Here is a 57,671-nt window from a genome sequence, read left to right as displayed (position 1 = left end):
ATTCGCCCTCACCTGGATGACTTCAGATCATCAACCGTCGGAACCTGTGTCACACCGGCGGTGGAAGCTCACCCCGCGTCAGTGGCCTCGGGTAGGCGACTTGGTCTCCCGAGGAAGGGGGTTCCTACACCAAGCCCATCCGGAAGACCTCGACTTTGCACGACGCTACCCCTGAGGCGGGCTTCGCCCGCGCTGACATGAATACGTTCTGTCGCCTTGACGAGCTCGGGCTCGAAGTCACCGGTCAGCGACTCGCCCCGGATCGTGCGGTCCTCGCGTGCCGGGTCGTCGAGTCCGATCAACCGTGCCGCCGCTGCGGTTGCGAAGGCACACCGCGTGACACCGTGACCCGGCGACTGGCGCACGAGCCACTCGGCTGGCGGCCCACGATCCTTCACGTCACGATCCGACGCTACTGCTGCATCGACTGTGGGCACGGGTGGCGGCAGGACACCACCAAGGCGGCTGAGCCGCGGGCGAAGCTCTCGCGCCGCGGGTTGCGGGTGGGCCCTTGAAGCCATCGTCTGCCAGCACCTCACCGTCGCCCGTGTCGCCGAAGGGCTCGGGGTCGCCTGGAACACCGCCAACGACGCCGTCCTGGCCGAGGGGAAGCGCGTCCTCATCGACGACGCCGGCCGGTTCGGCGACGTCACCGCGATCGGCGTCGACGGGCACGTGTGGCGCCACACCAGGCGTGGCGACAAGTACGTCACCGTGATCATTGATCTGACCTGACCTGACCTGACCGGCAACCGCGACGGCACCGGCCCTGCCCGGCTGCTCGGCATGGTCGAAGGCCGCTCCAAGCAGGCTTTCAGCGCCTGGCTCGCCGAACGCGAAGAGTCCTGGCGCAACCGCGTCGAGGTCGTCGCGATGGACGGTTTCACCGGGTTCAAGACCGCCGCCAGCGAGGAACGGCCCGACGCGGTCGCGGTCATGGACCCATTCCACGTCGTGCGTCTGGCCGGCGACGCACTCGGCCGATGCCGCCGACGTGTCCAACTGGCCATCCACGGGCACCGCGGACGCAGGAGCGACCCGCTCCATACCGCACTGCGAACCCTCCACACCGGCGCTGACCTGCTCACCGACAGGCAGAAGGACCGACTGGCCGTGCTGTTTGCGAGCGACGCTCACGTTGAGGTCGAAGCCACGTGGGGGGTCTACCAGCGGATGATCGCCGCTTACCGCGAACCCGATCGGAGGAACGGCCGAGAGCTGATGGTGAAGTTGATCGAGTCGGTCAGCCAGGGCGTCCCGAGCGCGTTGAGCGAGATCATCACACTCGGCCGGACACTGAAGAAGCGAGCCACCGACGTGCTGGCCTACTACGAACGCCCGGGCACGTCCAACGGACCGACCGAGGCCATCAACGGACGGCTTGAACACCTCCGCGGCTCCGCCCTCGGATTCCGCAACCTCAGCAACTACATCGCCAGCTCCCTGCTGGAAACCGGCGGCTTCAGGCCACGACTACACCCTGGATTGTGAAGAGCCGGGATAGCCTCAGCACGCGAATCGTCCAACGGGGGAGGAGCACGGCATGTCAGGGCAGGACTGGATCGAACGTGCGGGAGAGTTGTTCGAAGCGGCGATGTTCGGCGGGGACACGGCGGCGCTGGAGCGATCCGATGACGCGCTGGACGCGATCGAGGCACCGCTCTCCATGGCGCGAGGAAAGGTGTTGCACGTCCGCTTCCTGAACGACCGCCTAGAGAACAGCCAGGAACTGGTGCTATTTGAGCGCGCGGCTGAGTTGTACCAGCGTCTCGCGGATGCGTCGGGAGAGGCGGACGCGTTGTTCTGGGTCGGCTGCTGGCATCAGGTGGTGAAGGGCGACGGCGCCACCGGCAGGCCGTACTTCGAGCGGTCATACGCGCTGGCGAGATCCGTCGACGACCGGATGACCATGTCCTACGCTGTACGCCATCTCGGCTTTGCCGACAAGGATGCAGGCCGGTTCGATCAGGCCCGCGAGCGGTTGACCGAATCGGTGATGCTGCGCCGGGAGATCGGCTTCAGACCCGGGGAAGCAGCCGGTTTGGTGGCTCTGGCCTACCTCTTGGCCGAGACCGGCGACCGACCGGCGGCGCTCGACCACCTCGACGAGGCCGAGTCGGTCGCCGAGGGGTGCGATGCCAAGGCCGTGCTGGGGTGGATCGCGCATGCCCGGACGCTCATCGGCCCATAGGGCCCGTGGACAAGTGCTGGTCACAGCCACTCGTTGAGAACTGCGACCAGCACGTTCGCCTCGTAGCGGACGGCAAGCTTTTCGTACCTCGTGGCCACGGCCCGGTGACGCTTGAGGCGGTTGGTGCCGCATTCGACCGCGTGGTGCTGGCGTTAGTCGGTCTTGTCGAACTTCGGCGGACCACCACCCTGAGAGCCGAGTCTCTGACGGTTGCGGACTCGGTCCGCCGGGACCGGAATCGTCGCCTTGATGCCGCGTGAGCGCAGGTAGGGGCGGCTGCGACGGGAGTCGTACGCCTTGTCGCCCCGCACTCGGTTCGGTCGCCCGCGGGGTTGGCCAGGACCCCGATCCGGGCACTCGGATCGTTTCCACAACCTGGTCGAACTGCGGAGAATTCCCATGGCCCTTCGCGTTCCGGCACATCACGCCAGGAGGGACCGGTCCGGGTCCGCCACCGTATGCCGTCGATCAGCTGGCGCCGCGTCCACACAGGCCGACGGCCCGCCCTGGATGCCCAGCGGCAACAACGGTTCCAGCCGGGCCCACTGGCCGTTCGTCAGATCACCATGCCCCCGCAGGACGTGGTCAACCATGACCAAGATTCACCTTTGCAACAGGCCCTAGTGGCGAGAACTGTGACGGTGTGATTGCCAGGCCACCCGATCGCTGTCCGGGCACGATGGCGGCATGCAACATGTGATCGGAAGCCGACCCGGCATGGTCATCCTTCCCGTGAATGCTGCACCCCGACGGATCGCCTGCCTGACTCCGGATCGATCTGGTCCAACCAGTTGACCAGTCCGAGGGAGCATGATCAGGCTGTGCACATGACAGAGCAGCCCATCAGGCGTGAAGCGGTCTCCGACCAGTTGTTCACACTGCTCCGGGATCGCATCCTGAGCGGCACCCTCGCGGCCGGCGCCCCCCTGACCTCCGAACGCGATCTGGCCGCGGAGTTCGAGGTCAACCGGCACGCGGTACGGGAGGCGGTGAAGCGGCTTCAGCAGGCGCGGCTGGTCGAGGTCAGCCACGGCGGACGCACCATGGTGCTCGACTGGCGGCAGACCGCCGGACTCGACCTCGCCCTGCAACTCGCCCACACCGAGCAGCTGTCCACGTCCTACGATCTGCGCCGTGACGTCCTGGAGATGCGGGCCTCCATAGGCGCCGACGCGGCCCGGCTGTGCGCCGCCCGCTGCCCGGAACAGACCGCGGCAGAGATCGTCAGTGCGGCCGCCGCGTACATCAACTGCGGACCCGACCTCGCCGACCTGGCCGCGTCGGACGTCGCCTGGTGGCGGCTGATCGTTCAGGGTTCCGGCAACATCGCCTACCTGCTCGCGTTCAACAGCCTGGTCGGGGAGGGCTTCACGGCCGGCGAGGTGCCGACGGAGCTGCGCGCCACCGAACTGGTGGACGTCGCCGGACACATGAAGCTGGCCGCACTCATCGCCTCACGCGACGAACAGGGCGCCGAGGCCGCGGCGCGCGCACTGCTGGCCCGCGGCCTTCCGGCCACCCACCACACCCGGGAGCCCGAAGGAGGCACGCCGTGATACCCGCCGTCGTCTACGCCATACCCGCCTTCGTCCTGCTGGTCGCGGTGGAGGCGCTCTCCTACCGCTTCCTGCCGGACGACGACGAACGCGGCTACGAGACCCGCGACACCGTCACCAGCATGTCGATGGGCGCGGGCAGTCAGGTCATCGCGCTGCCGTGGAAAGCCGTCGTGATCGTCGCGTACGCCGCCCTCTACAGCCTGGCGCCCTGGCAGCTGTCTCCCACGTCCGTGTGGACCTGGGTACTGCTGTTCTTCGCCGAGGACCTCGCCTACTACGTCTTCCACCGCTCCCACCACCGCGTCCGGGTGCTGTGGGCGAGCCATGTGGTCCACCACTCAAGTGTGCGGTTCAACCTCTCCACCGCCCTGCGTCAGAGCTGGACCCCGATGACCACCCTGCCGTTCTGGATGCCGCTGGCTCTGCTCGGCATTCCGCCCTGGATGATCCTGCTCCAGCAGTCGTTCAGCCTCATCTACCAGTTCTTCCTGCACACCGAGCGGGTGGACCGCCTGTGGCGGCCGATCGAGTTCGTCTTCAACACGCCCTCGCACCACCGTGTCCATCACGGTTCCAACAACGTCTACCTGGACCGCAACTACGGCGGAATCCTCATCGTCTGGGACCGGCTCTTCGGCACGTTCGAAGCCGAGGGTGAGCGCGTCGTGTACGGCCTCACCAAGAACATCGACACCTACAATCCGCTCCGCGTCGCCTTCCATGAGTACGCGGCCACTTGGCGAGATGTACGAACCGCCACGCGCTGGCGCGACCGCTTGGGCTATGCGTTCGGTCCGCCAGGTTGGACCCCGGGCACGAACCATTGACGTGGGCTTGAGCGTGCGTCTGTTGCCCGCGCCTCACTTCGTCGGCTTGCCGATGTCGTCCGCACGGGCCACGAAGCGGATGGTGCGGTCCGTCACCCGGTAGAGGAACGCGCCCGCGTCCTCCTGGGCCTCGAAGAACTCGGAGTCCGCGTCGTAGCTGACCTTGCGGGTGATGCCCTGCCAGGGGCGGCGCAGCAGTTCGGAGCGGAGCACGGAGCGGGCTTCGTCGCCGGCGGCGGTCAGGCCGTGGACGGCGAAGCGGACGGTGTCGTAGGCCTCGGCGGCCCAGGGAGCGGGGGCGGTGCGAAATCGGGCGCGGTGGGCCGCGGTGAACGCCTTGATGCGAGGGTCGGCCGTGGCGTCCGTGTAGCCCGTGCCGATCAACCAACCCTCCGCCTCTGCCAGGAAACGGCCGCCGAGCACGTGCTCGTCCGCCACACACGGGCCGCGATACCCCGCTTCGCGCAGCGCGCGAGCGCAGGCCGCGGCCCGGTCGGGATGGGCGCCCGCGAAGAGAACCGCGTCGTCGCCGCGCGCGGCGATCCGCCGGGCCGCGGCGACGAAGTCGCGGTCCGGGGCGACCTCCTCGACCGTGGCGTCGCCGTCGAGTTTCTTGTGCACGGTGATGGAGCGAACCGTCTGGAGGCTTTCCGCCGCGTCGGTCAGATCGTGGACGACCGTGATGCGCGCGGGTTTCACCACCCGGTTCAGATAGCGCAGGATCGCCGGTGGTCCGGCGGTCCTGGTCGGACGCATCAGCAGTGTGGTGGTGAGGTTGACGCCGTCGAGTTCGTTGGTGTCGGCCCGCGTGACCAGTTGGGCGACCTGAGCACGGGCGCAGGCCTCCACCGCTGCCGGTGCGGTGGCGTTGGTGCCGGAGCCGATCACGAGGGACACTTCCGGGTCGGCGGCCAGCCGAGCGGCCGCCGCGGCGGACCCTTTCGCCGTACCGCCGTCGTCGGTGGTACGCAGTACGAGATCGAAGGCGCGTCCCGCCGTGCCGTTGTGTTCGCTCACAGCCACCTGGGCGCCACGCTCATGTGCGGTGAACACGGCGTCGGACCGGTCGCCGAGGAGACCGATCACCCGCCGCGGCAACGTTCCGGTCCCGGCCGTGCCGGACGCATTCGAGCGACCCCAACGCCACCAACTGCCCACACCGACCACGCCCACGCCCAGCACGGCGCCGCCGGCGGCCAGTACCCGGCGGCGAGACGTCGGTGCCCCCGCCATCGGCTCGGCGGCCTGCGTCACGGCGTCCGCCCACCCGTCCACCGAGAGCCCGTCGGTGACCGTGCCCTGCGGCACCGGAAGCTCCAGCACCCGGGCCGCACGGGCCGCCACCAGAGCGGGCAGCCCCTCCGGCAGCCAGACCCGCTCGTCGAACCGGCCGAAACGATCCCGGAGTTCGCCGACCGACGGTCGCTCATCCGGATCCTTCGCCAGACATCGCCGTACGAGTGCGTCGAGCGCGTCGGGCACAGCGTCCAGGTCGGGTTCCTCGTGCACGGTCCGGTACAGGACACCGGCCGCGCCGCCGACCCCGAACACGGGGCGGCCGGTGGCCGCGTGGGCGAGGACGCAGCCCAGCGAGAAGACATCGCTCGGCGGACCAACCGTGCGGCCCCGGGCCTGCTCGGGTGAGAGATAGCCGGGGGAGCCGATGACCGACCCGTCGGCCGTGAGCGCGGTCACTCCGACCGCGCGGGCGATACCGAAGTCGATCAGACGCGGCCCGTCGGCGGCGAGCAGGATGTTGGCGGGCTTCACGTCCCGGTGGACGAGGCCGCACGCGTGAACCCCGTCCAGTGCCTCGGCCAGAGCGGCCCCCAGAGAGAGCAACTGGGCGGTCGGCCAGGGGCCGTTCAGGACGAGAGCCTCTGCCAGGGAGGGTCCCGGCACATAGGCGGTGGCCAGCCACGGGGAGCGGGCCTCGGCGTCGGACGCGAGGACGGGCACGGTCCAGCGGGCCCTCAGTCGTGCCGCCAGTTCCGTCTCGCGCCGGAAGCGGGCGCGAAACCCGGGATCGTCGGCGTGCTCGGAGCGGATCGACTTCAGCGCGCACCAGGTGCCGTGCGGGGAGCGAGCCAGGTACACCACGCCCATCCCGCCCGCGCCGAGCCGCGCAGCCAACCGATATCCGCCGATCATCGACGGGTCGGAAGGCAGCAGCCGATCCATCGCACGTACCCCCTTCGATCTCCCCCCGGTCCCACGGGCCGGATCCTCCGGAACCGGCCCGCGGCCGGGTAGTCAGACCCCCTCAGCCCTGAGCATTCCCCGCGCTCTGAAGATCCGCGAGCGACCCCAGTTGGCGGAAGCGCCCGTCACGCACCTCATGCACATAGGTACTGCGTATCCACCCCTGCCCGTCGCTGTCGAACTGGTGATACTGACCGAAGGCATACGTCCGGTCCATGCCCTGGTACTTGGCCTTCGCCAGCCGATCACCGAGTTCGGCCCGCACCGGCCGGGCACCTGTCCGCGCGGGCACGGTCCGGGCGAACTCGCCGAGCAGCATGCGCACCGAGTCGTACGCCTCCGCGGCGTACGGTTCCGGAGCGGCTCCGTAACGCGTGCGCCACGCCTCGGTGAACTCCCTCGCCGCCTTCGTGGTGAGGGCGGAAGGATCGACCGCGGAGTCGACCACGTACCAGCCCTGGCCAGCGGCTCCGGCACGGCGCGGAAAGTCCGTGCCGTACAGCAGATGCTGCATCCAGCGAGGGCCGTCGAAGCCGGCCGCTGCCAGCTGGCGGGCCGCGGCGACGGTGGCGTCCATCGGGCCGAAGTAGGCGAAGGCGGTTACGCCGGTGGCCAGCAGGGCACGTACGGCATCCGGGCCGTCGCCGGTCTCCTCGGCCACGACCTGAGGCACCACCTGCCCACCGAGCGCGTCCCGCCACTGCTGCACCAGCAGGGTGGCCTGGTCCTGGATGGAGGTGCCGCCGGAGCGGTCCAGGACCACACCGATACGTCCCAGCCGGTTGGTGAGCATGGCGTGGAGGGCGACCCAGCCACCGAGCGCGGTGTGCGCCATCCCGGTCTGGAAGGACGCGGTGGGCGAGGTGACGAAGTAGTCCTGCTGGCCCGTCGTACTCGACACATGGGTCAACCCGGCCTGGCCGTAGACCTTCGCGGCCGACCGCATCGGAAGTTCGGTGACGGGCCCGAGGACGGCGACCACTTCCCGGTCCGCGGTGAACCTGCGGGCCACGTCCTGGGCGCCGGCCGCGTCGCCCCGATCCTGTCCGACTCGGACCTTCAGGTCGTAAGCGCGGTCCGGGTCGGCATTGTGCTGGGCGACCGCGAGCCGGGCGGCGCGTTCGCTGACCCGGCTGACGAGCGCAGTGGACTCGGTGACGTGCACGCCCAGGACATACACGGGACGAGCCTTGCCGGGCGGCGCCTTGTCGTCGTCGCGGGTCGCGAGCACTGCGGCGGCGCTCGCACCTCCCGCGGCGAGCAGCAACGCCCCGCCGGCCAGCAGCAGCCGCCGCCGGCTCGGGCGCCGACCCACCGCGTCCTGCGGTTCGCCGTCGGAGGGTGCCGTTGCCACGGCAAAGTCGTCCACCTCGGTCGGTTCGATCTCGGGCAGCGCGAGGCCCTCGGCGGAGCGGGCGGCGATCATACGGGCGACCGCGTCGGGAAGGTGAGGAGCGCCGACCGGCTCGGGCGAATCGGCGATGCCGTCCGGGTCGTCGACCTCGGCCAGAAGGCCCCGCAGTTCCTCTGCCGTCGGCCGGTCTCCCGGCTCTTTGGACAGGCACCGGGCCACAAGCGCCCGGGAGTCGTCCTCGATCCCGTCGAGCGCGGGTTCGTCGTGGACGGTGCGGTACAGCAGGGCATCGGGTGTGCCGCTGCCGAAGGGCGGGCGGCCCGTCATCGCGTAGGCCAGTACTCCGCCGAGCGAGAAGATGTCGCTCGCGGCGGTGGCCGGTTCACCCTGGGCCTGCTCGGGGGATAGGAAGCCGGGGCTGCCGACGACCATGCCGGAAGCCGTCAGTGCCGTGTCGTCGTCGGCCCGTGCCACCCCGAAGTCGATCAGCCGGGGGCCGTCCAGCGCCAGCAGGATGTTGCCGGGCTTGACGTCCCGGTGGACCAGTCCGGCCGCGTGCAGGTCCGTCAGCGCATCGGCCAGCAGCCGGCCCAGAGAGCGTGCGGTGGCCGCGGGCAGCGGACCGTGTTCCGCGACGGCCTCGACGAGCGAGGGACCGGGAACGAACGCGGTCGCCAGCCATGGTTCGGCCGCCTCCGCGTCCGCACCGAGGACGGGTACCACCCAACGGCTGGTCACCCGCCGGGCCAACTGGGCCTCGCGCGCGAACCGGGCCCGGAAAGCGGGGTCGTCGGCGCTCTCGCCCCGGATCACCTTGACCGCCGCAAGGGTGCCGTCGTCGTTGCGCCCCAGGTAGACCACGCCCATGCCGCCCGTGCCGAGCCGCCGCAGCAGCCGGAAGCCGGCGATGCGGGAGGGGTCGGCGGGCCTCAGCGGTTCACTCATCGCGAGCCCTCCGTGTCGTCACCGGCGGTACTGCCCTTGCCGACCGTGTCGGCGTCGTCCCGTGCCGAGTTGCCGCCGATGCTGTCGATCTCGGCGGCCGTGTAGGCCACTCCCTGCGCCACCTGCGAGGCGATCCGTCTCGTCTCCTCGTCGACGTGTCCCGCTCCGATACGGTCCGTCGCGGCCACCGTCACCGGACCGAGCCGGTACTTGAACCAGTCGAAGGGCAGCGCGCCCTTCGTGCCGTCGACGAGCAACTCCCCGCTCTCGATGAGATCGTCGTCGGTAACCCCGTTGCGCGCCTCGGAGAACGGATCGGCCCGCGAGTACAGTCCCCGGACCTGCTCGGTGGCGTTCAACCGCTGGTTCGGACAGCGCAACGCCTCCTCCAAGGACACGGCCATGTCTCGCCGGGCGGCCGTGGTGTCCTTGTGGACGGTGACCGTCAGGGACACCTGCACCGGTCCCTTGCCCCCGCTGCCCGGGAGCATGAATCTCCTGGTGAGGCTCGCCAACACCGTGCCGGGCAGCGACTGTCGCTGCCACACACAGTCCTCGTCGAGCACGGCCCACTCGGCCGGATCACTCTCGTACGGCTGCGCCTTGCGGAAACCGGACCCGAAGTTGTCCGCCCGCGCGGTGAGTCCGCGCACGAACGCAACGGCCTCCGTCCGGGTCCGCGGCGCCAACTCTTCGGCCATCGTGTACGGCTCGTCCTCGTCCTCGTCCTCGCCCTCCGCGACCGCCGAGGCCGAGGAGCCGGCGTCCGCCCCGCTGGTGCTCCGCGCCGGACCGGTCGTCGTGCCATCACCGGCGGAACCCCCATCCGCCCCACTGGTGCACCCGGCCAGCAGCAGTGTCCCCGCCACCGCTGCCACGACCGGTCTCCACTCGGTCATCCCAACCCCCACCCGTATGGATGCGCTCCCGCCTTCGCGGCGGTGCGTATGGAAGGGAGTGTGTCGCACGGGACCTTTTCCGAACACCAACTCGAGATGTCTGAACCGGACTTGGCGCATCGACACGGTCTGGTCGTGGGGATGTCGCTGAGCGGTGACGGGCGCGCGGCTGCTGCACCGCGCGGGCATCGACTGCGTGGTCCTGGAGGCCAGGACGCCGGTCTGGAACCCGGCTCCTGGCTGGAGGTCGACGACACCCTGCGCGTTCACCGGCAGCGAATGGCTCCGGCAAGTCGGACGCGCGGACCGGGCGGCTTGACTGAGAAGGCAAAGTTGGTTGACGTGTGCGGAGGGCCGTGAGAACTAGGGCGGCCCCAACGGGCCGCAGGCGCAGGCCGCGGCAGGAGCTGAGGGAGCCGTAGGTGCCGTGAGCCAGTCGCCCGGCCCAGCGTGGCCGCCCCGCGCGGTCTCGCGATGCTCACAGCTGAGTGTCACCGCTATGTGCATGACGGCGGCTTGGAGCCGCGGATTTCGGTCGAGGGCGATGCGACATCAGAGGAGCTGGGGCTGTTGGTTCGGGCACAACGTGCCGGCGACATCCTCCTGTCGCGTGCCTTCTTCGTCGGAGACTTCCAGGACTGGGCTCAGACAGTTCACGATTGTGTTCCGGCCGATGAGCGGGACATCCGTTGACGCCGATGTGATGCGTGAATGCGGCAGTTGGTGAGCCGCCGGTAGCTGGTAGGGGCTGCGGCCGGCAACGCGTTTGACCCGATCAGCGACCGCACTGAAAGAGCTCACTCGCCAAATGAGAAGACCTCTTAAGCAGCACGCTCCGACGGCACGGCCCCCGCCTATGATCTTCACTGGCGCCGTTAGGCCATTCGAGGCGTGACTGTTCGGAATGTAGGCCACCTTGCATAAGCGCGCGGTATCGATGATCTTCGGCTTCTCGGCCCCAAACGGCCGTCGCACTGGGCGCGCTGAAGGAGAAGTAGGGGCGCCACCACGGCTGACGGGTACGCGACGGTGATATCTGGGCAGCATCGTGTGAGCGGTCAAACGATGACCGCTGTGAGGGGGAGAGGACCTTGCGAATAGTGCTGTCCTTCTGGGATGGCGGGGAAGGCCATCTGGCGCGGGTCGCCCATCTGGCCACGCTCCTGCAAGAGCGGGGCGACCGCTGCCTAATCATCTCAAGCAGGGCAAAGGCCGCTCGGGTGTGCACGCTCGCTCCCGGGGTGGCGATCGCCGAGGTCGACAACCGGCCGGAGACCCTGCTCCCCGCGAAGCAGCGGCTACCGCAGTACTCGCATGCCTTCCGGCACGCGCAAAGACGCCTCGCGCTGGGCTTCGGTGACCAGGATTTCGTGATGGGCAACACCGCTAGAGTTCTCGATGTCTTGCGTGCGTTCCGACCCCACGTGGTCGTAAATGACTACCACGACACCCTGCGGATCGCGGCCGAGGCGGATTGCATACCAGTGGTCTCCCTGGCCATGGCTCACGGTCTGCGCTCAGGGCCCACGCTCGGCGCGTGGAAAATGCATGAACTCGCTGATCGCCCGCTCCCGGAGTGTCTGCGGAGTTTCAACGACAGCCGCGCGCATTGGGATCTGGCGCCGTATGAGGACGAACGGGAGACATTCGAGGGAGACCTCAATCTCATACCAAGCTGTCCGGAACTGGATCCGGTGCAGCAGCGCACGAACGACGTGTACGTCGGTCCCGTAATGACACCGCCGACGCCACTGCATCACCGGCCGCGTCGCAAGCCGCTCGTGGTCTCCTACCTGGCGGAGGGGAACAACCGGCCCGACTCTGACTACCCCCGGGCGCTCGCAGCGCTGGTGAAGGCCGAGCGCAACCTGGAGTTCGCCGTCATGGGGGGTGGACGGTACGCCCGCCACTTCCGCACCGGCGAGACGTTCCTGGGCATCGTCCCGGCGCAACGGTATCTGGCTCTGCTCGACGAAGCGGACCTGGTGATCACGCATGGGGGTACCACTTTGGTGCACGCGTTGGAGCGATCCGTTCCGGTGCTGTGCCTGCCCTGGACGTCATCGGAGGCCGCGTGGGCGGAACAGGCCGAAGCGCACGGTGCGGGGATGCTGTACCCCGCGTACCGCCGTCCGCTCGAATGGCGGGTTGATGACGCCGTCCATCCGTCCACACCTCTGGCCGGACATTGGGCCCTGCCCATCACCGCACAGGAGCTCTCACGCTGTCTGGGGCGGATTCTGGAGGAGCCCGGCCACCGGACGGCAGCCGCTGATCTGGCGGAGCGGCTGTCGGTAACCCGAAGCCGGTTCGATCTGGTCGACCTCGTGCGGGGCGTCGGACGTTAGACGGCGAGCGCCGCAACGCTCGGCCGCCGGGGCGGTAACCCAGGGGGAACGGGGTGTCCTACATGCTTCGCCATCGCAGAGAACTGTCGGCTGTGACCACGAGACTGCGGGAGCAGGCGGAGCACTCCTTCTCCGGAGGGGAGTCCGCGCTGATCGGGGTGCTGGGCGACCGGCTCGTGTCGGTATTGCGGTCACACAACACACCGTCGACGCTGTACTACGTCTGCGCTGACGGCGAGACGTACGTAGTGAAGGTGGAGTTCGGACGCGCGCCCACCCTGCGGGACGAGATCCGCTGGTACCGGGATGTGGCCCGAAGGGGTCTGCCAAGAAGTCTGTTCATCACCGGCCATGCCGGCCCGGGCCTGTCGTTCCTCCTGCTGAAACGCTTCGGTGACGGCTCCACCGTGGACGACCTCGCGCTCGCCGGTGAGTCGGCCGGTCAGGTTGGCCGCCACGCCGCGAGCGCTCTGGACGACGACATAGAGCTGTTTCACCGCACAGAGCGCCACGTCGGTCAGGATCACGTACACCAACTGACCGAGCGACGTCTTGCCGTGCGTCGCTCGCAGGCACGGGAGTTCCCCTACCTGCGCACGCTGATGGACGCGGATGTCGTCACGATGAATGGAGCCGGGCTGCCAGGCGTGTCACGTTGTCTGAACCGCCTCCTCGGCGATCCTCGCCTGGTGTCCTACCTGACGCCGTACCGCGTCGGGATGACGTTCGGGGATCTGCACTGCGGAAACATCCTCGTCCATGAAGGGTCCACAGAGGTGGTCGACCCCCGAGGGGGGCACCTGCTGCCCATCACATACGACTACGGCAAGCTGGTCCAGTCAGTCGAGGGCGGTTACGGAGCCATCATGGCTGGGCGGTATGTGCTGCGCCGGACGGGCAAGGCCGCGTACGAATTCGCCGTGGAGGCGGTGCCAGGTTACGCGGGCCTCGCGGCGCTACTGGCAGCGCGTTGCGACGAGCGCTCTTACCTCCAGTCCTTGTTCCAGGCAGCGTTGCACTTCGTTGCCATGTTGCCCCATCACGCCTCGGCGCAGGAGGAAACCACAGCCCTGTTTCTCTGTGGCGTCTCGCTGTTCGACAAACTGCTCGCACTGCTCGCCTAGGAGCAACCCCCGCTTTGTCGCAGCCGGTCCAATGCGGCCCGAGTTGCCCGGGTCTCAGGATGGCCCTCGCCCAGAATTCTCGACCGGCCGTCCGCCGCGCTGCGCAGAGCGGACAGCGCCCCCGCTATATCGCCGGCCTCCGCACGCCACCGGCCCAGTTCGGCGTAGCTGACGAGCGTGTGCGGATGCTCGGTTCCCAAGACACGCAGCCGGTCCGCGAGCACAGCGGCCAATCCCGTCAAGCCTGCCTCAAGGTCCCCGGCCTCCGCTTGCCACCGGGCGAGTTCGTGCCGGGTGGCCATTGTGTCGGGATGATCGGCGCCGAGGATGCGGAGCCGGTCCGGCAGCACATCCCCGAGACCCCGCACTGCGGTATCAGGATCTCCCGCGTGCCCGCTCCACCGAGCGACCTCGTGCCTCGTGGTGAGGGTGTCGGGATGGTCCGGTCCGAGGACTCGCAGTCGGTCGATGAGCAGCGCATTGAACGCGGCAGGCGCATCGGCGGGTCCGTCGGCCTCACCGCTCCACCGGGCCAGGTTCGCCCGGGTGTCGAGTACGTCCGGGTGATCGGGCCCCAAGACCTTGATCCGATCGCGCAGCAGGTCGCGGAACGCCCCGACGGCCCCCTCGGCGTCCCCGGCCTTGCCCCGCCAGTAGGCAAGGTTGCTGCGGGTAGCGAGGGTGTGCGGATGGTCAGCGCCCAATATCCTGGTTCGGTCGCCCAGCAGTTGTTCGAGGGCGCGCGCCGCGCCCGCACTGTCGCCGGCTTCTCCGCGCCAGTAGGCCACGTTGTTGCGCGTGTTAAGCGTATCGGGCTGGTCCGGACCGAGGACCCTGAGACGATCTTCGAGGAGTGCCTCCAGCGCTCGGGCGGCTCCAGCCGCGTCGCCGGCTTCTCCGCGCCAGTAACCAAGGTTGTTGCGAGCCTTGAGTGTGGCGGGGTGATCCGCGCCCAGAGTGGTGAGCATGTCCTCAAAAACCTCTTCGAGGCCTTTCGCCGCAGCGGCAGCGTCCCCCGTCTCACCTCGCCAGCGGGCGAGTGTGGCCCGGCTCGCCAGGGTGTCGGGATGCAGAAGACCCAGCACGCTCTGCCGGGTGGTGAGAACCTCCTGCGTCGCGGCCAGTGCCCCGCCCGCGTCACCGGCGTGGCCTCGCCATCGGGCCAGGTCCTGCAGGCTCGTCAAGGTACTGGGGTGTTCCGGGCCGAGCAATCGAGACTGTTCATCCGCCACCTGCCCAAGTGTGCGAACGGCGGTCGCGGGATCTCCGGCGTGCCCCTGAGCCCGGCCGATTCTGGCGCGGGCTGCCAGCACCTCGGGGTGGTCGGGGCCGAGGAACCGTGAGGCCGATTCGGCCATCTTGGTCCAGTAACCGATTGCCGCTGCCTGCAGGCCGACGTCGAACAAGCTGTCACCCGCGCGATACAGCAGCCTGAATCGCTCGGACGTCCACAGATGATCCCCCGCGACCCTCGATAGCGCCTCCACATTGGCGCGCAGTACCGCCACCAGGTCGGCATCGAGGTAGGTGTAGGTCGGCCAGATCTCCGCGAGTGCGTCTGCCGCCGCCTCCGCTGCCTGTCCGAGCTGGTCTGGATCCGCGGACTCCCTCACCGCGCGAGCTGTCACCGCATGGACGCCCAAGGCGCGAGGACCCCCCGCCGAGTCGATGTGCAGCAGGCCGTAGGAGTGCAGTGCCAGGCATGTCTCCCAGACGTCCTCAGGAGAGTACGGACGTACAGCGTCACCGGTCGGGTCGGCTTGTGCCGCCGCCGCGGCTGTGTCCCATAGGCGCATCGGGTGCCCGGCCGGATCGAGCAAGGCGGCCATCTGCAATACCTTTTGGGCGGCACCCAGCGGAGGTGTGGCGGCGGCAGCCTCCAGACCGAGCGTCAAGGTGACAACGATGGGACGCCCGTAGGCCTCGGTGTCCGCCCATCCGGGCAGCAGCTCTGCTAGTGACGCCGACTCCTGCACGTAGCGTTGGAGGTAGTCGGTGCAGGTGAGGCGCTGCTTGCGAATCAGGTAGGCGGCGGCGTGGGAGAGCGCCAGTGGCAGGTGCCCCAGCGCCTCGGCGAGGTCGTCGACCGAGGCGTCCAGCAAGTGCCCGAAGCCTGACGAGGACAGTCGCTGACGCAGGTAGGCTGCCGACTCCTCCGGCCGAAACGTCCGCACATCGACCACGCTCCTGCCTCCGCCACTCAGTGTGGGCTCCTTTCTCCGTGTCGTGGCGACGACGTGGCCCCGGTCGCCTGGCCCGCGCGGCCAAAGGTCGTCCACGTCGCGCATATCGGCAATGTCGTCGAGAACGACCAGCCACGATCTGGTGCCGACAGTCAGCCAGGCCAGCAGGACTTGGGCGTCGTGCACCACATCGTCCCCTGTGGTGCCGGGTATGGCGAGGCGACGTGCCGCTTCCGCGTAGGTCAGCTGGACGCTCTCACGCGACACGGCCGTCGCCCAGATGACCACATCTCTCCTGTTGCCCTGCGGATCGAGCGCCCGATAGGCGAACGATGCGGCGAGTTGGGACTTGCCGGCACCGCCGCCCCCGACCAGTACCTGAGTCGGCACCATGCCTGGTGCCAAGCGCGATCCGGTGACCAGCTGGTCACGCAACCGCGAGCGAGGCTGGAAAGCCGAGGCCAGAGCAGGGAGTGCGCCGATGACGACGGGCCAGAGATCCGGACGCGATGCAGTGCCGTGGATGTTGATCTGAGTATTGCCGCCCGAGCTGTTGACCTGGGAACCATGGGCGCTGTCTGCGGCGAAGACAGGTGCTGAAGAAGCAAGTGGCGCCGCAGAACCGGTGGTCGATGCTGTGCCTTCGTCGTCGGAGGATTCCGGGCGGGCACTGCTCGTTCCAGATGTCATGCTCGTCGAGCCTTCGACACTTGGGAGCCGGTGGCACGCTGCCAGGTGTCTGGCGCGCACGGGGCGGCAAAGGTACTTGGCGGTACGCGCGGCTCACAAGGGCGCGTCAGGAGCGCACAGCGGCTCGCAGCGACCGCTTTCCACGCCGTACCTCACCACCTGAGCCCCGCTAGCATGCGGCTGGGCGAAACTCCTCTCGTTAACTGGGGGAAACCACATGGAACTTGAAGCGGTATCACTGGTGCTGGGGGCGCTTGCGGCCGGAGGCGCGCAAGGCTTGCAGGACACGGCGAGTGCGGCGGTGCAGGAGGCATACGCCCGGCTGCGTGGCTTGTTGGCGGGACGCGTTCGCGGGGACCGTGAGATGGAGGCTGTGATCGACGACTACATCGAGGCTCCCGAGGCGTGGCGCACAACGCTCGAGACCGCCCTGCAGGAGAGCGGAGCGCTGAACGACCCTGCCATTTTGGGAGCGGCACACCACCTCATGGCGCTTCACGATCCGGCATACGCCGCGCGTGGGCAGTACTCCATCAGCATCGACAACTCGTCGGGCCTCCAGGTGAACCACCTGGGCGGCAACGTGCAGGTGAACACTTTCAACAGCTGATAACCGACGATGGGCGGCACGGTAGCCATAGTGGGCGCCGGCCTGGCGGGCGCGGCTGCGGCGTGGTACCTGACCCGGCGCGGATTCTCAGTCGAGGTCTACGAACAGGCGCAAGTGGTGGGGGGCCACGTGCGCACGGAGTGGTTTCGTGGCATCCCTTACGAGCCTCACGGGGCCCACATCTTCCATACCGATCACCGCACTGTTTGGAACCTGGTTTCCGGCGTGGTCGAATTCGTTCCGTATCGACATCGCGTCCTCACGCGACTTCGGGGTCGTCTGGTGTCGTGGCCACCGCAGAGGGCCGATTTGTGCGCGCTGCCCGACTTCGCCGACATCGCGCGGGAGTTAGCGAATCTGCCCGGCCCTACGGACGAGTCCGATTTTGAGTCGTACTGCGTCTCCGTTCTGGGGCCGACCCTCTACGGCGAGTGCGTTCGCGCCTACACCGAGAAGCAGTGGGGGCGACATCCCAGCACGCTATCGGCAGCCGTTGCCAGGGGCCGTGTGGAGCTACGGGACGACGGTTGCCACGACTTCTTCCGGGACACCTACCAGGGATGGCCCCGCCGAGGCTACGGGGACCTCGTCGAGGCACTCCTCCGCCCATCCGTCGTGCACCTCGGATGCCGAATCACCCTCAAGGATCTGCCGGAAATCTCGCAAGTAGGCCGGCCAGTGATCGTGACGTCCGCGCTGGACGACTTCCTTGGTGAGCCCGGGGCCCTTCAGTGGAGAGGGGTGCGGTTGCAACCCGTGTACCTGCCGGAGACTGCCCTCGCTCAACCTGCGATGGTTGTCAACGAACCTTCTGCGTCTCTGGCGTGGACACGATCGATCGAGACCAAGTGGGCCCTCCCTGAACTGCACAATCGACTCGGCACCCTAGTGCTGCGGGAGTATCCCGGCGTGAGAGCCAAGCACTATCCGGTCCTGGATGCGGCAGACGGGAACCAGCGGACCCAGCGGGAACTGGAACGTCGGCTGCGCAGCCAGTCCCGGAACCCCATTTACCTGGCCGGCCGGTTGGCCACTTACTCGTACATCAACATGGACGTCGCGATTTTGCATGGACTGCGTGCCGCGGAAAGGGTGGCGGCTCAAGAGGAGTGCTGACGACGCCAGCGCGTATTCCTGCGGGCGAGAGTCGCCCGGGCCTGCCCGCGTGCCGGTTGCCATCCAGCAAGCTTTCAGCTTCGGGGTGGATCACGGCACCTGCCTCCCCGGAGCCGGGCCGCACCATCAGGCGCACCCCTGATGGTCCCGCTCTTCGTGCCCGAGGCCGAGTGGTCCCCGCACTCCTGGGGCACCACGCCCCAGCGCTACGTCCGCAGCCAGATCGAACACGGCCTGAACGACGAGGGATACGGCTACTGGGGATTCTCCCCGGCCTCGATCCCCGACGGCGGCTACCGCGAGTACGGGGTCGACGCCATCCGCATGCAGGAGGACGGTTACCACTCGCTCGGCGTCGTCACCCCCGCACGCCAACTTTCTCGCCCCTCCCCAGGCGCCCACCGAGGCCCTCGCCAACCTTCGCGCCCTGGACCGCACCTTCGACGCCTACGACGACCGCCACGGCTTCCGCGACTCGGTCGACGTCACCACCGGCCGCGTCAGCGATTTCGTCCTGGCCCTCGACCAGGGCATGATCACCGCCGCCCTGGCCCAGCGGTTGCGGCCCGGACTGCTCCAAGTCCCCTTCCGTGCGGGCGGCTTCACCAGCCGAGTGCGACCCCTGCCGCGCAAGGAGCGGTTCTCGATCTGAGCCCTCCCGAGGTCAAAGGTCGAAGACGGGCGGGCCGTTGGTCATGCCAGGCCGCTGAGCAGGACGTGTGCCTCGTCCCTGGCGGCGGCCACGGTCTGCTCGTCGAGCCCGCACAGCCGTAGGCACGACGACGCGATGGCATCCGTGTCGTCCGCTTCCGGCTCACGGGAACGCCGTATCTGGATGACGACTTCCACCAGCTGGATCAGCAGTTCCCCGATCCGCTCGGACGGCATGCTTCCGGTGACGCCCTCGGCCGCCGCCGAAGCGCCGAGAACCCCGTAGCTGTGCTGCAGCCGGCCCCGGTCGGCGCGGAAGGCGTCGAACCGCTCGGCCAGCACCTCCGGGAGCAGATAGAGCGTGCCGATGTTGTACGGGGTGCGGGACAAGGTGCGTACGTCCGTCGCGGCCACCGCGTAGAGCGCCGCGGCCGCACTCGCCTGCTCCGGCGCCAACGCCTGGATGCGCTCCACCATCTCCAGACTCGGCCGGACCGAAGTGGCCAGCAGTTCGGCGAGGATCTCGTCCTTGGTGGCGAAGTGGTAGTACAGCGAGGCCTGTCGGATGCCCACCCGCTCGGCGATCATGCGGGTGCTGGTGGCGGCGATCCCGTGTTCGACGAAGAGCGCACCGGCGGCGTCGAGGATCTGTTCCCGACCAGAGGCGTTGGGGTCGGACGGCGGCGTGTGCCGGGGTCTTCCTTGGCGGGGCCGCGTCGTCGTCATGATTTCATCCTGCCACCTCGGCCAACGGCTTCCGGCGGTGACCGGCGCCCGGGGTGCCCGCCGGTGCCTCCTGCGGTCACGTGAAGGCCAGATAGGCCCGCCAGCCTCCGAAACGGGTGATGTCGGGCGCGTTCTCGACGGCGTACGGCTCGACCAGGAAGCCACTGATCTGCCGTCCGTCGGCCAGTTCGACGGTGCCGATGGTCATCGGCGCGGGAACGGCGGCGGTCAGTGCCCCGAACCCTGCTGCCGGCAGCCGCCAGACCTCGCCCTCGATGCCTGAGCCGCCCTCGCCGATCCGGACCAGGCCCGGCTTGGGCGGCTGGGTGGCCAGGGCGTGCAGCCGGTAGTTGCCTGCGGTGCGCGCCGGGCCCACCAGCGTGCCGCCTGCCTGAACCAGCTGTGCGTTGAGGGGCTGTCCGGTGAGGTGGGCGCCGACCACGAACAGGTCGAGCCCCGGGTTGGCGAACCGCTCGGCCAAGGCGGCAAGGGCGCGGTCGGAGAAGGCCGGGCCGGTGAGCATCACGCCGAACGGCAGGTCGTCCACGAACCCGGCGGGGACGGCGAGCGAGGCGTAGTCCAGCAGATTGGCGAAGTTGGTGAAACGCCCCATCCGCGCGTTGGCGCCGACCGGGTCGGCCGCCACCTCGTCGAGGGTGGGGTGCCAGGTGGTGGTCGGGGTGAGGAGCGCCGCGCAGCCGTCGAGAGCCGCGCGTGCGGCGGCGCCGAGGGCGGCGAGCCGGGCGGAGTCGGCGGCCCAGTCGACGGCGGTCTTCTCGCGGCCGGCCAGCACGATGGCAGCGACGGTGGGGTCGAGGTCCGTACCGATCAGGGCCCGGTGCTTCTCCAGATGCTCGCCCACGGCGGCGTACCGCTCGGCCACGAACGCACCGCCGTACAGCAGTTGAGCGGCCTCCAGCAGCGGGGTCACATCGACCTCGACGATCTCCGCTCCGCTGCTCGCCAGGCGGGCGACTGCGGCGTCGAAGGCTTCGCGCCACCCTTCGGCCATGTCCCGCAGGTTCTCGTCCGCCGGTACGGCGACCTTGGGGCGCGCGGCGGGCGGCGGAAGCTGGGTGCCGGTGCGGGAGAGCGGGTCGGCCGGGTCGGGGCCCTCGACGATCTCCGCGGCTGTGCGGGCGAGCCGGAGGTCGCGGGCGAAGACGGTCACGCAGTCGAGGGTGTAGCAGGCGGGGACCACTCCGGTCACCGGCACCAGGCCCTTGGTGGGCTTGACGCCGACGATGCCGTTGAGTGCGGCGGGCACCCGCCCGGAGCCGGCCGTGTCGGTGCCCAGCGCGATGTCGGCTATGCCCAGTGCGACCGCGACCGCGGAGCCGGCGGACGACCCGCCGGAAATGCGGGCCGGATCCCAGGCGTTGCGTACGGCGCCGTAGGGGCTGCGGGTGCCGACCAGGCCGGTGGCGAACTGATCCAGGTTGGTCTTCCCGAGCACCACCGCGCCGGCCGCGCGCAGCCGTGCCACCGCGGGCGCGTCGGCCCCGGGCAGGTAGGCGTAGGAAGGCGCGCCGGCGGTCGTGGGCAGGCCGGCCACGTCGATGTTGTCCTTGACGGCTGCGATCAGGCCTGCCAGCGGCAGCTTCGGATCGATCGCGGCCGCCTCGGCGAGCACCTCGTGGCGTGGCCTGAGGTGGATCCAGACCTCGGGCCGGTCCGCGGACTCGATGCGGTCGTAGGCGGCCTCGACGCGTTCGGCGGGTGTCATGGCGCTCATGCCTTCACCGCAGCGAGGACCTGACCGGGCGCGACCTGATCACCGGGCCGGACGTAGATCTCCAGGAGCGTTCCGGTGGTGGGGGCACTCACTTTGGACTCCATCTTCATCGCCTCCAAGGAGAGGATCGGGTCGCCCTCGGCGACGGCGGTGCCCGGCTGGGCGATGGTCTGCCAGACGGTGGCGGTGAACGGCGCGGTGACCGGGACCGCGCCGTCCGGGACGGCGACGGCATCGGCGGGCGGGGGTTCGGAGTCGTCGTCACGGTCGAACTCGCCGGCGGCCCGCCAGCGTTCCTTCTCGGCCTCGAACGCGGCGCTCTGCCGCTGCCGGAAGGCCGCGATCGAGTCGGTGTTGGCGGTCAGGAAGGCGTTGTACTCGGCGATCGAGAAAGTGCCCTCCTCCGTGTCGAAGTGGCCTCGCCCGGCATCGGTCTCGGCGCGCAGTTCGAGCAGTTCCTCCGCGGTGACGGGGTACCACTCGATGCGGTCGAAGAAGCGCAGGGCCCACGGGGAGTCCTGGAACAGGCCGCCCCTGCGGAACCGGTTCCATATCTGCACGGTGCGACCGACGAACTGGTAGCCGCCGGGACCCTCCATGCCGTAGATGCACAGGTAGGCACCGCCGATGCCGACGGAGTTCTCCGCGGTCCAGGTGCGGGCCGGGTTGTACTTGGTGGTCACCAGGCGGTGCCGTGGGTCGAGCGGGGTGGCCACGGGGGCGCCGAGATAGACGTCACCGAGGCCGAGCACCAGGTACGAGGCGTCGAAGACCGTGCGGTAGACGTCGTCGGCGGTCTCCAGGCCGTTGACCCGGCGGATGAACTCGATGTTCCACGGGCACCAGGGGGCGTCGTCGCGCACCCCGGCCATGTACCGCTCGATGGCGAGGCGGGTCGCCGGGTCGTCCCAGCTGAGCGGCAGCCGCACCGTGCGGGAGGGGACCACCAGCTCGTTGGTGGGCGGGACCTCGTCCTCCAGTTCGCGCAGCAGGGCGGTGAGGTCACGGGCTTTCAGTCTGCGGGCGTCGGTGTGGATCTGCAGTGACCGGATGCCCGGGGTGACGTCGATGATGCCGTCGGGCGCGTGCGCGGCCAGGGTCTCCTGGAGGGCGTGCACGCGCATCCGCAGGCCGAGGTCGAGCGCCATGGGGCCGTACTCGACGAGGACGTTGTCGTCGCCGTCCCGGCGGAAGGTGACGCCGGGGCGGGTGTCCGTTGCCTCCAGGCGGCCCAGTATGCCGTCGTCGCCGTCTCCGCCCGTGCTGATCAGCGCGGGTGAGGCGCGGTGGGCGTCGAGGTCGGCCGCCTCGGCCTCCTTGACCGCCACGAACCGGACGGTGTCGCCGGGGCGGAGCTGGCCGAGCTTCCACAGGTCGCCGCTGGCGACCACGGCGGGGCAGACGAACCCGCCGAGGGACGGTCCGTCGGGGCCCAGGATGATCGGCGTGTCGCCGGTGAAGTCCAGAGCACCCACCGCGTACGGCGTGTCGTGGATGTTCGAGGGGTGCAGTCCGGCCTCGCCGCCGTCCTGGCGTGCCCAGCGCGGTTTGGGTCCGATCAGACGGATGCCGGTGCGGGCCGAGTTGTGGTGCACCTTGTAGTCGGTGGCGTAGAGGGTGTCGATGTCCTCGCGGGTGAAGAACTCCGGTGCCGCGTGCGGCCCTTCGGTGACACCGATCTGCCAGGACGACATGATCGCGGGACGGCGCTCGGGCGGGGTCGGGCCACCGGCGGTGGCACCGGAGGCCGCGGGCCGCAGTACGTCTCCGGCGAGCAGTGCCCGGCCGCCGTGCCCGCCGAAACCACCGAGAGTGAACGTCGAGGCGCTGCCCAGGTATTCGGGTACGTCGATGCCGCCCCGGACGGCCACATAGCTGCGCAGACCGGGCCCCGGTGCGGTGCCGAGGACCAGGGTGGCGCCGGCCGGGACCGGCACCGGCTCCCACAGGACCGCGGCGGTGCCGTCCACCGTGGCCGGGACGGGGGCACCGGTGACGGCGACCACGGTGGCGGTGGAGAAGCGCAGTGTCAGGCCGCCCGCCGTGACCTCCAGCGCGGGAGCCTGGGCCAGGTTGCCGACGGCCAGATTGGCCTCGGCGAAGGAGACGGGGTCGAAGGGGCCGCTCGGCGGCACGCCCACGTGCCAGTAGCCGAGTCGGCCCGGCAGGTCCTGGACGGTGGTCATCGGTCCTGGCACCAGGACGTCGATGCGCTGCTCGGGATCTGCGGTGCTGGTGAGGGTGCTGGTGCTGTGCATGGCCTCGCGCACGTCGCGCCGCACGGTCAGCGAGCGCAGCAGACCCAAGTTGGTGACGATGCCGTCGACGCGGCTCGCGCCCAGGGCCTCGCCGAGCACGTCGAACGCGGCGTCGCGGGAGGCGCCGTGCGCGATGACCTTGGCGAGCATGGGGTCGTAGTACGGCGAGATCTCCAGGCCCGTGTCAGCGAAACCGTCGACCCTGACACCCGGCATCTCGTCGGTGCCCTGCCCGGGGAAGAGCGCCCGGGTGATCAGGCCCGAGGAGGGCAGGGAGTCCTTGCCGGGGTCCTCGGCGTAGACGCGGGCCTGAACGGCGTGTCCGGTGGGCTTCCACTCCCGCTCGAACACCGCGTCGTCGACCCGGCCGTCGCGGGCCAGGGTGAGCATGAGCTCCACGAGGTCGACGCCGTACACCTCCTCGGTCACCGGGTGCTCGACCTGTAGCCGGGTGTTGACCTCCAGGAAGGCGGCCTCCTCGCGCACCGGGTCGTAGACGAACTCCACGGTCCCCGCGCCCCGGTAGCCGACCGATGCGAGCAGCCGGCGTGACGAGTCGTGCAGCAGTGCGCGGACACGGTCGGGCAGGGCGGGGGCCGGGGCCTCCTCGATCACCTTCTGGTTGCGGCGCTGAAGCGAACAGTCGCGGTCGCCGATGACGGCGATCCGCCCGGCGCCGTCGCCGAAGACCTGCACCTCGACGTGGCGGGCCGGGCGCACCAGGCGCTCCAGGAACACGCCGGCCGATCCGAAGTTGGACTCCGCGAGCGTGGCCACGCGTGCGAAGGCCTCGCGCACCTCGTCGGCGGTGGCACAGGCCTGCATGCCGATGCCGCCGCCCCCGCCGGTGGCCTTGACCATCACGGGCAGCCCGATCGACTCCGCCGCGGTGACGGCCTCCTCGGCGCTCGCCAGCAGTTCCGTGCCGGCCAGCAGCGGCACCCCGGCGGCCTTGGCCAGGGCGCGGGCGGTGTGCTTCTCGCCGAAGGCCGTGATCTGGTCGGCGGCCGGGCCCGCGAAACGCAGACCGGCATCCTCGACTGCGCGGGCGAAGGCGGCGTTCTCGGACAGGAATCCGTAGCCCGGGTGGATGATCCCGACGCCATGGTCGAGCGCGGCCTCGATGATCGCGTCGCCCCGCAGATACGAGTCGCGGGCGGGCGCCGGACCGAGACGGACCGCGTTGCCGGCCTCACGGACGTGCGGGGCGGCCCGGTCGGCGTCGGAGAAGACGGCGACGGTGGCCAGGCCCATCCGGGTGGCCGTGCGGATCACACGGCGGGCTATCTCACCGCGGTTGGCGACGAGAACGGTGACGGGGCGGGTCACGCGGCGTCCTCCGGGATGCTCCGCGACGTCACGTCGCCGGCGCCCGCGAGGCCGCTCGGATCCACGACGATCATCCGCAGCGGGGTCGGATTGAAGTCGTTGCACGGGTTGTTCATCTGCGGACAGTTGGACACCATCACCAGGACGTCCGTCTCGGCGCGCACCGCGACCCGGCGGCCGGGCGCCGACATGCCGTCCACGATGCCGAGCGCGCCGTCCGCCTCGACGGGCACGTTCATGAACCAGTTGAGGTTGGAGACGAGGTCCCGCACCCCCAGGCCGCGCCGGGACGCCTCGGCGAGGAAGTTCTCGCGGCATCCGTGATGGAACATCACATGATGGCCGTAGCGCAGGGTGTTGGACTCCCTGCCGCAGGCGCCGCCGATCGTGTCCTGGCGGTCGATCTCGTTGGCGACGACGGTCATCAGCGGGCGGCCCTCATTGCTGCGCAGGACCGTGCCGGTGCGCACATAGGCGTTGCCCTGCCAGGCCAGGGTGTCCGGGACGCTGTAGCGCTCCTCCGGATCGTCGGCGTCGTAGAGCAGGCAGTCGGCGGACTGGTTGCCGCCGACATCGACGATCGTCAGGACGTGCCCCTCGCTCACCACCGCCGACCAGGGCGCGTTGGGCGCCACGTTCTGGTCCAGGACCACGGCGCCCTCGACCAGGCTCGCTCCCCAGTCCAGGGCGGATCCCTCGGCGTACACGGCCCCGACCGGGACGGTGGAGGCGATGGTGCCGCCCGAAGCGGTGGGGTGGGGGTTCACCGATTTCGCGGTGCTCCCGGTGTTCTCGGCCTGAGTGCTCGCCATGTCACAGCCCCCGGGCTTCGCAGTAGTCGACGGTGTTGAGATACGCCCGGTGCAGTTCGGGCGTCGCGGTGAACCGCGGCTCGTCGGGCCCGGTCGCGGTGCCACGCCAGGCATGCACCCGCAGTGGCCCGACGACGTAGTCGGGGCTCGGGTCCAGTGGATGGGCGACGTTGGCGACCAGCACCAACAGGGGTATTTCCGCCACGAGTTCGACATGGGCGTCCGGCCCCGCGCTGCCCCGCCACCCGAGGGCGCCGTCCGCCTCGACGCGTACGCCCTGGAAGAAGGACACACTGGGCGGCAGATCGCGTCGGCTCAGGCCGTGCTTGGCGGCGGCTTTGACGAAGAGCCCGCGCCCTGACGGGGACGGCCCCTCGGGGCGGGCGTCACCGTACTTGCTTTCGTTCCAGGCATCGGTGGTGGTGCCGCAGAAGGCGTCGTGCCGGCCGGAGGAGTCGCCGGTGACGACGGCCATGATCCGGCCTTCGCCGGACAACAGCGGGTGGTCGACGCCCAGATAGGCCTGCCAGGGGATCTTCTGGGTGTCGGCGACATTGAGCCGCTCGACGGGTTCCAGGGCGTTGAAGAGCAACAGATGGGCGCAGGCGTCACCGGTCGGATCGTCGAAGCGCAGCCGGGTGCCGCGGGCGAGGACCTTGTGGGTGTAGCCGCCGGGCGCCACCGTCTCCGCCCACACCAGGGCGGCCGGGTCCACTCCTGGCGGGCAGTGCGGGCTCGCGGACGCCGGAAGATACGGCATCCACTCGCCCGCCTGCCCGTCCTGGGCACGGGCGTCGTCGCGAGCGCTGCGGACGCTGTCGGTCAGGTGCAGATCACGCACACTGGCGGCGGGTCGGGCGGTGGGCTGCTGTCGGGCGGCGTTCTCGGTGGGCGGCTCGGCGGGGTGCTGGCCGTGCGGCGCGATGGCCGCGGGCCCGTCCTGCGTGGTCATGGGTGTCCCGTCGTCCCTTCGTCGGGTACGTCGTCGGCGCGTCCGGCGCTGCATGGCCGGGAGCGGACCGCCAAGCCGTCAGGCAGGCTCGGCGACGGCCTCGACCGGCGGCTCGATGTGCGTGTGGGGTACGTGCCTCAGCGCGATGCGGAGGTGCAGGCGGCGGGTGAGGAAGTAGCCGGCACCGACCGCGAGGCTGACGCCGATGAAGAGCAGAGCGCTCCACTGCAGCCACCAGGTGCCCTCGGTGAGGTCGTAGATCTCCGCGCGGGGCCACAGGAGGTTGACGGTCATGCCGACCTGGAAGAGCACGGCGAGCGTGTTGACGACGATTCCCCAACGGCCCAGTGAGAACAGTGGCCGGCCTGTCTCGTCGACGCCGTCCGGGAGTGGGCCGGTGCGTCGGATCCGGGCGACCAGCAGCGGCAGCGTCACGCCCAGGTAGGCCAGGTAGAGCATGGCGATACAGAGGCTGGAGAGCGCGGTGAAGATCGACGACTGGCGGACGTTCACCAAGAGCGCGACAGCGGCGCCCGCACCCACCACGATCGACGTGATGATCGGCGTACCGGTGCGGGCGGAGACCTTCCCGAGGTACCGGTGGAAAGGCAGGGCGCCCTCGCGCGCCATGGAGTAGATCATCCGTGCGCCGGAGGTCTGCACGGCGAGGGTGCAGGCGAACACCGCGACCGCGACACAGCACAGCAGCAGCCGCCCCAGAACGCTTCCGAGCCGGTCGGTGAGTACCCAGGAAAGACCACCTGCGGCAAGGTTGCCGTCGGTCAGACTGCTCGCCGCCAGCAGCCCCGAGAGGATCAGCAGCGCGCCACCGACGCCCGAGATGACCAGCGCCCGAAGGATGGTCCGGGGCGTGGTCCGGCGTGGGCTGTGTGTCTCCTCCGCCAGCTCGCCCGCCGAGTCGAAGCCGACCATGACGTAGGCCGCCATCAGCGAGGACGCGAGGAACGCCCCGACGTAGCCGCCCTCGCCTGCCCAACCCGTGTTGTGGGCCACCACCTGCGGCCCCCGCTCGGGCAGGAAGAAGAGCACCAGCACGAGCACGATCACACCGACGATCTCGATCATGACGCCGACGCTGGTGGCGGCGGCCATCTGACGGATGCCGAGGATGTTCACCACCGTGGTGATCACCAGCAGGAGGCAGCCCAGGAGGACCGCGTTCTGGGCGCCGGTCGGGGAGGCGACCGAGGGGTCGGCGTGCGGGCCGCCGATGATCTGAAAGCCGGACCAGATGCCCGGCAGCACGGCCTGCGCGGCGATCGCGGCAGCCGCGACCGTGAGGATCTGCCCGATGATCATGATCCAGCCGGTGAACCAGCCGACCGTGGTGCCCGCCAGCCGACTCGACCACTGGTAGATCGCCCCGGAGATGGGCCAACGCGCCGCCAACTCGGCGAAGCAGAGTGCGACCAGCAGCTGGCCCGCGAAGACCAGCGGCCAGGTCCAGAAGAACGCCGCCCCGCCGAGGCCGAAGCCGAGGCCGAAGAGCTGGAAGACGGTGGTGAGGATCGACACGAAGGAGAAGCCCGCGGCGAACGACGCGAAGCCGCCCATCCCGCGACGCAGTTCCTGGTGATAGCCGACGGGAGTGGCGCTGGTCGTGACGCCCTCTGCGGGACGTGACGCAGGGGTGAGCTCAGATCGGTTCATCACCGCACCTCCGAACGGGGGTTACCTGTCGAGTGATAGGTATTGCGATGGTGGGGTGGACTGGTCTCACGACCGAGTCGCTGGCGTAAACGTCGTGTAACTGGCCCCTCTCATACGGTACTTGTTGAACTCGCTGCGGCGGCCAGACGGGCCGGAGCGGCCGCCGGGTGTGCCTTGGGGACGGGCACGGCCTGTCCCCAACGCGTGTGTGGTGTCAGACCCGGTATTCGTCGGCGCCGTTGTCCGGGATCCAGGAGCCGTGGAGTCCGGCGCTCACCCGGTGCGGCAGGTGGACGGTGGCGATCCGGTCGAGGCCGGAGGCGTCGAGGACGAGCAGTTGGGAGGCGTCCTGCTTGAGGTCGGAGACGACGGTGAGCAGATAGCCGTCGTCCTCGCGGGTCGCCGCGGCGGCGGGCACGAAGACGGCTTCACTGGGCATGCGGGCGTCACCGACCTGGTGGATGCGACGGGCACCGGTGGTGCGGTCGTACTTGACCAGACCGTAGCCGCCGAGGCCGGTCTCGTCAGGGAAGGAGATGGCGTAGTGGTAGCGGTGCTCGGCGCCCAGGTACGCCTCGTTGAGGGTCGGGAACTCCACCGGCAGGTCGTCCACGATCTGCTCGTCGACGGTCCCGGCCGTCAGGTCGATGACCCACCGCCGGGTGTAGGAGCGGGCAACGGGCTCGGTCCCGCGCCCGGGCGCGTCGACCCACCAGTTCCAGGAGAGCCGGAAGCCCTCGCGGTCCACGGTCGGGCCTTCCAGGACGATGCGGCCCTGGCCGTCCTCGTAGGCGTTGGCGACGTGCAGCATGTTGCCCGGTTCGACGGAGAACCATCGGGTGTGCCGGGCGCCGTCGGTTCCGCGAGGCATCACGCCGATACGGGAAGGGTGCTGGTCGTTCCAGCCATAAGGGATGCCGGAGTGGTCGCTGGGATCGAAGGTGACGTTGCCCTCGACGAAGACCACGTGAGCGCGGGTGATGGCGAAGTCGTGCTTGAGGGAGGAGGTGGCCCCGGGGACTTCGGACTCGTGGACGATCTCGCCCTTGGCGTCGGCGACGTAGTACATCAGGTACGGCGGAACGGGCGACGAGCCGAAGAAGTGGAGCTCTCCCGTCACGGGGTCTTCCTTCGGGTGCGCGGTCATGGCGGTGCGCAGCTTGCCGTTGAAGTCGTAGGCGCCGACCGTCTCCAGGTCGGGGCCGAGTTCGAAGGGAAGGTTGGCCTCGCACAGCGCGAGCAGCCGTCCGGCGTGCTCGATGACGTGGGTGCCGGCGGTGCTGGCCGTCAGATCCGGTCCGTGCTCGGTCATGTAGGGGGCGCCGTCCAGGGCGGGGGTGCGCACCCAGCGGTTGCGGTACCACTCGGCGCGACCCTCGCGCAGCCGGATGCCGTGGACCATGCCGTTGCCCTTGAACCAGTGGGTGGGGGTGACGCCGGGCTTGGGGTTGTGGCCGTTGCGCAGCAGTCGGCCGGTCAGCTCGGGGGGCAGGCTGCCCTCGACGGTGAGTTCGGTGGCGGTGATCTCGTCGGCGACGGGGGTGTAGTGGCCGGTCAGGTAGGGCTTGTTCGCAGTCATGACAGAAGAACCTCTCTCGATGGATGTGATGTGTCGTCAGACGGCCTGTTCGGCACGGGCCTTGAGGCTGGAGAGCCAGTCCGCCAGGGATGCCTGAAGGGCCTCGCCGAGCTGGTCGACCGCGGCCTCGACCGGGTCGCCGCTCCAGGACTCCTCGGTGTGCACGGTGACGTGGTCGACGTTCTGCTCGAACGTCCAGACATGCAGGCCGGCGATGCCGGCGGCAGGACCGCCCCACACGATCCGCTCGCCGGGGATCAGCTCGTGCACGGTGGAGGTGATGTCCAGCCCGTGGGTTCGCCAGCTGAAGGAACTGCCGGGCCTGAGCGGGCCGTTGACGGTGGCCCGCTCGATGTCCGTGTTCCAGGTGGGCCAGGCGGGGATGTCGGTGTGCAGGTCCCACACCGTGGTGAGCGGCGCGTCGATCTTGATGCTGAGACGGACGATGACGGGGGCGGTCTCGTCGATGGTGGCCATGGCTGTGTCTCCTTGGGTGGTTGCGTGAGTGGTGTGGTGCGGCTGATCCAGCGGTTCAGCCGGTGCGGGTGGTTCGTGGGGTTGGGGGACCGGAGGTCGGGCTTGCGGGGACGGTTGCGGTCCGGGCCCTCGTACGGCGGATCAGGAGCGGCGCCAGGAGTGCGGTGACGGCGAGAAGCACGGCCGAGGCGGTGAAAGCGGCCCGGTAGCCCGCGGTGAGCGCCTCCACGTGCGACTCGTGGACAGCGGCATGCGCGGTGACGGAGCCGGCGAGTGTCGCGAGGGCGGCGAGACCGATCGCGCCGCCCACTTGGCGGGTGGTGTTCACCAGCCCTCCGGCCAGTCCCGCGTCCTGGGGCGGGACGCCGTCCACGGCGAGCGCGGTGAGCTGGACGAAGGCGATGCTCAGGCTGAGGCCGACGATGATGCTCGGGCCGAGGATGTCGGCGACGTAGCTTCCGTCGGCGCTGATTTGCGACAGCCACAGGAGCCCGGCGGCCTCGGTGAGCAGGGCCCCGGTCACGGTGGCGGTGGGACCGAATCGCCGGGACAGGCGCGGTGCCAGGGCGGATCCGAGCATGTTGGCGGCGGCGAGCGGGAGTTGGCCCGCTCCGGTGGCCAGGGGGCTGGATCCGAGGACCTGTTGCTGGTAGAGCGGCAGGAAGAAGAACAGGGCGATCCACACGGACCCCAGCAGGGCCATCAGCAGGTTGCCCGCGGCCACCCGGCCCGTGGTGAACAGGCGCGGCGGTATCAGTGCGTTCGGCCGGCGGAGCTCGATCACGGCGAAGGCGGCGAGGAGCGCGAGGGCGCCCCCGAGGGTGCCGAGCACCCGGCCGTCCGTCCACCCGGCACCGCGTGCCTCGGTCAGTCCCCAGACGAGGCAGGTCAGGGCGCCGGTGACGGTGGCGGAGCCCAGGAGGTCGAACCGCCCCGAACGACGGCCGGCCGTTCGCGGGACGAGAACCACCACGGCGGCCAGGACCACCACCGCCCCGAGCGCCACGGAGTGGAAGATCCACGCCCAGCCCCACGCCTGGGTGAGGACACCGCCCAGCAGCACCCCGCCCGCTCCTCCCGCGCCGGAGACCGCGCCCCACACCCCCAGCGCCCTGCCGCGCCCGGCGCCGGACGGAAACAGATCCATGACCAGAGCGAGCGCGGCCGGGGCGATGGCGGCGCCGCCGAGGCCCTGAACGGCGCGGGCCGCGATGAGCACCTCCGCGGAGGCAGCAACTCCCGCTGCCAGCGAGCCAGCCGCGAACAGAGCGAGGCCGACGGCCAGCACCCGGCGGCGTCCCAGCAGGTCGGCCGCCCGTCCGCCCGCCAGGAGCAGCGCTCCGAACGCCAGGGTGTAGGCGTTGACCACCCAGGTGGTGCCACTGTCCGACAGACCGACGCCGGCGCGGATCTGCGGCAGCGCGACGTTCACGATCGACGTGGCGAGCATGACGGTGAACTGGGCTGCGGCGAGCACCGCCAGCACGGCGGATTGCCGGGGGGCGGCCGGCGACTGCCCCGGCTGTGTGCGTGGGAGGTTCATGGCGCACAGCCTCGGTCGGGGCGGTGTCCACTATCCAGGCCCGTCAGGGGCGTTGACTGTCCACTCCTGTCCGCACCTGTCCATCCGATCCCATCCTGTCCCGTCGATGGCGGGAGCGCGGCCCGCGGCTATCGGGGGCCGTGCAACTCCTGCTGCCACAGGGCCTCGCACAGCAGGTCCAGGCCCTGACGCACATGGCGCCGGTAGGTGCCGTACGGAAGAGAGAGGCGGCGGGCGGCGGCCTCCTGGGTGGGCGCACCCGAGAAGTAGCCCGCCGTCAGGGCCTCGCGGGCGCGCACGCCGCGCGGGTCACCGGCGAGGTCGTCGACGGCTTGGCGCAGCAAGGCGCGCAGTTCACCGACGGGGTCGGAGAGGTCGGCCGCCAGACGCGTGCGGGTCAGAGCGCAGGCGGTGAAGGCCGCAGGGTCGCGCCAGTGCGTCAGGGCTTCGCGTACGGCCTGGTCGAACGTGGTGCGTGAGAAGCCCGACGGCCCGGGCGGGGCGGGGACTTCGGTGGCCGATATGAAGCGGCCGAGCCAGGCCTCGACGGACAGCTGGCGCCAGTCGACGCAGAACAGCCCGTAGGTGTGCGCACCGACCCGCGGCCGCGCACCGGTGTCGCTGAGGGTGCCCTTGACGCGCTCGGCCCAGGTCTCGGCGTCCCGCCAGACGGCGAAGCCGTAGGCGCGGCCGCGAGCGCGGGCGGCCTCCGCCTGAGCACGCGAACTGCTCAAGTCGATGACACGGGAAGGGGTTTGGTATCGCTCGGGGTAGACGGAGAACCGGCTGATGCCGATGTGTTCGCCGGGGCTCACCGGCGCGGTGGCGTCCGTGTGCGCCCACGCCGCCGCGACGACGGGATCGGTGGCCAGGTCCTGGGGATCGGCAGGGGCCGGCAGAGCGAGCCGGGTCGTGAAGGCCACGATCCGGCCTGTGCTGACGAGACGGTAGACGCTGAAGGCCTGTGGCTGGCGCTGCGCCCAGTAGCGGACCAGTTCCGCGGAGGCGGGCCCCTCCGTCTCCTGGGCCATCCGGAGCACTGCGTCCATGTCATCCGGATGCAGCGGGCGGTCGTGCACCTCGTCCTCTCGCGACCAGGTTCGCAGTCGTGCCAGGATCTCGCCCTCCCTGAAGAGATAGAAGAGCTCGTCGGTGACGGTCCAGACCCGTTCCTCCGGTGCCTCGCGCAGGAGGCGCAGGTACTCCTCGGCCAACCGCTGCCGCATCGTCGTAAAAGCATGGGGAGCCCGCCAGCGCAGGTCGGCGGCGAGCGTCTCGCGTGCCGCGTCGTGCGGGTGGAGCCCCCGGTGGATGGACTCCATGAAGGGCAGGTCCCTCAGCCAGGAGAAGAGAAGATGGGCGTCCTCCTCGGGCAGGACCGCGGTGAGCAGTTCCTCGGACGTCGAGTGAGCCTGTGCCACCACCTCCAGGGCGCGACGGTGGGCCGCCGACGGCACGTCACCGATCAGCCCGGCCAGCAGGGTTCGCAGGACGTCCGCCGACGGGGCCCAGATCTCCTCGCTGCTGCAGCCCGCCGATCCCGCGGCTGCCGCGAGGGACAGGGCAAGTGGATTGCCGGCCGCGAAACGCAGCACACGATCCCGCAGTTCCGGCCGGATCTGCGCTGCGGTGAGCAGACCCAGAGCCTGTTCCTCGGAGAACGGCTGGAGCTCGGTCACGTGCAGGAGCCCGGTCCAGGCGGGGTCGGCCGTCCATTGCGGCTGGGGGGTGAGCCGACCGGCGAGGACGATCAGCGTGTCGTCGGCGGCGCGCGGCAGAAAGTGCTGCCACAGCCAGCTCTCCAGCCATTGGCAGTGCCCGAAGGAGTCCACGAACAACACCGTGCCGGGAACGTCCAGGAAGGGCCCGGCCGCGCGCTCGAAGTCGGCAGGGTCCCGGCTCACGAATCGGCCGTCGAGTTCGACGAGCAGCCGCCCCGCCGTACGAGCCCGGTCGGCCAGACACCGCAGCAGCGACGATTTCCCTATTCCGCCAGGCCCGCACACGTAGAACGCGAACGGCGCCTGCGCGTCGCCGGCCAAAGCCCCCTCGAAGCGCTCGAGTTCCGCCTCCCGGCCGACGAAAGCCCGTATGCGGGCCCTGCTCAGTCTTTCCCCCACGGACACCATGGCTGCTCCCCTCCTCGAGTCTCAGCACACGTGTGGCGGTGACTCGGCCTCGGTCACGCCACCCCGCCGCGCACTTGCTCAAGTAGAGGGCCCCCGGCCACTGGAGGTTCGCAAGGCCTTGCGGATCCTTCAGCCTCATGGGGCCTTCAGAAGGCAGCACGCCTTCGATGGTTCCGTCCCTGTCACTTGATGAGTCCCAGGTTCTCGTCGTCGGGGTGGCCGGTGACCAGGAGAGTGGTTTCTTCGACGCGCTGGAAGCGCCCGTCGGGGTCGAGTCGGGCGAAGAGGTAGACCTCGGTGCGGGAGGTGCGGCCGTTGTGCTGGGTGATGGTGACGGTGTGGCGGTCGGCGTAACGCAGCCCGTCGCGGAGTTCGTCGTGGACCTCTATGTGTCCGCTCCGGACCAGGGACCGCAGGCGTGTCATGTGCTGGGTGAAGGCGGTGCGGTCGCTCCACACGCCATCCGTGCGCTGGCGGTAGTCGGGGGTGAAGTGCCGATCCAGGGCTTCGGCGAGGTCGAGACCGGGGGAGAAGAGCAGGTCGTTGATGGCGCGGGTGATATCGGTGGGTGTCATCGGGGCTGCTTCTCCTGAAGAGGGCTTCGGGCGGGGGTGAAGTCGACGCAGAGGGAGGCCGGGCCGCGGGTGTACAGGCCGGTTTCCCGGTAGTGGGTCCCGGGCGTGTGGCGGACTTCGTCGAGCAGCGGGAGAAGCATCGCGGCGACAGTCTCGATCTCCGCGCGTGCGAAGGGCGCCCCGACGCACTGGTGAAGTCCCGTGCCGAAGGCCAGGTGCTGGGCGGCGGCGGTGAACGAGCGGGCGGTGCCCAGGTCCGGGCGGTGGATGTCGAAGGCGTCCGGGTCGGCGAAGGCATCGGGGTCGCGGTTGGCTGCGCCGATCAGGCAGAAGACGGTGGCACCCGCGGGGACGGCGCCGCCGGCGAATACGACGTCCCGCTCCGTCTGGCGGGGGATGAGCTGCACAGGTGGCGTGTAGCGCAGGGTCTCGGCGATCGCGGCGGGAAGCAGGCTCGGATCCTGGCGGACCTGCGCCAACTGCTGCGGGTGGTCGATCAGGTGCTTGAAGAGTAGGGCGAGCGTCTTGTCGGCGGGCTCAACGGCGGCGACCAGGACGTTGATGATCAGCGCGGTCACGTCGCTGTCGCTCATGCCGATGCCGTCGAACTCGGCGGTGCACAGCTTCGATATGAGGTCTTCGCCGGGCTGATGGCGGCGCTGTTTGATGACGGGGGCGAGGTAGGCCTCCAGTCGCTCGGCACAGTCCAGGCAGTGCCGCCGGCGCTCGGGGGTGAGGGCCATGCTGGTGATGAACTCGGCGACCCCACTCAGCCAGGCGGCGATCTGTTGCCGGTCCTCCTTGTCCAGGCCGAGAACGTCCAGGGTCACGTTGACGGCGAGAGGTCTGCCGAAGTCGTTGACGAGGTCGATACGTCCCCGGGGCAGAAAGGGCGCGATGAGCTCGGCGCCATTGGCGTGGACGGCGTGTATCTGGTCCTGCAGGGCCTGCCCGGTAAAGCCACGCACGACGATCTTTCGCTTGGCGGTGTGCTCGGCTCCGGTCATCTGGGCGAGGACCGGCCCACGCGCATCACCGGCTCGGCCCGAACCTGCAGCGTTTCGGTGGTGAAGGCCTCATGGTCGGTCAGCACCCGCTTCACGTCCCCGTAGCGGGAGAGGAAGTAACTGTCGATCGCCGACTCGTAGTGCACCGGTTCCTGCTGCCTCAACCGTGCGAAGTGACGGTAGGGGTCGGCGGCGAAGTCCTCGGACAGGACGCTGAATCGGGGATCGACCTGAGGCACGGCGGAAAGCTTCTCAGAACGCGGCAGAAGAGGCGAAGTTGGGGCCTGCCTCTCCCCTCCTTCTGCCATGCCCTATGTGCTGCTCAGCGCCGCCCACGCTTCATGAGCCGTGGGCGGCGCTGAGCACCTCGGGACCTGATGTCCGCCTATCCGCTCGGTCGGCCGACTGCGCCCCGCCGAGCGTGTCGGCAGGGCGGCCCTGTCCCCGGCCGGCTACTCGTCGTCGGAAGTGGTGGGGAGCGTACGGCCGGGCTCCGGGCCCTCGCCCTGGAGCGCGCGGGCGTGGAGCACGTCGCCGATGAACAGGTCGTACACCAGCACGCCGATCACACCGCCGACGAGCGGCCCGACGATCGGAATCCACCAGTAGCCGCTGAACGCGCCGGGCAGGCTGCCTGGAAATGCCAGATCCTGCCATCCCGCCATCCAGGTGAACAGGCGCGGACCGAAATCGCGAGCAGGGTTGATGGCGTACCCCGCGTTCGCCCCGAAGGACATGCCGATGGCGGCCACCACGAAGCCGATCACCAACGGGCCGAGGTTCGCCTTCACGGCCGTGTTGCGCAGGTCGATGATCGCCACGACCAGCATGACCAGGAACGCGGTGCCGACCATCTGGTCGATGAGCGGACCCCAGATCCCGCCGTTGAAGTACGGCGCCGGGAAGGTGGCGAAGATGGAGAACGTCGCGAGTGTGTGGCCGTTTGTCTTGGGCCCCTTCATGACGTCGTCGAAGGTGTTGATGGCGTCGTGATAGACGCCGTAGACCAGTGCCGCTCCGGCCAGGGCGCCGAGCACCTGTGACGCCCAGTAGGGGACGACCCTGGCCCAGGGAAACTTGCGGCGAACAGCGAAGGCCAGCGTCACCGCTGGGTTGAGGTGCGCTCCGCTGACCCCGCCGGCCACGTAGATGCCGAGGACCACGGCCATGGCCCAGCCCCAGGTGATCAGCAGCCAGTCCCCGGCTCCGAGGAAGAACGTGGTGGGTCCCGCGGTTCGCCCCGACCCGGGTAGCGCCGCCACCGCCATAGCCACCACGCCACAGCCGAAAGAGATGAGGACGAACGTCCCCAGGAACTCCGCGATGCACTCGCCGGGCAGCCCCGCGCGCTGCCGGAACTTAGAGGGCTTCACCAGAGGTTTGATCTCCACTGCCATGTGATCCTCCCAGGGCTTTCCTGCGGTCAAATGCGAAAGCGGTAGTCACGTCGTAACTCGGCTCGTGAGCCGCTGCAACCGCAGAAGAATGCGATATGAACTCCAGCTGTCACTGGCCACAGATGAACCGTCCGTGACCCCACGGGCCTTCGACAGCGCCCCCGGGCGGTGCCATCGCAGGGCGCTGTGAGCTCCAACGTCACATGGCGACCGCCAAAGCGCGATCTGATGGGCTCGCCTCTCCGGCTGAGTCTTCTTCGCAGACAGAGTGGCCGGAATTGCTGATGTCGGGGTTGCCGTCGGGAGAGCGGGCGGCGAGGCATTCCGGGTTGTCCACCGGCACCACATTCTCGTTGCGGTCGATGATGATCTGCACCGGTGTCGCGATACACCGAACGAGTGGCGATTCCCGGCCGGCACGCCTACCCCCCACTCCGCGAGAGCACCCGATGACGGTCGAGAACCTGCCGGTGCGCAGCGCTGAGCTGAGGTGCATCCTGATAAGTGGGTCCTTCAGGCCGGTCAGCCTGCCCGAAGAGCCCCCACCAGGCCAGGGCACTGCACTCACCAGGCCGGGCCGTCGGAAACAGCGGCCTTCTCGAACGAAGGAGCAGGTCATGCCATCCCTGCATTTCCATGTGAACTCCTCGATGAGCCCATCCGAGGTGATGGGGGTACTGACCAACTTCAGCCCCTCCCGTGTCGATGAGTGGCCCTCCATCGATGCCGACCACTTCCAGGTCCACGAGCGCGGAGACACATGGGCCGAGGTCACCGAGGGAAACGACAAATCGTGGGAGCGGGCACGCTACGAATGGGACCCGTCAACGAACCACGTCACCGTCACCACTCGCGACTCGACGCCCTTCGGCTCGGGTGGATGGGAGTTTCAGATGACTCCCACGGATGAGGGCACGCGCATCGACATCGATCTCGAACGGCATCCCAGCTCGCTCAAGGCAAAGATGCTGTCGCCGATCATTCCCTTCGCCGGGCCGGTGTTCCGCAAGTCCTTCAAGGAGCCCCTGCACACGACGTAGCCACATCGCCGAGGGCAAGAGCTGCGGCATACGCGCCGCCGCTCAGACCTCCTGGAGGCCCAGGCGGTGCAGCCCCTTGCGGTCGTAGTAGCGGGTCATGGCGAAGCCGAACAGCAGGGCGACGACGAGCCCGATGGCGATCATGATCCAGCCGCGCGTAAGGCCGGCGTCGGCGCGGGCGTCGAAGTAGAGGATGGCGCGCACGCCGTCGGTCACCTGGCGGAACGGTTCGAACAGGGCGAGGAAGCGGTAGAAGTCGGGGACGGCCTGGAGAGGAACCGTCGCTCCCGATGACGGGAGGGCCAGGGCGATGAACACGAACATGGACACCACCTGGCCGATTCCGCCGAAGGCCGCGTTGATGGCCTGCACGCCCAGCCCCACGGCCAGGCTCGCGCAGTACGAGAAGATCCACAGCAACGGCAGATGCGACGCGTCCATGCCCAGGATCGCGACGGTGGCGAGCATCGTCAGGCTGGTGGTGATCGCGGCGATGCCCGCACTCATGATCATTTTCAGCAGCAGCGTCTGCGTACGGCTGATCGGGACCGTCGGGCGTCGCGAGTGCCAGGGCCCGATCTCGTTGTCGGTGTAGCCCAGGCCCGCGTCGACGCCGTTGTTGATGATGTTGCCGCCCACGAACGCGGTGAGCACCAGGAGCAGCGTGTAGTAGAACGCGGTCAGACCCAGACCGCTGTGGCGGCCGATCGGGTGGCCCACCCGAGTGGTGACCGTGACCGGGTCGGCGAGGAGAGCTCGGAGTCTCGTGTCGGAGTCCTCGGCCGTCGTCCGGGCGGTCAGCTGACGGCCGATCTCCAGGGAGCTCTGGTGAGCGGCGCGCTGGGAGATCTGGCTGGCCAGGGAGGAACCTAGGCTTCCCAGCCCGGGGTTGGTGAGGATGGTGAGGTTGGGTCGTTCCGTGGCGCGGGAGGTCGTCAGAGCCGCCACCGACGCGGTGAAGTCGGCCGGGATGACGAAGGCGCCGTAGATCTTGCCCGTCGCCAACTGGTGCTGCATCTGGGCCTGGTTCAGCCTGCGCCACTGCACCGCCTTCGACGGACTGGCTGCGATGACCGCCCGGCTCAACTGTTCCCCCACGGGTTCCCGCTGTCCGGGCAGGGGCGGGCCCTGATCCGAGTCGACCAAGGCGATCGGCAGATCGCGCAGGCTGCCGTTCGGATTGACGATGCCGCCCATGTAGAGCAGCGACAGGAACAGCGCCACCAGAACGGACAGGATGGTCGGCACAAGCCAGAGCTTTGCGTGCCGCGCGACGACGACAGCGCGTGCCTGCGACGGCTGCTGCCCGGACCCCGCTGATGTCATGGCACTCCATCCGGCTCCGGATCCAACGTCGCGTTGGCCTTGCCGTGATGTCGATGGTCGGACTGCGGCCGTGCGCCAGGGGCCACAGCTCACCCCACGGGGATCGGTAGCGGCGCCGGGGACGCTGCCAGCGACGATAGCTTTCGTGCTGTCGTCCTCCACTCCACGACACGACCGTGACCTCGGAAGCAGTAGAGGGCCCACCACCCAGCGGCGGCCAAGGCGGCGCTGGGGCGCCGCAGGCAACTGGTCTCGAGCGACGTCGAGGCCGGCGAAAGCGGCGGCTCACATCCCGCCGCCGAGGGGCGGCCGAGAAGGCAAGCCCGTAAGACCACTCGACAGATTCGTCCGCGGCGCGTCCTCATGCGCCGCTTCGGCAGTGCGCGGGACCGCGCACCCGCGCGTCTCGCACCCGCGCGTCTCGAAACCGCCGGCGGAAGCAAGTCGTCGTGCAGGTCGGGAGAACCGCAGGGATCTGGGTCGTGCTCGCGCTGACCTCGGGCGCCGGACTCACGGTGATCACGGTCTTCGTGGTGCTGGCCATCTTCTGCGTGGCTTTCTGGGCCGCGCGGATGACCTTCGTGCCGTTCGTCGAGGTCGGGCCCGAGGCCTTCAGGGGGCGCAACATCTTCGAGACGCACGAAATCTCGTGGCGGGCGGTGCGGGAGATCCGCGACGACCCGCACTCGGGAGTGGTGGTCGTCCTGGAGGACGAGAAGACGGTACGGATCGAGGCGTTCGCACGATGGGCGTCCTTCGGTCGTCACGAGAAGTGATCCAGCGCGAACAGCCGGACCTCTCCCGCCGCCGTCTGCCCGGCCCCTAATTGCCTGTCGTGCCCTGCAGAGCGGGAGCTAGTGTTCGCGCAGGTAGTGATTCACGAGGAGCGAAGACATGGTCGGTCGTTCGAGCACGCGTTGACATTTGAGGCCGTGAGTGGCCTGTCATCGCGTGCTGCCTTTACTGCGCGGCACAGCGAGCCTTCCTTTCCCGCTGCCTGAAATGGTCGGTGCACGTGGCGTGCACCGCTTGGCGGGTCCTGTCTTCGGTTGTCCGAGGGGTCCCTGTGCCACCGTCCTCTTCCTCCGCTGTATCCGATTCCGGTCGACCTGTTGCCTCAAGCCTGTGGCGGGACGGTGACTTCCGCAGACTCTGGGTGGGCCAGACGGCCTCCCAACTGGGCGAACACACAAGTCTGGTGGTTCTGCCGCTCTTCGCCGTCCTGACGCTCAACGCAGGTGCCGACCAGTTGGGCGCTCTGCGCGCGGTGGGGCAGGCGCCGATCCTGCTGCTGTCGCTCTTCGTCGGCGCGTGGGTGGACAGGTGGCGGACCCGCACGGTGATGGTGCTGACGGACGCAGGTCGGGCCCTGGCACTGGGCACCGCCGCCGTGGTCGGCCTCCTCGGTGGACTCGGCTTGTCGGCGCTGCTCGTGGTTGCCTTCGTCGTCGGGGCACTGTCCGTCTTCTTCGACGTGGCATACCAGGCGTCTCTGGTACGGCTGGTGAGGCGTGATCAGTTGGTGCAGGGCAACAGCGCGCTAGAGGGCAGTCGGTCCGCTGCCCAGATCGGCGGTCCGGCCCTGGGAGGTGCGTTGGTGTCCGTGCTGTCCGCGCAGATCGCTGCCGCCTCCAGCGCAGTGCCTTTCGCGCTGTCGTTCCTGTCAATCCGACGGATCGGTCGTCACGAATCCATCCCGGAACGCTCGGAACATCCTCCTCGGGTCTGGTGGCGGATCCGGGAGGGCATCCGCTTCGTCACCGGCGAAACCTCACTGCGGACTGTGTGCCTCGCATCAGCCGCCTTCCAGTTCTTCTTCGCGGCCGTGATGACCGCCTACCTGCTGTTCCTGCCACGCGACCTGAACCTGTCGGGCACCGTCGTCGGGCTGGCACTCGCGGCGACGGGGCCGGGCGCGCTCCTGGGCTCGCTTCTCGCCGCCCGCCTACCGAGCCGCTTCGGATATGGCGCTGTGCTCGTGTCCGCGGCAGCACTCGGCAACGGCGTGTTCCTGCTTGTGCCTGCACTGCACGGCACCTCTGCGGTGACGGTTCCCGCGCTCCTTGCCTTCAACTTCGTCTTCGGGACCTTCAGCCAGTTGGTCAATGTCACGATCATGGCCGTCCGGCAGACCGTCACTCCGGACGGGATGCAAGGCCGCGCGGCCGCGACGATCAACTTTGTCGGCATGGGGCTGACCCCGCTCGGGTCGCTGTTCGGCGGCCTTCTCGCGGAAGCGTGGGGGACCCGCCCCAGCCTCCTGTTGACAGCCGCAGGCATGCTGCTGTCGCCGGCGCTCATCGCTCTGTCCCCACTCGCCCGCCTGGGACGGACGCTTCCCGCCCCGCCGGAGACTCCGATTCCGCCTGCCTGACGGCGCTTCCATTGCCGCGAGTAGCCGACACAACGCCGGACAGAAGCGGTCGCAGTCCGCTTCTGTCCCGCGGATCATGTGACTACTAGGCTGCGACGATGGAACGCGTGACGGACGTGCCCGAGAGCTTCGCCCAGCCCGCAGATCCGGCCCAGGTGAATTTTTACGACGGCTTCGCCGAGGCGTACTCGGCGGAGAACGAAAACAACCTCGTGAACGCGTATTACGCGCGGCCCGCGATGTTGGCCCTCGCCGGAGACGTGGCCGGTCGCCGGATCCTGGACGCCGGTTGCGGCTCAGGCCCCTTGTCCGCCGCACTGCGCGACCGCGGCGCCCTCGTCACCGGCGTCGACGCCAGCGCCGGGATGCTGACGTTGGCCAGGCGGCGGCTCGGTGACGACGTAGCCCTGCACGAGGTCGACCTGCGGGACCGCCTGCCGTTCGAGGACGGTGCGTTCGACGTCGTGGTCGCGTCGCTGGTCCTGCACTACCTGGAGGACTGGGGGCCGACGCTGGCCGAGATACGGCGAGTGCTCAGGCCGGGCGGTCGGCTGATCGCGTCGGTGGACCACCCTTTCGTGGCCTATACGATCGAGGACCCTCGGCCCGACTATTTCGCGACCACCAGCTATGCCTTCGACTGGATGTTCAACGGGCAGTCCGTCCCGATGAGGTTCTGGCGCAAGCCGTTGCACGCGATGACCGATGCCTTCACCACCGCCGGCTTCCGTCTCTCCGCCATCAGCGAGCCGCAGCCCGAACCGGCCGCCCGTGAACTGTTCCCCGACGAGTTCCATGACCTCGCGACCAAACCCTGCTTCCTGTTCTTCGTCGTCGAGGTACCGCCGTCGGCTACCGGCTCTGTGGACTAGGGCTGCCCTGTAAATGATCTACGCCGTGTCGGTTGATCAGCTTGGTTTCCGTCAGCTGGCGAGGCTGAGGTTGTGGAGTCGGGCGATGCGATGCCGAGCATGGCGTGGTGGAGGTCTTCGCCTTGAGGATTGCCTGCTCGCGAGCGCGGTAGCCAGGCCCTAGCGGCGCCACTGCGGATCCAGGGTGGCTCGGTCCGAGATGAGCGAGCAGCTCCTCTGCTGGTGCTGATGCGGCTGTGCCGGAGGGGCGCTCCTGGCTGTTGGAGGCTGGTGAGTGCTTGTCGGCATGCCTGGTGGTTGAGGGCGAAGACGGAGCCGAGGCTGCAGGATCCAGAACAGGGCGGTCAGGTACGCCGTGCAGTGCGCGGACAGCAGAACGCCGTCGAGCCCCCGGTGCTTGAGCGAGTGGTTGGCGACCGCCCGTTCTCCTGCGCCCGTCAGGGCATGAGCAGGTCGGCGAGTTCTGTTCGGGAGCTGATGCCGAGCTTGGGGAACGCGCGGTAGAGGTGGTGGCCGACGGTGCGTGGGCTCAGGAACAGGTGCGTGGCGATTTCGCGGTTGGTGGCGCCGGTGGCCGCGAGGCGGACGACTTCGCGTTCCTGGGCGCTCAGGCGGGTCAAGGGGGAGTCGGTGGCGTCGGACGGGTCGTGGGTTTCGCCGGCTGCCTGGAGTTCCGTGCGAGCGCGGTGGGCCCAGGGGCGGGCGTTGAACTGATCGAGGATCTTCAGTGCGGTGCGCAGTTGGTCGCGGGCGTCGATTTTGCGGCGTGAGCGGCGCAGCCATTCGCCGTAGAGGAGTTGGGTGCGCGCCCGATCGAAGTCGTTGCCGTCGGTGTGCAGGTCCAAGGCGGCCAGATAGTGCTGCTCGGCCTGGGTGTCCGGGCTGGTCAGGGCCGCGCAGCGGTGCGCTTGGGCTGTGAAGTGGGGCTGTCCGAGGTCGGCCGCCCATGTCATGAGCTGATCCGCGGGTGCCCGCGCCCCTTCCGGATGTCCGGCGCGCACGGCCGCCTCGATCAGATCCGGCAACAGGTGCCGGGCCAGGAAGGGGTGGCCGGCCGCCTGCCGGGCCGCCTCCAGATGGCGCAGCGCGTCCTGCGCCCGCCCGAGGCCGAGGTCGAGCAGACCCAGCGCCCACAGCGCCTCGGCCGCGCCCCGTCCGACCTCGCGCGGGCGGGTGTACTCCAGTGCCTGTTCGGCCATTCTCCGGGTCTGCGCCTCCTCCCCTTGGACGGCGGCCAGCACGGCCAACAGGGCGCGCAGATGGGCTGCTCGGTGTTCCAGGTCGTAGCCGTCGGCCAGCCGGAGCGCTTCGGTGGCGTGTGCGTGCGCGTCGTCGAGGCGGCCGAGCGCCAGCTCCACCTGGGCGCGCAGATGAAGCGTGGTGGGCAGCCATCCACCGATGCCCTGCTCGCGGCACTGGGCGGCCGCCGCGGCGGCCAGTTCGTGCGCGGTGGCGTGATCGGACATCAGGTGGCAGTAGATCGCGGTCACCAACTGGTCCATGAGCCCGACGTCGGTGAGGCGTCCGGCCCGTACGAGAGTGTCCAGGGCCCGGCGCGCGCCGGGCAGGTCGCCCGCCAGTAGGTGGACGGGCACGACCAGGATCGGCAGATGGGGTGTGCGGACGCCGATCTCCACCATGAGGGGTGCGTCGCCCGCGCAGAAGGCCGCGTGGATGGCGTCGGTCAGCAGCGGCGCGAGCTTGTCGGGGCGGTCGGCCGAGATCGTGTCCGCGCAGTCGGCCAGGATGCGGGCGGCCCGGCGGGGGCTGCCGTAGCCGAGCTCGACCACGGAGCGTACGCGGGCGAAGTCCGCCGCCATCCCTGGGTCCCGCAACGGCAGTGGCACCTGGTCGGTGAGAGCGCGGCACCGTTCGTCCTGGCCGGCCTCGCTCGCCTTCTGTGCGGCGGTGATCAGGCGGCGGGCGTGCCGGTGCGGATCGGCGGTCAGGTGGGCGGCCCGCTCGTACGCCGCGGACGCGGACGCCATCGCCTGCCTGCTTCCGGCCCACTCGGCGACCCGTTCCAACTCCGCGGCGACCCCTTCGTCCGGGCCGGTCGTCGCGGCGGCCAGGTGCCAGGCACGCCGGTGCGCGTGCTGGGCGCCGTCCAGGTCGGCCGCCAACGCCCGGTGCGCCGCGATCCGCCAGGCCAGCGGGGCCTGTTGGTAGGCGGCGAACCGGATGAGTGGATGCCGGAAACGCAGTTTCTGCGCGGAGACGAAGACCAGTCCGGCACGCTCGGCGGGCTCCAGATCCCTGGCCTCCCCATCGAGCCGACCCGCGGCTGCCAGCACGGTGGGAAGGTCCCCGGTGTCGTCGGCCGCGGCCACCGCGAGAGTGCGCTGGGTCGCGTCGGGAAGGCGGCGGATCTGCTGTGCGAACGCGTCCTGGAGCTGATGGGGCAGCTCGGGCCGCGCCTCGGCCGGTGCCAGCGGCCCCAGCTGTCCGGCGCGCTGCGCCGGGGTCAGCGCCGCGGCCAACTCCCGCAGTGCCAGCGGGTTTCCCTGCGCCTGGTCGAGGATGTGCTCGGCGACCGGGGGAGCGAGGCCGGGCAGCAGCGCCACGGCCGACTGTCGGTCGATGCCGGCGACGTGTACGCGCGGCAGCGTCCTCGATCCGCTCTCCGGCGAGGAGCCGCGGGTGGCGAAGAGCATGACGATGCCTTCGTCCCGCAGCCGCCGGGCGGCAAAGGTAAGCGCGTCCCCGGACGGCCGGTCGAGCCATTGCAGGTCGTCGACCAGGCACAGCAGGGGGTCGTCCGTGGCCGCCTCGGACAGCAGCGACAGTGCGGCGAGCCCCAGGGTGAGACGGTCCCGTACGGGCTCGTCGCTCAGGCCGAAGACGGCGCGCAGAGCCCCGGCCTGCGGTCCCGGCAGCCGGTCGAGTAGATCGAGCACCGGCAGGAAGAGCTGATGGAGCCCTCCGAAAGCGAGCTCCATCTCCGACTCGATGCCCTCGATCCGCAGCACGCGCATGCCGTCGGCGTGGGCGGCCGCATGCTCAAGGAGAGTGGTCTTGCCGATGCCGGCATCACCGTGCAGCAGCAGTGAACTGCTCGCTCCGCGCCGGGAGTTGGCGAGCATCCGCTCAATGTGGCGTCGTTCCTCTGCGCGCCCCTGCACCGCCCGCTCCCCCCGTCAGCAACCGAGCGTCATGATCGACACTGTACGTCGGGGGAGGGGCGATGCCGCAACGGGCCGTCCTCAGGCGCCTTCGAGCACCGGCCAGATCTCGATGGTCTCCGAAGTGCCGAGTCCCTTGGCGAGTTCCACGGCTTCCTCACGGTCGGCCACGTCGATGACGAACCAGCCGCCCAGGGTCTCCTCGCCGGGGTGTGCGGGCCCGTCGGTCACCGTGGCGGCCGCTGCTCCGGTGGTCTTGCGCACGGTCGCCACGGAGGCCGACTCGGTGTCCAGGGCATCGCCACTGATCAGTTTGCCTGCCGCCGCGATCTTGGCGATCCAGGTCTCGTACGCCGCTCGGTGAGCGGCCCGGTCGGTCCGGATCAGGTGGCGCGATTCATCGGTCTCGAAGATCACGAGTGCGTACTTCATGAAAGTTCCCTTCGTTCGCTTGTTGTCCGTTGCTCCGTTACGTGCGGACACGGACGCCGACGCGGGCGAGTGCGCCGATTTCCAGCGCCGTCCACAGAGCTCCGTCCGGGCCCAGGGCGATCCCGTGCGGCTCCGAGCCCGGGGTCGGCAGGTCGTGCAAGGTGACGGTGCCGTCTGGGGTGAGGGAGCCCACCCGGTTGCCGGCCCACTCGGTGAACCACAACGTGCCGTCGCTGCCAGGGGTGATGGCATGCGGCCGGGACGTGCGGTCGGGCAGCGGGAACTCGGTGATCTCGCCGTCGGGAGTGATCCGCCCGATCTGCCCTGCACCGATCTCGACGAACCAGACCGCCCCGTCGTGCCCGGCCGCGATGCCCACCGGGGCGGCGGACCTGGTCGGCAACGGGTGCAGAGTGACGGCTCCGTCCATGCCGATCCGCCCGATCGCGTCGGCCTGGTTCAGGGTGAACCACATCCCGTCGTCGGCGCCGGCGGTGATCGCGGAGGGGTAGGTCCCCGTGGCCGGCAGCGGGAACTCGGTCACCCTGCCGTCGGTGGTGATCCTGCCGATCCGGTCGGCGGCGGTCTCGGTGAACCACAGCGCTCCGTCCGGCCCGGCGGCGATTCCGAACGGACCGCACTCCGCAGTCGGCACGGTGAATTCCTCGACCTTGCCGTCGAGGGCGATCCGGCCGATGCGGTGCGCCCGGTGCTCGGTGAACCACAACGCGTCGTCCGGCCCGACAGCGATGATCATCGGCCCGCAGTCCGGATCGAGTTGATGGTGCGTGAGTACCCCTCCGGGCACGAAACGCCCGATGCCCCCGCTGTGAACCAGCGTGAACCACAGCGCCCCGTCCGGGCCCGTGGCGAGCGCGTAGGGACCGCTGTCGCTCCCGGCCAAGGTGAACTCTTCGATGAAAACCGGCATCAGACCGGCTCTCCTCTCTTCATACGGCTCATACGGCTCATACGGCTCTCTTCATACGGCGCGCCCGGTGCCGCCCGTCATCAACCGTCCGTCTCCCTCGGGCGAAGGGGCCTGCGTCTCTCCGTCCTACGCCACCGGCGCCGAATACAGCATGCGGATCTCCGAGGTCCGGTAGCCGGCGCGGGCGAAGGCCGCGGCCATGGGTGCGTTGCCGGTGTCCGTGGTGGCCGTGATCAGTTCGGCACCGGATTCCGCGTGGAAGAGGGTGATCTGGGCGAGGAGGTCGTCCACATACCCATGGCCGCGGAACTCGGGGACGACGCCCAGGTAGCCCACGTTGCGGGCATACGGTGTCGCGGAGGGGAGGGCGAGGCCCGCGACCTGCCCGTCCGGGGTGTGGGCCACGCGCCACCACTCGCGTCGACCGGGGCAGCCGAGATAGAAGTCCATCTCGTCCCTGGCCGTGGCTTCGGCGCCTCTGACGGCGAGGTTCCTGCGGGTCTCGTCGTCCAGGCTGCCGACGGCTATCCGACGGAACAGCCGGAGGAACTCCTCGTCCGAAGCGGGGGCGAACGTCAGCCGGCCCCTGGACGTCGGGAGGCCGACGTCGGCCGTCCATTGCAGGCGCAGCCGTTCCACCTCGTGCGTGAGGCCTGCTGCCATGGCGGCCCGGCGCCGCCACTCCACGGCGGCCACCGCGGCCGGGGTGTCACGCCAGCCGACGGGCAGTGTCAGGTTGTACAGCGGAGTCTTGGGCGCACCGGCGTCTTCGAACGCCCGCAGCGCGGCGGTCAGCAGCCCGGCCGCCACCTCCGCGCGGTCGCGGAGCGTCGGGTCGACGTGCAGACAGTCCAGGGCGACGGGGTGAGCGCTGTCCTGCCGCCCCCACCAGAGGGAACGGCCCACGATCCGCCCGTCGTCCTCGGCGATCCAGGTCCACTCCGGCCGGTACATCCCCTGCTTCAACTCGTCCAGGTAGCGGTCGGCGTCGATCCAGCCCACCGGTTCATCCACAATGACTGCTGCGACACGCTCTTGGTCGGCCTCGGTCGTGGGGCGAAACAACACGTGTGCTCCTACTGCTTGGTGTACGTAGTGACAGTCGCGCCGGTGGCGAAGACCCGGAAGTCGGTCAGCGTGAAGGCGGCAGGGTCGAATGCCGCGTGGAACAGCGGAACGCCGGCCCCGAACACCACCGGGCGGCGGTGGACCACGAGCTTGTCGACCTCGCGCAGCAAGCGCCCGGCCAGCACCGGGCCGCCGCGCAGCCAGATGCCCATGCCCGGCCGCCGCTTCAGCCCGCGGACGAACTCCGCCGGGTCCCCGGCGACGACATCGATGCCTGACGCGGGCCGTTTCAGGGAAGAGGAGACCACGTACTGCCGAAGCCAGGGATACGGGCTGTCGGCACCGGCCGCCCGAGCGGATTCGTAGACGCCGCGCCCCATGACGACCGTGTCGAACAATCTGTTCGCCGTGCTGACGACGCCCAGTGCCCCGCGGGCATGGTCCGGGACGGTCTCGGGGTACTCGGCCAGAACAGCGTCCTTGAGATCGCCGTCGAAGCCGAAGGGGTCGCACTGTCCGTCAGGACCGGCGGTGAAGCCGTCGACACTGCAGCCGACGAGGTACGTGAGCAGACGCATGCGGGTCCGATTCCGATCCGTTGCCACCAGGGACGAGATGACACTAGGCACCCCGTTTCAGGAGGGCATCGGTCATCGCGACGTAACGTGACCCGCCTCGCCCGGGCGGGCATCGGTAGCGGTGCCGGGGCCCGGTACCGGCGGGCCCGGGTGTCAGGGCCACCCTTCACGGCCCAGGTGCCGGCGCACCGTGCCCCCGACTCGGGACGCGCAGGGGGCGATGAAGTGGTCGCAGACCGTGCGGAGTTCACCGAACCCGAGTACCGCCAAGGCTTCGCGTACCCAGAGTTGTTCGAGGCGGATCCTCTCGATCTACCCCCTGTGAAGCTGGTGTGAACGTGTCGCGTGTAGATTGAGCGCACGCGAATGCCGGGCGGAGCCGCATGCTCCCCGCCCGCGGTGTCCCGCCCTGCTGCGGCCCGAGTACCGCCCGGAGAGAACATGAGGCGTCTGGAACCCGGGGACCCGCCGGCGATCGGTGGCTACCCGCTGCTGGCCGTGCTCGGTGCCGGGGGCATGGGGCAGGTGTTCCTTTCCCGCACAGCGTCCGGGCGGCCGTTGGCGCTGAAGACGCTGCGGCCCGAGTTCGGGCTCGACCCTGGCTTCGAGGAGCGGTTCGCCCGCGAGATCGCCAGCAGCGACCGGGCGCGTTCCGCCTGGACGGTCCCGGTCGTCGACTACAGCCCTCCAGGGCAGAAGCCGCAGTGGCTGGCCACCGAGTACGCTCCCGCGCCGTCACTCGCCGATTGGGTGGAGCACAACGGCCCGCTGCCCGAGCCGCTCCTTCGGGCCCTGGCAGCGGAACTCGCCGAGGGGCTGCGGGCGGTGCACCGGGCAGGCTTCGCCCACCGTGACGTGAAGCCGTCCAATGTGCTGCTGGCCCGCCGTCACCCCCTGCTCATCGACTTCGGCATCGCGCGTGCCGCCGACGACACCCGGCACACCAGGACCGGTGGCGTGATCGGCTCGCCGGGTTACATGGCACCGGAGCAGGCGGCCGGAGGGATCTCGGCCGAGCCCGGCGATGTCTTCTCCTTGGGTGCGACGCTGGCGTACGCCGCCACCGGCAACGGTCCCTTTCTGCAGCCGGGCGAGATTCCGTCGGCGGCGCAGTTGCTCTACCGGATCGTGCACGAGGAGCCGGCGCTCGACGGCGTGCCGCCCGCGCTGGCGCCGCTGCTGGCCGCCTGCCTGCACAAGTCGGCGCAGGCCCGGCCCACCGCGGACGAGTTGATGGAGCGGATCGGCGCCGCTCCCGGCAGCTGGACAGCCGCACTACCAGCGGAGCTCTCGGCGGACATCGCCGCGAAGGAAGCCGAATTGCAAGCGTTGTTGCAACGTACGGCGCCCTTGCCTCCGCCCCCGCACCAGGCACCACCGACCGGGTTCGGGCCGCCCGTCGCCTACGTCGAGCCGTCCGCCGTACACGTGCGCCCTCCAGCCCTTCCACCCGCACCCGCAAGCCTTGCTCGGCGATCGGCGCGGCTGCGTACGGCTGTCGGTGTCGTCGCGGGTGTCGTGGCGACCGTGGTCGTCGTGGCCCTGGCTTGGCCGGACGGCGGCGATGGCCGTACGGACGGTTCCGGGCGTACGTCACCGCCGCCGTCCCCTTCCCCGTCTTCCTCGCGTTCGACCACGTCGGAAGCCTTGCCTTCCTCCTGGGTGGGCACCTGGAAGGGAACGGGGCCCGGCAGCGCCTCCGGCGACGGTGTCGTCAACGCACGCACGACCAAGGTGTCCGTGACCGTCACGCTTCACGCTGCAGCCCGGGGCGGCATCGTCGGCCGACAGATCAGCCACGTGATCGACGCCGGCAGCGGCCGGGACATCGGGTGCACCGAGACACTGCGCCTGCAGGAAACGCACGCAACATCCATGGTCTTCGAAGCCGCCACGAGCACTCCCACGGACCCGTCCACCGGCGTGGTGTGCATGCCGGGCAACATCTACACCCTGACGAAAGCCGGCGCCGACACCCTGAAACTGGGCGACGAGGGCAGCCAGACGGCGGGTTCGCCGGCGCGGTTGACGCGCTCGTCCTGAGTGGCGCGGGGCTGGGACCTCGTGGAAGACGCCAAGGTGCACAAGGATCTAGACGGATGGGCTGTTCAGTGGCCGTACGGCGGCTCGAAGCAGCCTGTCTCCGGGTACGGGCCGTTGGTCTCCACCTCGTAGTTGGATTTCTGCACGAACGCCGAGACGCACGCGTCGTCATGGACGCGCAGGGCGACCAACGCTCCCTCGGGTGTGACGTAACCGTCGTTCTCGTAGCGCGAGAACATCTCCCGGACGGTGAGCGTCCCGCCGAGCCGCTTACCGTCCTTCGTAATGCGTTCCTCCTCGTAGCCGAGCCGTAGCAGGGCCGAGCGCACTGCCGAGGGTTCCCACTGCCGCTGCTCCCACAGTCGCTTGAGCACCGGCCTGATGCGCTCGGCCTCCCGCTCGGCGTCCTTCGCATGCGCGGGGGACATGTCGCCGGACTGCCGATAGGCGTTGTTCTCGTTGTAGTGCGGGGCGCCGTCACCGGCCCCCGGCTCCACGTACGGTGAAGCTCCCGGGCCGCTCGCCGAGGCGCTGGGCCTGGCCCCGGCCGTCGACTCCGGGGCGCGTTCCTTACCGCAGGCAGCGAGGGTCAGTGCACCCGTGAGCACCAGGCCGGTACCGGCAAAAGCCCTGAGGCGGGCGGACGTTGAGAAGGACATGGGGTGAGTCTGCCATTCGGACCGACTGCCCGGGTGGGCTGTTTCGCGGGCGAGGAGTGAGTACGCGTACTCACGACCCGAGTCTCATCAGCCGCAGGAGGAGCTCTGGCTCAGAGGCTGTCAGCGCCCAGCAGGCTCCCACCACAGCAGATTGGCGGCCGCCTGGGCCACCGGCTCGATGATCTCCCAGCATTCGGCGACCAGCCCCTCGTCGATTCGGAAGATATCGACGACCGCGACCTCCGGCCCGCCATCGGGGAGCCGTCGTCGCGAGTGCATCACGACATGATCACCGTCGGCCAGGAGGTGGTGGATGTCGACCCGCATATCGGCGAGTGGAATGAGCGCCGCCTGTATGGCGGTGAGCCATTCCGTTTTGGTCGAGGTGGTCGAGTCCGGCCTGTGATGGACGAAGTCATCGCTCAGCAACGGCTCGAGCGCGTCGACGCTGCCCGTTTCGATCAGTTCCGTCAGTGCCCGCTGAACGATGTTCTTGTTGTCTGTGGTCATGGACGCAGTGTTTCCGCGCCCGCAACGATTGTCGATGAAATCGCATTTCATGGCGTACGGCTCCACGATGAGTACGCTCGACGACCATGCACACAGTCGGGGACCTCTTGCGGCAGTGGCGGCATCGACGACGACTCAGCCAACTCGATCTGGCGATCGCGGCCGACGTCTCGGCTCGCCACGTCAGCCTGGTCGAGACGGGCAAGTCCAACCCGAGCGCCGACATGGTGCTCCGGCTCGCGGACCAGCTCGATGTGCCGTTGCGTGATCGCAACCAGCTGCTGCTCGCGGCCGGCTTCGCACCCCGGTACGCCGAACGGCCACTCGACGACGACGCGCTGTCGGCGGCCCGGGATGCGGTCGAGAGGGTGCTTCGCGCCCATGAGCCGTACCCTGCGGTGGCCTTCGATCGCCGGTGGAACATCGTGATGACCAACCGCGCGATCGAGCCGTTCTTCGCGGACGTCCATCCCGACCTGCTACGACCCCCCATCAACTTGGTGCGGTTGGGACTGGACCCGCGCGGATTCGCGCCTCTGGTCGTCAATCTGGACGACGTGCGTGTGGTGTTCCGCTCCCGAATCAGGCGTCAGCTCGCCATTGCTCCCGACGTTGAACTCACGGCGATCTATCAGGAACTGCTGGAGCCCAACTCCGAGGACGTGTCGAGGCGATCGGTCGAATCCGATGTCGTGATCCCGATGATTCTTCGCTTCGGCGGACGAGAGCTGCGGCTGTTCTCGACCATCACCACTTTCGGTACTCCGATGGACATCACGCTGGACGAGGTCGCGATCGAGTCGTACTACCCGGCGGACGCGGAGAGCGCCGCCTACTTCGAGGAGGCCGGTCAAGGCAGGATCTCGACGTAGCCGTCGGTTCCGTGCACGCGGATCCGCTGCCCGTCCCGGATCAGTCGGGTGGCCTGCTCCACGCCCACGACGGCCGGCAAGCCGTACTCCCGGGCGATCACTGCGCCATGGGTCATCAGACCGCCCACCTCCGTCACCAGACCCGCGATTCCGACGAACAACGGCGACCAACTCGGGTCCGTGAAAGGCGTGACCAGGATGTCGCCCGCTTCGAGATCGGCCTCCGCCATGTCAAGAATGACGCGGGCCCGTCCCTCGACGGTCCCGGCGGAAACCGCCAGGCCGACCAGGGCACCGGCCGGCACGTCGTCGCGCCGGTACGCCCCGGTGACGGCCTCACCGTCCGAAGTGAGCACCCGGGGCGGTGTGAGCGCGTGATACGACCGGAACGCTTCCTTGCGCTGCTGGATGAGCTGGTCATCCACCTGGTTCGAGCGTACGGCGTCGTGGAACTCCTGGAATGTGAGGTAGAAGGCGTCCTCCCGCTCAGGAAGCACATTGGCCTGCACGAGGCGCTCGGCCTCCTCCAGCAGGGCCTGCTTGTAGACGAAGTAGCGGCTGATGATGCCGTACTTCGGGTACTCCCGGTACCCGATGAAGGTGCGGACCCTGTCGATCATGCGCTTGGTCTCGTCGGCTTTCCGGTCCCCGTCCGGCAGGGCCCGCAAGCGTGACAGCACGTCCTGTTCCTTCTTCTGCGCCTTCTGCCGACCCTGCTCGAAGCGCCGCTCGGCGGCGCCTGGCTCGAAGTTCCTGACGTTGTCGAGGATCACGGGCACGAGCGTGGTGGGGCCCTCGCGCCAACGTGGCCTCGTGATGTCGATCTCGCCGACGCAGCGCATGCCGTACTGGTCGAGGTAGGCCTCGATGGCGTCGCGCGCCTCGGTTCCGCCCGCGAGCTTCGGCAGTTCGTCCAGGAAGCCCTCGTCCTCGACGCCCTGCAGGAACGTCACCACCTCCGGATGCGGGCGGATCACGTCCGCGACGTCGAGCAGCGCCAGTCCCATCTCCGACGTGACGTTGTCGGGGGCGGAGAGGGTGAGCGTGTCAGCCGCGTTCTTCTCGCCCAGCCACTCCTGCAGTTGGTCGTTGAGCCACCACGTGGCCTCCATCCCCGCCATGATCGCCTGCATACTCAGCCGATCACCGAGGACTCGCTTGTGCTCCTCGAAGGCCTCCAGCAGGAAGTCGAACAGCGCCGGTCCGCTCTTCGTCCGGATGCCGCGCTCCAGAGCGGCGATGGACACCTGGCTGCGCTCGATCAGCTCGGTGACGATGGCCGGATCGGTCTCGATCGGGGCGGACGCACCGCCGGCCGGCGGCCCGCCGGGCCCTGCGTCCGGGAGCGACTGGACGAATTCATCCCGGTCGAGGACGGTCTCCAGCGCATCCCTGATCAGCGGATCGCCCTTCCCCAGGGCCTCCAGCAGGCCGGCGCGGCTCGCGGGTGAGGCCAGGCGTCGGGTGACGTCGACGAACAGCCTCCCGCCGGCCTCGTGCATCGGCACCATCGCCGTCAGCTGCCACATGGAGAACCCGAGGGGCTTCATGGGGTCGGTCATCATCTGCCCATGACCGACGGAGACGTAGACGTGATTGTCCTGGTCGCCGGACTCGGGAATGGGGAACAGCGTCGTGATCGGTCTGCTCTGAACGACCCGGAAGCCGTCATCGACCAGGCACCATTCGATGTCCTGCGGGCGGCCGAAGTGCGCTTCGATCCGCCGCCCGAGCTGCACGAGTCGCACGACCTGAGCATCCGTCAGCGCCGGTTGCTCCTGCCGCTGCGAGTCGATCGCCACTTCCTGCGTGCCACCGCCCGACAGGGGCTGAACGGCACGCTGTTTGGCGGCGATCGCCTTGGCGACGACCTCGCCGTCCCGCACCTTGAAGACGTCCGGGTTGACCAGGCCGGAGACCAGGGCCTCGCCGAGGCCGAAGCCCGCGTCGACGGTGGAGACCTTGCGGTTGCCCGTGACGGGGTCGGCCGTGAACAGGATGCCGGACGCGTGCGGGATCACCATCTGCTGCACGACCACGGCCATGTGGACCGTACGGTGGTCGATGCCGTTCCGCTGGCGGTAGGTCACTGCCCGCTCGGTGAACTGCGAGGCCCAACACCGGCTTACGTGCTGGAGAATCGCCGTCGGCCCCACGACATTCAGGTACGTGTCCTGCTGACCGGCGAAGGAGGCCGTCGGCAGGTCCTCCGCGGTCGCGCTGGATCGGACGGCGTACGCGGCCTGCTCGCCGTGCTGGGCGAGCGCTCGGGTGATCGCCGCCGCGAGATCGCCCGGGATGGCGATCGCCTCGATGGTTTGACGAATCTGCGCGCTGAGCGTGCGGATCGCCTCACGGTCGTCCGCGCTCAGGCGCGACAGCTGATCGAGCTGATCGTCAAGCGAAGGTGCTTCCGCCATGATCCGCCGGAAGGCGTCCGTCGTCACGCAGAAGCCGGCCGGCACGCGGATGCCCTCGATCCGCGACAGCCCGCCCAGGTGTGCGCCCTTGCCGCCGACGACCGCGACCTGCGTCTCGTCAACCTCTTGAAGATCCAGCACGTACTGCTCAATCATTGCGATACCTCCGAGGCGGCGGTGCTCCGTCGCACTGCGGTGGCCGATCGAATCACCGGCGCCTCCAAATCTGTCGAACCTGTTGTCGGGCACGTCCTCGTCCCTGATTGCCTTCCCGCCGACGAGTCGGGTGGCGCGCGTCCCCGCATCTCCGCGCCGAGCACCCGCACTCCCTCTATTTCCGCAGGTTGTGGCATCGGCCGACGATTCTGCGGCATGACCCGGGTCTTGCGGCAAGCCCCCCAACGCGCTATAAGTTGAGAGTGGCAGGGAGAGAGCTCTCCTTGCCTTTCCTTTTGCCGTCCGACGGAACTGGTGGTTCCACGTTCGCGTAACCATCGCTGCAGGTGGGTGTAGTGGTAGCCCCAGTCAGCCCTCACCGGCTCGGTCCGTGGACCACCTCACACCGTGACTGCCCTTTGCGGAAGCGGACATGGTGGCCTGATCACGGCCCGCAGGGCCGAACTGGAGGCACTCGTTCTCGCCGAGGTCTTCGGTGAGCTGGGCACCTCCTTGGAGCCGGTCCGTTCGGAGGCGATGCGTTCGAAGCTGAACCGGCTGGCTCAGCGAGGCTTGCTGCGCAAGCTCGCGGGCGGGCAGTTCACGACCACACTGTGAACGTCAGCGGGCGCGACGGCCCTCGCGCCGTGGCCTTAACGTACGTGTCCCCGGCGGCAGTTGATGTTGTATGCGGAACAAGACCAGCTCCGCAAGGGGCACTGAGAGGGCTGCTCACCACTCAAGTCCTACCCTGTCCGCGGCCCCCTGGCTTTCCTCGACGGCTTGCTGCCTCCGCGATCACGGTGCGCCACTACAACCGCCGCAACCTCAGCGGAAATCACCCGGCCCAGGACCTGCTCTTCCGCGTGCTCACCGACGACCAGGGCCGACGCCTGTGGCTGTCCGCAGCCCGGGACGCTTCTCGCAGATCACCAGCGCCCCGCTGCAACAAGCTCGTCGAACGCCTGCGCACCCACGATCTGGGCGGCATCGGCGACCTAGGCTTCACCGGCCTGGACGACGACCCGGGCAACCCGTGGTCATAGCCGGTTACATGGCCGCCCGTCCTAAGCCCCTCACCACGGCGAAGAAGTAGGCCAACAAGCCAGGCCAGTTACCCACGACCAGCACGAGCGCAAGATTGCCGACATACACCAGCCCCAACGACGTGGGGATTCGAAGTCGGTGAATGTTCAGTGAAGAGCATCGAGGCCGAAACCGGCCGCGACTATCACCGACCTCCACGGCCGCTCGGTCGCCTACCCGTGACGAGCCCAGACAGGTCTCGATCATGCAACTTTCATGGTCATGACACCCACTCAGGTGTGAAGATCCTCCTCGCACAAATGATCTACCGATGGAGATGTGATGAGGAGTATCCACTTCACGAAGAAGATGGCCGCCTGCGCTACGTCCTTCGCGGCCGTGGCGGCTGTGATGGCGACCGCCGGTCCGGCACATGCGGCGGAGTACAAGGTCACCGACAACTGCGACGTCCCATGGATCAGCTGCTCGTACGGTGATCTGTGGCTGTTCTACAACTCGAAGGAAATTGCCGTTCAGGACGGCTACTACAAGTCGGCGTTCGCGGCGTTCTACAGCAACGTGTCCGACCACTGGGGTACGAGCCAGTACCAGGGATCGTCACTGACGACCTACCGGTACGTCTTCGGCAACGGCGGCAACGGCAACGGCCAGTACATGAAGAACAATGCGGCGTCCGTGCAGAACTGCGCCCGGGACGACAACTACCGCGTGTATTTCAACTCCGGCTTCGGCGGCACCTCTCAGTACTTCGAGAAGAACGGCCCCTACGGGGACTGCAACATCACCAACCTGATCTCCGCCCTGAAGAACAACAACGCGTCCTCCCACTTCGCTTAAGAAGGAACTCCCGTGAAGCACATCAAGCGGACAGCCACCGCAGTAGCCCTGACCGCTTCAGCTCTGCTGGTCAGTGCCTGCTCCTCCGGCACGGCTCCTGAGACCACGGAGAACGCGGCCGACGGCAGACCGATCGTGAACAAGGACAACTGGCCCGAGAAGATACCCACCAGTGGCCTGACCAAGGACCTGTCCCTTCCGTTGGAGGCGTACATGGCCTCCTACGAGGACCAGGTCACCCTCGAGCAGGCCGCCAGCGATCTTCAGCAGTCCTGTATGAAGGACTACGGCATCAACCTGACGCTGCCGCGAGCGGGTGCCAACCCGCCGCCCAGTGACAACGACGCGAACATCGAACGCCGTTATGGCCTCACCGACCGGGCGGAGGCCGAGAAGTACGGCTACGAGCTCCCCCCGCCGCTGCAGGAGCACACCGAGCAGACCATGCGTGATCTGTCCGGTGTCGAGGTCGAGGTCCTGACCGGCCACACCAAG

General features: G+C 69.1%; 47 protein-coding genes and 2 pseudogenes (1 of these 49 running past the window's edge). 20 read left to right on the top strand and 29 right to left on the bottom strand.

The window, feature by feature from the left end; translation table 11 throughout:
* The first annotated feature begins 197 nt into the window (after positions 1-197).
* Together ACFQ6S_RS07610 and ACFQ6S_RS07605 are read left to right on the top strand one after the other, a co-directional pair.
* Positions 198-1,491, top strand: a pseudogene (locus ACFQ6S_RS07610) (ISL3 family transposase).
* A gap of 52 nt (positions 1,492-1,543) precedes the next feature.
* Positions 1,544-2,191 carry a tetratricopeptide repeat protein gene (locus ACFQ6S_RS07605; protein WP_383404810.1) on the top strand — a complete coding sequence of 216 codons (648 nt, stop codon included), beginning with the start codon at positions 1,544-1,546 and terminating at the stop codon, positions 2,189-2,191.
* A gap of 422 nt (positions 2,192-2,613) precedes the next feature.
* Here the strand turns inward: ACFQ6S_RS07605 and ACFQ6S_RS07600 are convergent, their stop codons facing one another.
* Positions 2,614-2,784 (bottom strand): hypothetical protein, encoded by a 171-nt coding sequence (locus ACFQ6S_RS07600; RefSeq protein WP_383404808.1) that lies wholly within the window; start codon positions 2,782-2,784, stop codon positions 2,614-2,616.
* Positions 2,785-3,018: 234 nt separating this feature from the next.
* Between ACFQ6S_RS07600 and ACFQ6S_RS07595 the strand changes: the two genes are divergently transcribed.
* A complete protein-coding gene (locus tag ACFQ6S_RS07595) occupies positions 3,019-3,747 on the top strand; it encodes a FadR/GntR family transcriptional regulator (RefSeq protein WP_383404806.1) in 729 nt (242 codons plus the stop codon).
* Positions 3,744-4,577 (top strand): sterol desaturase family protein, encoded by an 834-nt coding sequence (locus ACFQ6S_RS07590; RefSeq protein WP_383404804.1) that lies wholly within the window; start codon positions 3,744-3,746, stop codon positions 4,575-4,577. Before ACFQ6S_RS07595 ends, ACFQ6S_RS07590 begins: the two co-directional genes overlap by 4 nt.
* A 33-nt stretch (positions 4,578-4,610) precedes the next feature.
* On the opposite strand, the gene ACFQ6S_RS07585 is transcribed toward ACFQ6S_RS07590, so the two are convergent.
* From ACFQ6S_RS07585 to ACFQ6S_RS07575, 3 genes are all read right to left on the bottom strand, one after another.
* The gene (locus ACFQ6S_RS07585; RefSeq protein WP_383404802.1) at positions 4,611-6,758 is read right to left on the bottom strand and encodes a bifunctional serine/threonine-protein kinase/ABC transporter substrate-binding protein; all 2,148 of its coding nucleotides are present in this window, start codon (positions 6,756-6,758) and stop codon (positions 4,611-4,613) included.
* Between the two features lie 82 nt (positions 6,759-6,840).
* Positions 6,841-9,078, bottom strand: a complete 2,238-nt coding sequence (locus ACFQ6S_RS07580) for a bifunctional serine/threonine-protein kinase/ABC transporter substrate-binding protein (RefSeq protein WP_383404800.1) — start codon at positions 9,076-9,078, stop codon at positions 6,841-6,843.
* The gene (locus tag ACFQ6S_RS07575) at positions 9,075-9,977 is read right to left on the bottom strand and encodes a hypothetical protein (RefSeq protein WP_383404798.1); all 903 of its coding nucleotides are present in this window, start codon (positions 9,975-9,977) and stop codon (positions 9,075-9,077) included. Before ACFQ6S_RS07575 ends, ACFQ6S_RS07580 begins: the two co-directional genes overlap by 4 nt.
* Before the next feature lie 474 nt (positions 9,978-10,451).
* Between ACFQ6S_RS07575 and ACFQ6S_RS07570 the strand changes: the two genes are divergently transcribed.
* The 3 genes from ACFQ6S_RS07570 to ACFQ6S_RS07560 all read left to right on the top strand — a co-directional run bounded on the left by ACFQ6S_RS07570 (position 10,452) and on the right by ACFQ6S_RS07560 (position 13,449).
* The gene (locus ACFQ6S_RS07570) at positions 10,452-10,670 is read left to right on the top strand and encodes a hypothetical protein (RefSeq protein WP_383404796.1); all 219 of its coding nucleotides are present in this window, start codon (positions 10,452-10,454) and stop codon (positions 10,668-10,670) included.
* 407 nt (positions 10,671-11,077) lie between these two features.
* Positions 11,078-12,325 (top strand): hypothetical protein, encoded by a 1,248-nt coding sequence (locus ACFQ6S_RS07565; RefSeq protein WP_383404794.1) that lies wholly within the window; start codon positions 11,078-11,080, stop codon positions 12,323-12,325.
* A 92-nt stretch (positions 12,326-12,417) separates the two neighbouring features.
* Positions 12,418-13,449, top strand: coding sequence for a phosphotransferase (locus ACFQ6S_RS07560; protein WP_383404792.1), 1,032 nt, complete (start codon positions 12,418-12,420; stop codon positions 13,447-13,449).
* Here the strand turns inward: ACFQ6S_RS07560 and ACFQ6S_RS07555 are convergent.
* On the bottom strand, positions 13,446-16,322 hold the full coding sequence (locus ACFQ6S_RS07555) for a tetratricopeptide repeat protein (RefSeq protein ID WP_383404790.1): 2,877 nt from the start codon (positions 16,320-16,322) through the stop codon (positions 13,446-13,448). The genes ACFQ6S_RS07560 and ACFQ6S_RS07555 overlap by 4 nt on opposite strands.
* Before the next feature lie 217 nt (positions 16,323-16,539).
* Between ACFQ6S_RS07555 and ACFQ6S_RS07550 the strand changes: the two genes are divergently transcribed.
* From ACFQ6S_RS07550 to ACFQ6S_RS07540, 3 genes and pseudogenes are all read left to right on the top strand, one after another.
* Positions 16,540-16,932 (top strand): hypothetical protein, encoded by a 393-nt coding sequence (locus ACFQ6S_RS07550; protein WP_383404788.1) that lies wholly within the window; start codon positions 16,540-16,542, stop codon positions 16,930-16,932.
* A 30-nt stretch (positions 16,933-16,962) separates the two neighbouring features.
* The gene (locus tag ACFQ6S_RS07545; protein WP_383404786.1) at positions 16,963-18,048 is read left to right on the top strand and encodes a UDP-galactopyranose mutase; all 1,086 of its coding nucleotides are present in this window, start codon (positions 16,963-16,965) and stop codon (positions 18,046-18,048) included.
* Between the two features lie 138 nt (positions 18,049-18,186).
* Positions 18,187-18,700 (top strand): annotated as a pseudogene (locus tag ACFQ6S_RS07540) (glucoamylase family protein); the annotation flags it as partial.
* Positions 18,701-18,741: 41 nt separating this feature from the next.
* Here ACFQ6S_RS07540 and ACFQ6S_RS07535 read toward each other — a convergent pair.
* The 15 genes from ACFQ6S_RS07535 to ACFQ6S_RS07465 form a co-directional block, all read right to left on the bottom strand.
* Positions 18,742-19,425, bottom strand: a complete 684-nt coding sequence (locus tag ACFQ6S_RS07535; protein WP_383404784.1) for a TetR/AcrR family transcriptional regulator — start codon at positions 19,423-19,425, stop codon at positions 18,742-18,744.
* Between the two features lie 76 nt (positions 19,426-19,501).
* On the bottom strand, positions 19,502-21,151 hold the full coding sequence (gene atzF, locus ACFQ6S_RS07530) for an allophanate hydrolase (protein WP_383406477.1): 1,650 nt from the start codon (positions 21,149-21,151) through the stop codon (positions 19,502-19,504).
* A gap of 5 nt (positions 21,152-21,156) precedes the next feature.
* On the bottom strand, positions 21,157-24,747 hold the full coding sequence (uca, locus tag ACFQ6S_RS07525) for an urea carboxylase (protein ID WP_383404782.1): 3,591 nt from the start codon (positions 24,745-24,747) through the stop codon (positions 21,157-21,159).
* On the bottom strand, positions 24,744-25,559 hold the full coding sequence (locus ACFQ6S_RS07520) for an urea amidolyase associated protein UAAP2 (protein ID WP_383404780.1): 816 nt from the start codon (positions 25,557-25,559) through the stop codon (positions 24,744-24,746). The genes uca and ACFQ6S_RS07520 overlap by 4 nt, the downstream gene beginning before the upstream one ends.
* Before the next feature lies 1 nt (position 25,560).
* Complete coding sequence (locus tag ACFQ6S_RS07515; RefSeq protein WP_383404778.1) at positions 25,561-26,511, bottom strand: urea amidolyase associated protein UAAP1; 951 nt, start codon at positions 26,509-26,511, stop codon at positions 25,561-25,563.
* Positions 26,512-26,589: 78 nt separating this feature from the next.
* Positions 26,590-28,182, bottom strand: coding sequence for an amino acid permease (locus tag ACFQ6S_RS07510; RefSeq protein ID WP_383404776.1), 1,593 nt, complete (start codon positions 28,180-28,182; stop codon positions 26,590-26,592).
* 214 nt (positions 28,183-28,396) lie between these two features.
* The gene (locus tag ACFQ6S_RS07505; protein WP_383404774.1) at positions 28,397-29,761 is read right to left on the bottom strand and encodes a carotenoid oxygenase family protein; all 1,365 of its coding nucleotides are present in this window, start codon (positions 29,759-29,761) and stop codon (positions 28,397-28,399) included.
* 36 nt (positions 29,762-29,797) lie between these two features.
* The gene (locus tag ACFQ6S_RS07500) at positions 29,798-30,238 is read right to left on the bottom strand and encodes an SRPBCC family protein (protein ID WP_383404772.1); all 441 of its coding nucleotides are present in this window, start codon (positions 30,236-30,238) and stop codon (positions 29,798-29,800) included.
* Positions 30,239-30,293: 55 nt separating this feature from the next.
* Positions 30,294-31,781, bottom strand: coding sequence for an MFS transporter (locus tag ACFQ6S_RS07495; RefSeq protein ID WP_383404770.1), 1,488 nt, complete (start codon positions 31,779-31,781; stop codon positions 30,294-30,296).
* A 128-nt stretch (positions 31,782-31,909) separates the two neighbouring features.
* Positions 31,910-33,910 carry an ATP-binding protein gene (locus ACFQ6S_RS07490; protein ID WP_383404768.1) on the bottom strand — a complete coding sequence of 667 codons (2,001 nt, stop codon included), beginning with the start codon at positions 33,908-33,910 and terminating at the stop codon, positions 31,910-31,912.
* 182 nt (positions 33,911-34,092) lie between these two features.
* Positions 34,093-34,485, bottom strand: a complete 393-nt coding sequence (locus tag ACFQ6S_RS07485) for a nuclear transport factor 2 family protein (protein WP_383404766.1) — start codon at positions 34,483-34,485, stop codon at positions 34,093-34,095.
* A complete protein-coding gene (locus ACFQ6S_RS07480; RefSeq protein WP_383404764.1) occupies positions 34,482-35,492 on the bottom strand; it encodes a cytochrome P450 in 1,011 nt (336 codons plus the stop codon). The genes ACFQ6S_RS07485 and ACFQ6S_RS07480 overlap by 4 nt, the downstream gene beginning before the upstream one ends.
* Positions 35,489-35,731, bottom strand: coding sequence for a hypothetical protein (locus ACFQ6S_RS07475; protein WP_383404762.1), 243 nt, complete (start codon positions 35,729-35,731; stop codon positions 35,489-35,491). Before ACFQ6S_RS07475 ends, ACFQ6S_RS07480 begins: the two co-directional genes overlap by 4 nt.
* 213 nt (positions 35,732-35,944) lie before the next feature.
* A complete protein-coding gene (locus tag ACFQ6S_RS07470) occupies positions 35,945-36,889 on the bottom strand; it encodes an MIP/aquaporin family protein (RefSeq protein WP_383404760.1) in 945 nt (314 codons plus the stop codon).
* 199 nt (positions 36,890-37,088) lie between these two features.
* Positions 37,089-37,265, bottom strand: coding sequence for a hypothetical protein (locus ACFQ6S_RS07465; protein WP_383404758.1), 177 nt, complete (start codon positions 37,263-37,265; stop codon positions 37,089-37,091).
* Positions 37,266-37,338: 73 nt separating this feature from the next.
* On the opposite strand from ACFQ6S_RS07465, the gene ACFQ6S_RS07460 reads away from it, so the two are divergent.
* Positions 37,339-37,929: a hypothetical protein gene (locus tag ACFQ6S_RS07460; protein WP_383404756.1), complete on the top strand. Its 591-nt coding sequence runs from the start codon at positions 37,339-37,341 to the stop codon at positions 37,927-37,929.
* A gap of 42 nt (positions 37,930-37,971) precedes the next feature.
* Here ACFQ6S_RS07460 and ACFQ6S_RS07455 read toward each other — a convergent pair whose 3' ends face one another.
* Positions 37,972-39,255: a DUF3533 domain-containing protein gene (locus tag ACFQ6S_RS07455; RefSeq protein WP_383404754.1), complete on the bottom strand. Its 1,284-nt coding sequence runs from the start codon at positions 39,253-39,255 to the stop codon at positions 37,972-37,974.
* 482 nt (positions 39,256-39,737) lie between these two features.
* Between ACFQ6S_RS07455 and ACFQ6S_RS07450 the strand changes: the two genes are divergently transcribed.
* The 3 genes from ACFQ6S_RS07450 to ACFQ6S_RS07440 all read left to right on the top strand — a co-directional run bounded on the left by ACFQ6S_RS07450 (position 39,738) and on the right by ACFQ6S_RS07440 (position 42,501).
* Complete coding sequence (locus ACFQ6S_RS07450) at positions 39,738-40,031, top strand: hypothetical protein (protein WP_383404752.1); 294 nt, start codon at positions 39,738-39,740, stop codon at positions 40,029-40,031.
* 347 nt (positions 40,032-40,378) lie between these two features.
* The gene (locus ACFQ6S_RS07445) at positions 40,379-41,629 is read left to right on the top strand and encodes an MFS transporter (protein ID WP_383406473.1); all 1,251 of its coding nucleotides are present in this window, start codon (positions 40,379-40,381) and stop codon (positions 41,627-41,629) included.
* 98 nt (positions 41,630-41,727) lie between these two features.
* Positions 41,728-42,501: a class I SAM-dependent methyltransferase gene (locus ACFQ6S_RS07440; RefSeq protein WP_383404750.1), complete on the top strand. Its 774-nt coding sequence runs from the start codon at positions 41,728-41,730 to the stop codon at positions 42,499-42,501.
* A gap of 437 nt (positions 42,502-42,938) precedes the next feature.
* Here the strand turns inward: ACFQ6S_RS07440 and ACFQ6S_RS07435 are convergent, their stop codons facing one another.
* The 5 genes from ACFQ6S_RS07435 to ACFQ6S_RS07415 form a co-directional block, all read right to left on the bottom strand.
* A complete protein-coding gene (locus ACFQ6S_RS07435; RefSeq protein WP_383404748.1) occupies positions 42,939-45,623 on the bottom strand; it encodes an AAA family ATPase in 2,685 nt (894 codons plus the stop codon).
* A gap of 81 nt (positions 45,624-45,704) precedes the next feature.
* Positions 45,705-46,055, bottom strand: coding sequence for a YciI family protein (locus ACFQ6S_RS07430; RefSeq protein ID WP_383404746.1), 351 nt, complete (start codon positions 46,053-46,055; stop codon positions 45,705-45,707).
* 37 nt (positions 46,056-46,092) lie between these two features.
* Positions 46,093-46,986 carry a virginiamycin B lyase gene (locus ACFQ6S_RS07425; RefSeq protein WP_383404745.1) on the bottom strand — a complete coding sequence of 298 codons (894 nt, stop codon included), beginning with the start codon at positions 46,984-46,986 and terminating at the stop codon, positions 46,093-46,095.
* 126 nt (positions 46,987-47,112) lie between these two features.
* Positions 47,113-47,988: a GNAT family N-acetyltransferase gene (locus tag ACFQ6S_RS07420; protein ID WP_383404743.1), complete on the bottom strand. Its 876-nt coding sequence runs from the start codon at positions 47,986-47,988 to the stop codon at positions 47,113-47,115.
* Between the two features lie 74 nt (positions 47,989-48,062).
* Positions 48,063-48,632 (bottom strand): dihydrofolate reductase family protein, encoded by a 570-nt coding sequence (locus ACFQ6S_RS07415; RefSeq protein WP_383404741.1) that lies wholly within the window; start codon positions 48,630-48,632, stop codon positions 48,063-48,065.
* Positions 48,633-49,073: 441 nt separating this feature from the next.
* On the opposite strand from ACFQ6S_RS07415, the gene ACFQ6S_RS07410 reads away from it, so the two are divergent.
* Positions 49,074-50,675: a serine/threonine-protein kinase gene (locus ACFQ6S_RS07410; RefSeq protein ID WP_383404739.1), complete on the top strand. Its 1,602-nt coding sequence runs from the start codon at positions 49,074-49,076 to the stop codon at positions 50,673-50,675.
* 65 nt (positions 50,676-50,740) lie between these two features.
* On the opposite strand, the gene ACFQ6S_RS07405 is transcribed toward ACFQ6S_RS07410, so the two are convergent.
* Positions 50,741-51,334, bottom strand: coding sequence for a hypothetical protein (locus ACFQ6S_RS07405; protein WP_383404737.1), 594 nt, complete (start codon positions 51,332-51,334; stop codon positions 50,741-50,743).
* A 120-nt stretch (positions 51,335-51,454) separates the two neighbouring features.
* The gene (locus ACFQ6S_RS07400) at positions 51,455-51,844 is read right to left on the bottom strand and encodes a nuclear transport factor 2 family protein (RefSeq protein WP_383404735.1); all 390 of its coding nucleotides are present in this window, start codon (positions 51,842-51,844) and stop codon (positions 51,455-51,457) included.
* A gap of 86 nt (positions 51,845-51,930) precedes the next feature.
* On the opposite strand from ACFQ6S_RS07400, the gene ACFQ6S_RS07395 reads away from it, so the two are divergent.
* Positions 51,931-52,716 (top strand): helix-turn-helix domain-containing protein, encoded by a 786-nt coding sequence (locus tag ACFQ6S_RS07395; protein WP_383404733.1) that lies wholly within the window; start codon positions 51,931-51,933, stop codon positions 52,714-52,716.
* Here ACFQ6S_RS07395 and rph read toward each other — a convergent pair.
* On the bottom strand, positions 52,695-55,292 hold the full coding sequence (rph, locus tag ACFQ6S_RS07390; RefSeq protein WP_383406470.1) for a rifamycin-inactivating phosphotransferase: 2,598 nt from the start codon (positions 55,290-55,292) through the stop codon (positions 52,695-52,697). The genes ACFQ6S_RS07395 and rph overlap by 22 nt on opposite strands.
* Before the next feature lie 408 nt (positions 55,293-55,700).
* Here rph and ACFQ6S_RS07385 point away from each other — a divergent pair, with 408 nt between their 5' ends.
* The 4 genes from ACFQ6S_RS07385 to ACFQ6S_RS07370 all read left to right on the top strand — a co-directional run.
* A complete protein-coding gene (locus tag ACFQ6S_RS07385; protein WP_383404731.1) occupies positions 55,701-55,910 on the top strand; it encodes a hypothetical protein in 210 nt (69 codons plus the stop codon).
* A 185-nt stretch (positions 55,911-56,095) separates the two neighbouring features.
* Entirely contained in the window at positions 56,096-56,338 is a 243-nt protein-coding gene (locus tag ACFQ6S_RS07380; RefSeq protein WP_383404729.1) for a hypothetical protein, read from the top strand.
* A 322-nt stretch (positions 56,339-56,660) separates the two neighbouring features.
* A complete protein-coding gene (locus ACFQ6S_RS07375) occupies positions 56,661-57,176 on the top strand; it encodes a hypothetical protein (protein WP_383404727.1) in 516 nt (171 codons plus the stop codon).
* Positions 57,177-57,188: 12 nt separating this feature from the next.
* Positions 57,189-57,671: the start of a hypothetical protein gene (locus tag ACFQ6S_RS07370; protein ID WP_383404725.1), read on the top strand. It continues 534 nt past the right edge of the window; 483 of the gene's 1,017 nt are visible here — the first part of the coding sequence; its start codon is at positions 57,189-57,191; its stop codon lies off the right edge, out of view.

Origin of the sequence: Streptomyces sp. NPDC056479 (assembly GCF_042795335.1) — a bacterium.
Lineage (GTDB): Bacteria > Actinomycetota > Actinomycetes > Streptomycetales > Streptomycetaceae > Streptomyces.
Note: the sequence above shows the minus strand (reverse complement) of the source record. Positions and strands in the feature narration are given on the sequence as shown.

Coding starts and splice junctions, on each gene's coding strand:
- ACFQ6S_RS07605 (WP_383404810.1), top strand. CDS start 1,544: ATGTCAGGGCAGGACTGGATCGAACGTGCGGGAGAGTTGTTCGAAGCG.
- ACFQ6S_RS07600 (WP_383404808.1), bottom strand. CDS start 2,784: ATGGTTGACCACGTCCTGCGGGGGCATGGTGATCTGACGAACGGCCAG.
- ACFQ6S_RS07595 (WP_383404806.1), top strand. CDS start 3,019: ATGACAGAGCAGCCCATCAGGCGTGAAGCGGTCTCCGACCAGTTGTTC.
- ACFQ6S_RS07585 (WP_383404802.1), bottom strand. CDS start 6,758: ATGGATCGGCTGCTGCCTTCCGACCCGTCGATGATCGGCGGATATCGG.
- ACFQ6S_RS07580 (WP_383404800.1), bottom strand. CDS start 9,078: ATGAGTGAACCGCTGAGGCCCGCCGACCCCTCCCGCATCGCCGGCTTC.
- ACFQ6S_RS07575 (WP_383404798.1), bottom strand. CDS start 9,977: ATGACCGAGTGGAGACCGGTCGTGGCAGCGGTGGCGGGGACACTGCTG.
- ACFQ6S_RS07570 (WP_383404796.1), top strand. CDS start 10,452: ATGCTCACAGCTGAGTGTCACCGCTATGTGCATGACGGCGGCTTGGAG.
- ACFQ6S_RS07555 (WP_383404790.1), bottom strand. CDS start 16,322: ATGACATCTGGAACGAGCAGTGCCCGCCCGGAATCCTCCGACGACGAA.
- ACFQ6S_RS07550 (WP_383404788.1), top strand. CDS start 16,540: ATGGAACTTGAAGCGGTATCACTGGTGCTGGGGGCGCTTGCGGCCGGA.
- ACFQ6S_RS07535 (WP_383404784.1), bottom strand. CDS start 19,425: ATGACGACGACGCGGCCCCGCCAAGGAAGACCCCGGCACACGCCGCCG.
- atzF (WP_383406477.1), bottom strand. CDS start 21,151: ATGACACCCGCCGAACGCGTCGAGGCCGCCTACGACCGCATCGAGTCC.
- ACFQ6S_RS07520 (WP_383404780.1), bottom strand. CDS start 25,559: ATGGCGAGCACTCAGGCCGAGAACACCGGGAGCACCGCGAAATCGGTG.
- ACFQ6S_RS07515 (WP_383404778.1), bottom strand. CDS start 26,511: ATGACCACGCAGGACGGGCCCGCGGCCATCGCGCCGCACGGCCAGCAC.
- ACFQ6S_RS07510 (WP_383404776.1), bottom strand. CDS start 28,182: ATGAACCGATCTGAGCTCACCCCTGCGTCACGTCCCGCAGAGGGCGTC.
- ACFQ6S_RS07505 (WP_383404774.1), bottom strand. CDS start 29,761: ATGACTGCGAACAAGCCCTACCTGACCGGCCACTACACCCCCGTCGCC.
- ACFQ6S_RS07500 (WP_383404772.1), bottom strand. CDS start 30,238: ATGGCCACCATCGACGAGACCGCCCCCGTCATCGTCCGTCTCAGCATC.
- ACFQ6S_RS07495 (WP_383404770.1), bottom strand. CDS start 31,781: ATGAACCTCCCACGCACACAGCCGGGGCAGTCGCCGGCCGCCCCCCGG.
- ACFQ6S_RS07490 (WP_383404768.1), bottom strand. CDS start 33,910: ATGGTGTCCGTGGGGGAAAGACTGAGCAGGGCCCGCATACGGGCTTTC.
- ACFQ6S_RS07485 (WP_383404766.1), bottom strand. CDS start 34,485: ATGACACCCACCGATATCACCCGCGCCATCAACGACCTGCTCTTCTCC.
- ACFQ6S_RS07480 (WP_383404764.1), bottom strand. CDS start 35,492: ATGACCGGAGCCGAGCACACCGCCAAGCGAAAGATCGTCGTGCGTGGC.
- ACFQ6S_RS07470 (WP_383404760.1), bottom strand. CDS start 36,889: ATGGCAGTGGAGATCAAACCTCTGGTGAAGCCCTCTAAGTTCCGGCAG.
- ACFQ6S_RS07460 (WP_383404756.1), top strand. CDS start 37,339: ATGACGGTCGAGAACCTGCCGGTGCGCAGCGCTGAGCTGAGGTGCATC.
- ACFQ6S_RS07455 (WP_383404754.1), bottom strand. CDS start 39,255: ATGACATCAGCGGGGTCCGGGCAGCAGCCGTCGCAGGCACGCGCTGTC.
- ACFQ6S_RS07440 (WP_383404750.1), top strand. CDS start 41,728: ATGGAACGCGTGACGGACGTGCCCGAGAGCTTCGCCCAGCCCGCAGAT.
- ACFQ6S_RS07430 (WP_383404746.1), bottom strand. CDS start 46,055: ATGAAGTACGCACTCGTGATCTTCGAGACCGATGAATCGCGCCACCTG.
- ACFQ6S_RS07425 (WP_383404745.1), bottom strand. CDS start 46,986: ATGCCGGTTTTCATCGAAGAGTTCACCTTGGCCGGGAGCGACAGCGGT.
- ACFQ6S_RS07415 (WP_383404741.1), bottom strand. CDS start 48,632: ATGCGTCTGCTCACGTACCTCGTCGGCTGCAGTGTCGACGGCTTCACC.
- ACFQ6S_RS07410 (WP_383404739.1), top strand. CDS start 49,074: ATGAGGCGTCTGGAACCCGGGGACCCGCCGGCGATCGGTGGCTACCCG.
- ACFQ6S_RS07405 (WP_383404737.1), bottom strand. CDS start 51,334: ATGTCCTTCTCAACGTCCGCCCGCCTCAGGGCTTTTGCCGGTACCGGC.
- ACFQ6S_RS07400 (WP_383404735.1), bottom strand. CDS start 51,844: ATGACCACAGACAACAAGAACATCGTTCAGCGGGCACTGACGGAACTG.
- ACFQ6S_RS07395 (WP_383404733.1), top strand. CDS start 51,931: ATGCACACAGTCGGGGACCTCTTGCGGCAGTGGCGGCATCGACGACGA.
- rph (WP_383406470.1), bottom strand. CDS start 55,292: ATGATTGAGCAGTACGTGCTGGATCTTCAAGAGGTTGACGAGACGCAG.
- ACFQ6S_RS07375 (WP_383404727.1), top strand. CDS start 56,661: ATGAGGAGTATCCACTTCACGAAGAAGATGGCCGCCTGCGCTACGTCC.